Origin of the sequence: Streptomyces sp. 5-10 (assembly GCF_014712245.1) — a bacterium.
GTDB lineage: Bacteria > Actinomycetota > Actinomycetes > Streptomycetales > Streptomycetaceae > Streptomyces > Streptomyces violaceusniger.
The window spans coordinates 171949-226922 of the sequence record NZ_JACVYG010000010.1 but is presented as its reverse complement, the minus strand read 5'-3'; the positions used below and the strand labels follow the sequence as shown (position 1 = coordinate 226922).

57 protein-coding genes and 6 pseudogenes (2 of these 63 only partly in view) are annotated in these 54974 nt (G+C 69.8%); 33 read left to right on the top strand and 30 right to left on the bottom strand.

Annotated features, from left to right (window positions below):
• From IEJ02_RS15560 to IEJ02_RS15550, 3 genes are all read left to right on the top strand, one after another.
• Positions 1-753 carry the 3' portion of an aconitase X gene (locus IEJ02_RS15560; protein WP_191065414.1) on the top strand. It extends 549 nt beyond the left edge of the window, so only the last 753 of its 1302 coding nucleotides appear in the window; its start codon lies beyond the left edge, outside the window; the stop codon is at positions 751-753.
• The gene (locus IEJ02_RS15555) at positions 750-1196 is read left to right on the top strand and encodes an aconitase X swivel domain-containing protein (RefSeq protein ID WP_137975838.1); all 447 of its coding nucleotides are present in this window, start codon (positions 750-752) and stop codon (positions 1194-1196) included. Before IEJ02_RS15560 ends, IEJ02_RS15555 begins: the two co-directional genes overlap by 4 nt.
• A gap of 596 nt (positions 1197-1792) precedes the next feature.
• Entirely contained in the window at positions 1793-2608 is an 816-nt protein-coding gene (locus IEJ02_RS15550) for an SAM-dependent methyltransferase (protein WP_370467047.1), read from the top strand.
• Positions 2609-2712: 104 nt separating this feature from the next.
• Here the strand turns inward: IEJ02_RS15550 and IEJ02_RS49890 are convergent, their stop codons facing one another.
• On the bottom strand, positions 2713-2835 hold the full coding sequence (locus IEJ02_RS49890) for a hypothetical protein (RefSeq protein WP_263407946.1): 123 nt from the start codon (positions 2833-2835) through the stop codon (positions 2713-2715).
• Positions 2836-2853: 18 nt separating this feature from the next.
• Between IEJ02_RS49890 and IEJ02_RS15545 the strand changes: the two genes are divergently transcribed.
• A complete protein-coding gene (locus IEJ02_RS15545; protein ID WP_191065412.1) occupies positions 2854-3027 on the top strand; it encodes a hypothetical protein in 174 nt (57 codons plus the stop codon).
• A 98-nt stretch (positions 3028-3125) separates the two neighbouring features.
• The gene (locus tag IEJ02_RS15540) at positions 3126-5957 is read left to right on the top strand and encodes a SpoIIE family protein phosphatase (protein WP_223863854.1); all 2832 of its coding nucleotides are present in this window, start codon (positions 3126-3128) and stop codon (positions 5955-5957) included.
• A 208-nt stretch (positions 5958-6165) separates the two neighbouring features.
• Here the strand turns inward: IEJ02_RS15540 and IEJ02_RS15535 are convergent, their stop codons facing one another.
• Together IEJ02_RS15535 and IEJ02_RS15530 are read right to left on the bottom strand one after the other, a co-directional pair.
• Positions 6166-7473 (bottom strand): MFS transporter, encoded by a 1308-nt coding sequence (locus IEJ02_RS15535; RefSeq protein WP_191065411.1) that lies wholly within the window; start codon positions 7471-7473, stop codon positions 6166-6168.
• Positions 7474-7693: 220 nt separating this feature from the next.
• On the bottom strand, positions 7694-8275 hold the full coding sequence (locus IEJ02_RS15530) for a TetR/AcrR family transcriptional regulator (protein WP_191065410.1): 582 nt from the start codon (positions 8273-8275) through the stop codon (positions 7694-7696).
• Positions 8276-8370: 95 nt separating this feature from the next.
• On the opposite strand from IEJ02_RS15530, the gene IEJ02_RS15525 reads away from it, so the two are divergent.
• Complete coding sequence (locus IEJ02_RS15525) at positions 8371-8574, top strand: hypothetical protein (RefSeq protein ID WP_191065409.1); 204 nt, start codon at positions 8371-8373, stop codon at positions 8572-8574.
• Here the strand turns inward: IEJ02_RS15525 and IEJ02_RS15520 are convergent.
• The 3 genes from IEJ02_RS15520 to IEJ02_RS15510 form a co-directional block, all read right to left on the bottom strand.
• Complete coding sequence (locus IEJ02_RS15520) at positions 8565-10130, bottom strand: GMC oxidoreductase (protein WP_191065408.1); 1566 nt, start codon at positions 10128-10130, stop codon at positions 8565-8567. The genes IEJ02_RS15525 and IEJ02_RS15520 overlap by 10 nt on opposite strands.
• Before the next feature lie 17 nt (positions 10131-10147).
• On the bottom strand, positions 10148-11005 hold the full coding sequence (locus IEJ02_RS15515; RefSeq protein WP_191065407.1) for a sugar phosphate isomerase/epimerase family protein: 858 nt from the start codon (positions 11003-11005) through the stop codon (positions 10148-10150).
• 444 nt (positions 11006-11449) lie between these two features.
• Positions 11450-12076, bottom strand: a complete 627-nt coding sequence (locus IEJ02_RS15510; RefSeq protein ID WP_191065406.1) for a TetR/AcrR family transcriptional regulator — start codon at positions 12074-12076, stop codon at positions 11450-11452.
• Between the two features lie 112 nt (positions 12077-12188).
• On the opposite strand from IEJ02_RS15510, the gene IEJ02_RS15505 reads away from it, so the two are divergent.
• A complete protein-coding gene (locus tag IEJ02_RS15505; RefSeq protein WP_223863853.1) occupies positions 12189-13688 on the top strand; it encodes an AMP-binding protein in 1500 nt (499 codons plus the stop codon).
• Complete coding sequence (locus IEJ02_RS15500; RefSeq protein ID WP_191065405.1) at positions 13681-13983, top strand: enoyl-CoA hydratase-related protein; 303 nt, start codon at positions 13681-13683, stop codon at positions 13981-13983. The genes IEJ02_RS15505 and IEJ02_RS15500 overlap by 8 nt, the downstream gene beginning before the upstream one ends.
• Positions 13984-14162: 179 nt before the next feature.
• On the opposite strand, the gene IEJ02_RS15495 is transcribed toward IEJ02_RS15500, so the two are convergent.
• The gene (locus tag IEJ02_RS15495) at positions 14163-14381 is read right to left on the bottom strand and encodes a hypothetical protein (protein ID WP_191065404.1); all 219 of its coding nucleotides are present in this window, start codon (positions 14379-14381) and stop codon (positions 14163-14165) included.
• Between IEJ02_RS15495 and IEJ02_RS50775 the strand changes: the two genes are divergently transcribed.
• Positions 14308-14604: a DUF5980 family protein gene (locus tag IEJ02_RS50775; protein WP_369075648.1), complete on the top strand. Its 297-nt coding sequence runs from the start codon at positions 14308-14310 to the stop codon at positions 14602-14604. The two genes, IEJ02_RS15495 and IEJ02_RS50775, sit on opposite strands and share 74 nt — an antisense overlap.
• Positions 14605-15046: 442 nt before the next feature.
• Here the strand turns inward: IEJ02_RS50775 and IEJ02_RS15490 are convergent.
• A pseudogene (locus tag IEJ02_RS15490) lies at positions 15047-15305 on the bottom strand (YbaK/EbsC family protein); the annotation flags it as partial.
• On the opposite strand from IEJ02_RS15490, the pseudogene IEJ02_RS15485 reads away from it, so the two are divergent.
• Positions 15298-15902, top strand: a pseudogene (locus IEJ02_RS15485) (transposase); the annotation flags it as partial. The pseudogenes IEJ02_RS15490 and IEJ02_RS15485 sit on opposite strands and share 8 nt — an antisense overlap.
• 231 nt (positions 15903-16133) lie before the next feature.
• On the opposite strand, the gene IEJ02_RS15480 reads toward IEJ02_RS15485, so the two are convergent.
• The gene (locus IEJ02_RS15480) at positions 16134-16865 is read right to left on the bottom strand and encodes a DJ-1/PfpI family protein (protein WP_191065403.1); all 732 of its coding nucleotides are present in this window, start codon (positions 16863-16865) and stop codon (positions 16134-16136) included.
• Positions 16866-17059: 194 nt separating this feature from the next.
• Here IEJ02_RS15480 and IEJ02_RS48565 point away from each other — a divergent pair.
• Positions 17060-18051 (top strand): annotated as a pseudogene (locus tag IEJ02_RS48565) (transposase); the annotation flags it as partial.
• A 59-nt stretch (positions 18052-18110) separates the two neighbouring features.
• Here the strand turns inward: IEJ02_RS48565 and IEJ02_RS15465 are convergent.
• From IEJ02_RS15465 to IEJ02_RS15455, 3 genes and pseudogenes are all read right to left on the bottom strand, one after another.
• Positions 18111-19310 (bottom strand): LysR family transcriptional regulator, encoded by a 1200-nt coding sequence (locus tag IEJ02_RS15465; protein WP_191065400.1) that lies wholly within the window; start codon positions 19308-19310, stop codon positions 18111-18113.
• Between the two features lie 235 nt (positions 19311-19545).
• Positions 19546-19842: pseudogene (locus IEJ02_RS15460) on the bottom strand (MMPL family transporter); the annotation flags it as partial.
• Complete coding sequence (locus tag IEJ02_RS15455) at positions 19829-20008, bottom strand: hypothetical protein (protein ID WP_191065399.1); 180 nt, start codon at positions 20006-20008, stop codon at positions 19829-19831. The pseudogene IEJ02_RS15460 and the gene IEJ02_RS15455, both read right to left, overlap by 14 nt.
• A gap of 33 nt (positions 20009-20041) precedes the next feature.
• Between IEJ02_RS15455 and IEJ02_RS15450 the strand changes: the two genes are divergently transcribed.
• Complete coding sequence (locus tag IEJ02_RS15450; protein ID WP_223863852.1) at positions 20042-21502, top strand: AAA family ATPase; 1461 nt, start codon at positions 20042-20044, stop codon at positions 21500-21502.
• A 211-nt stretch (positions 21503-21713) separates the two neighbouring features.
• Here IEJ02_RS15450 and IEJ02_RS15445 read toward each other — a convergent pair.
• Positions 21714-21806, bottom strand: a pseudogene (locus IEJ02_RS15445) (IS5 family transposase); the annotation flags it as partial.
• A 178-nt stretch (positions 21807-21984) separates the two neighbouring features.
• On the opposite strand from IEJ02_RS15445, the gene IEJ02_RS15440 reads away from it, so the two are divergent.
• Positions 21985-22584: a YdcF family protein gene (locus IEJ02_RS15440; protein ID WP_191065397.1), complete on the top strand. Its 600-nt coding sequence runs from the start codon at positions 21985-21987 to the stop codon at positions 22582-22584.
• A 215-nt stretch (positions 22585-22799) separates the two neighbouring features.
• Here IEJ02_RS15440 and IEJ02_RS15435 read toward each other — a convergent pair whose 3' ends face one another.
• Positions 22800-23660, bottom strand: coding sequence for a helix-turn-helix transcriptional regulator (locus tag IEJ02_RS15435; RefSeq protein WP_191065396.1), 861 nt, complete (start codon positions 23658-23660; stop codon positions 22800-22802).
• 180 nt (positions 23661-23840) lie between these two features.
• Between IEJ02_RS15435 and IEJ02_RS15430 the strand changes: the two genes are divergently transcribed.
• Positions 23841-24614, top strand: a complete 774-nt coding sequence (locus IEJ02_RS15430) for an SDR family NAD(P)-dependent oxidoreductase (RefSeq protein ID WP_191065436.1) — start codon at positions 23841-23843, stop codon at positions 24612-24614.
• Between the two features lie 239 nt (positions 24615-24853).
• Here IEJ02_RS15430 and IEJ02_RS15425 read toward each other — a convergent pair whose 3' ends face one another.
• The 6 genes from IEJ02_RS15425 to IEJ02_RS15400 form a co-directional block, all read right to left on the bottom strand.
• Positions 24854-25690 (bottom strand): SAM-dependent methyltransferase, encoded by an 837-nt coding sequence (locus IEJ02_RS15425; RefSeq protein ID WP_191065395.1) that lies wholly within the window; start codon positions 25688-25690, stop codon positions 24854-24856.
• A gap of 317 nt (positions 25691-26007) precedes the next feature.
• Entirely contained in the window at positions 26008-27018 is a 1011-nt protein-coding gene (locus IEJ02_RS15420; RefSeq protein ID WP_191065394.1) for a tagatose 1,6-diphosphate aldolase, read from the bottom strand.
• Positions 27019-27150: 132 nt separating this feature from the next.
• Positions 27151-28395 (bottom strand): ADP-dependent glucokinase/phosphofructokinase, encoded by a 1245-nt coding sequence (locus tag IEJ02_RS15415; protein ID WP_191065393.1) that lies wholly within the window; start codon positions 28393-28395, stop codon positions 27151-27153.
• On the bottom strand, positions 28392-29276 hold the full coding sequence (locus IEJ02_RS15410) for a carbohydrate ABC transporter permease (protein ID WP_223863851.1): 885 nt from the start codon (positions 29274-29276) through the stop codon (positions 28392-28394). Before IEJ02_RS15410 ends, IEJ02_RS15415 begins: the two co-directional genes overlap by 4 nt.
• A gap of 2 nt (positions 29277-29278) precedes the next feature.
• Positions 29279-30292 (bottom strand): carbohydrate ABC transporter permease, encoded by a 1014-nt coding sequence (locus IEJ02_RS15405; RefSeq protein ID WP_223863850.1) that lies wholly within the window; start codon positions 30290-30292, stop codon positions 29279-29281.
• 1 nt (position 30293) lies between these two features.
• The gene (locus tag IEJ02_RS15400) at positions 30294-31625 is read right to left on the bottom strand and encodes an ABC transporter substrate-binding protein (RefSeq protein WP_191065392.1); all 1332 of its coding nucleotides are present in this window, start codon (positions 31623-31625) and stop codon (positions 30294-30296) included.
• A 205-nt stretch (positions 31626-31830) separates the two neighbouring features.
• On the opposite strand from IEJ02_RS15400, the gene IEJ02_RS15395 reads away from it, so the two are divergent.
• The 16 genes from IEJ02_RS15395 to IEJ02_RS15320 all read left to right on the top strand — a co-directional run bounded on the left by IEJ02_RS15395 (position 31831) and on the right by IEJ02_RS15320 (position 44369).
• The gene (locus IEJ02_RS15395) at positions 31831-32646 is read left to right on the top strand and encodes a DeoR/GlpR family DNA-binding transcription regulator (protein ID WP_275559364.1); all 816 of its coding nucleotides are present in this window, start codon (positions 31831-31833) and stop codon (positions 32644-32646) included.
• Positions 32647-32817: 171 nt separating this feature from the next.
• Positions 32818-33951, top strand: a complete 1134-nt coding sequence (locus IEJ02_RS15390) for an IclR family transcriptional regulator (RefSeq protein WP_223863849.1) — start codon at positions 32818-32820, stop codon at positions 33949-33951.
• 99 nt (positions 33952-34050) lie between these two features.
• Positions 34051-34500, top strand: coding sequence for a carboxymuconolactone decarboxylase family protein (locus IEJ02_RS15385; RefSeq protein ID WP_191065391.1), 450 nt, complete (start codon positions 34051-34053; stop codon positions 34498-34500).
• The gene (locus tag IEJ02_RS15380) at positions 34497-35465 is read left to right on the top strand and encodes a VOC family protein (RefSeq protein WP_191065390.1); all 969 of its coding nucleotides are present in this window, start codon (positions 34497-34499) and stop codon (positions 35463-35465) included. Before IEJ02_RS15385 ends, IEJ02_RS15380 begins: the two co-directional genes overlap by 4 nt.
• Entirely contained in the window at positions 35462-36286 is an 825-nt protein-coding gene (locus IEJ02_RS15375) for a sugar phosphate isomerase/epimerase family protein (protein ID WP_191065389.1), read from the top strand. Before IEJ02_RS15380 ends, IEJ02_RS15375 begins: the two co-directional genes overlap by 4 nt.
• A gap of 75 nt (positions 36287-36361) precedes the next feature.
• Positions 36362-37708 carry an MFS transporter gene (locus IEJ02_RS15370; protein ID WP_191065388.1) on the top strand — a complete coding sequence of 449 codons (1347 nt, stop codon included), beginning with the start codon at positions 36362-36364 and terminating at the stop codon, positions 37706-37708.
• Between the two features lie 9 nt (positions 37709-37717).
• A complete protein-coding gene (locus IEJ02_RS15365; protein WP_191065387.1) occupies positions 37718-38140 on the top strand; it encodes a type II 3-dehydroquinate dehydratase in 423 nt (140 codons plus the stop codon).
• Positions 38137-39189 carry a Gfo/Idh/MocA family protein gene (locus IEJ02_RS15360; protein WP_191065386.1) on the top strand — a complete coding sequence of 351 codons (1053 nt, stop codon included), beginning with the start codon at positions 38137-38139 and terminating at the stop codon, positions 39187-39189. Before IEJ02_RS15365 ends, IEJ02_RS15360 begins: the two co-directional genes overlap by 4 nt.
• A gap of 79 nt (positions 39190-39268) precedes the next feature.
• On the top strand, positions 39269-39406 hold the full coding sequence (locus tag IEJ02_RS15355; protein WP_191065385.1) for a hypothetical protein: 138 nt from the start codon (positions 39269-39271) through the stop codon (positions 39404-39406).
• A gap of 23 nt (positions 39407-39429) precedes the next feature.
• Positions 39430-39840 carry a type II 3-dehydroquinate dehydratase gene (locus IEJ02_RS15350; RefSeq protein ID WP_263407950.1) on the top strand — a complete coding sequence of 137 codons (411 nt, stop codon included), beginning with the start codon at positions 39430-39432 and terminating at the stop codon, positions 39838-39840.
• Positions 39837-39983, top strand: a complete 147-nt coding sequence (locus IEJ02_RS15345) for a hypothetical protein (protein ID WP_191065383.1) — start codon at positions 39837-39839, stop codon at positions 39981-39983. Before IEJ02_RS15350 ends, IEJ02_RS15345 begins: the two co-directional genes overlap by 4 nt.
• The gene (locus tag IEJ02_RS15340) at positions 39980-40879 is read left to right on the top strand and encodes a shikimate dehydrogenase (protein WP_191065382.1); all 900 of its coding nucleotides are present in this window, start codon (positions 39980-39982) and stop codon (positions 40877-40879) included. Before IEJ02_RS15345 ends, IEJ02_RS15340 begins: the two co-directional genes overlap by 4 nt.
• 10 nt (positions 40880-40889) lie before the next feature.
• Positions 40890-41795 carry an acetaldehyde dehydrogenase (acetylating) gene (locus IEJ02_RS15335; protein ID WP_191065381.1) on the top strand — a complete coding sequence of 302 codons (906 nt, stop codon included), beginning with the start codon at positions 40890-40892 and terminating at the stop codon, positions 41793-41795.
• A complete protein-coding gene (gene dmpG, locus IEJ02_RS15330; protein ID WP_191065380.1) occupies positions 41792-42823 on the top strand; it encodes a 4-hydroxy-2-oxovalerate aldolase in 1032 nt (343 codons plus the stop codon). Before IEJ02_RS15335 ends, dmpG begins: the two co-directional genes overlap by 4 nt.
• Positions 42820-43608, top strand: coding sequence for a 2-keto-4-pentenoate hydratase (locus tag IEJ02_RS15325; protein WP_191065379.1), 789 nt, complete (start codon positions 42820-42822; stop codon positions 43606-43608). Before dmpG ends, IEJ02_RS15325 begins: the two co-directional genes overlap by 4 nt.
• A complete protein-coding gene (locus IEJ02_RS15320; protein WP_191065378.1) occupies positions 43605-44369 on the top strand; it encodes a 2-keto-4-pentenoate hydratase in 765 nt (254 codons plus the stop codon). Before IEJ02_RS15325 ends, IEJ02_RS15320 begins: the two co-directional genes overlap by 4 nt.
• 30 nt (positions 44370-44399) lie before the next feature.
• Here the strand turns inward: IEJ02_RS15320 and IEJ02_RS48560 are convergent, their stop codons facing one another.
• The 4 genes and pseudogenes from IEJ02_RS48560 to IEJ02_RS15300 form a co-directional block, all read right to left on the bottom strand.
• Positions 44400-44648: a hypothetical protein gene (locus IEJ02_RS48560; RefSeq protein WP_223863848.1), complete on the bottom strand. Its 249-nt coding sequence runs from the start codon at positions 44646-44648 to the stop codon at positions 44400-44402.
• A gap of 89 nt (positions 44649-44737) precedes the next feature.
• Positions 44738-45355: an HAD-IA family hydrolase gene (locus tag IEJ02_RS15310; protein WP_191065377.1), complete on the bottom strand. Its 618-nt coding sequence runs from the start codon at positions 45353-45355 to the stop codon at positions 44738-44740.
• A 39-nt stretch (positions 45356-45394) separates the two neighbouring features.
• A complete protein-coding gene (locus tag IEJ02_RS15305) occupies positions 45395-46387 on the bottom strand; it encodes an LLM class flavin-dependent oxidoreductase (RefSeq protein WP_191065376.1) in 993 nt (330 codons plus the stop codon).
• A gap of 114 nt (positions 46388-46501) precedes the next feature.
• Positions 46502-46822 (bottom strand): annotated as a pseudogene (locus tag IEJ02_RS15300) (MFS transporter); the annotation flags it as partial.
• 203 nt (positions 46823-47025) lie between these two features.
• Between IEJ02_RS15300 and IEJ02_RS15295 the strand changes: the two are divergent.
• A complete protein-coding gene (locus tag IEJ02_RS15295; protein ID WP_191065375.1) occupies positions 47026-47787 on the top strand; it encodes a DeoR/GlpR family DNA-binding transcription regulator in 762 nt (253 codons plus the stop codon).
• A 695-nt stretch (positions 47788-48482) separates the two neighbouring features.
• Here IEJ02_RS15295 and IEJ02_RS15290 read toward each other — a convergent pair.
• Positions 48483-49091 (bottom strand): TetR/AcrR family transcriptional regulator, encoded by a 609-nt coding sequence (locus IEJ02_RS15290; RefSeq protein WP_191065374.1) that lies wholly within the window; start codon positions 49089-49091, stop codon positions 48483-48485.
• A gap of 113 nt (positions 49092-49204) precedes the next feature.
• Between IEJ02_RS15290 and IEJ02_RS15285 the strand changes: the two genes are divergently transcribed.
• Positions 49205-49930 carry a VC0807 family protein gene (locus tag IEJ02_RS15285; protein ID WP_191065373.1) on the top strand — a complete coding sequence of 242 codons (726 nt, stop codon included), beginning with the start codon at positions 49205-49207 and terminating at the stop codon, positions 49928-49930.
• Positions 49931-49935: 5 nt separating this feature from the next.
• Positions 49936-51105: an agmatine deiminase gene (gene aguA, locus IEJ02_RS15280; protein ID WP_275559379.1), complete on the top strand. Its 1170-nt coding sequence runs from the start codon at positions 49936-49938 to the stop codon at positions 51103-51105.
• Between the two features lie 353 nt (positions 51106-51458).
• Here aguA and IEJ02_RS15275 read toward each other — a convergent pair whose 3' ends face one another.
• The 5 genes in view from IEJ02_RS15275 to IEJ02_RS15255 are tightly spaced (each overlapping or abutting the next) and all read right to left on the bottom strand, a layout consistent with a single transcriptional unit that may run on beyond the window.
• On the bottom strand, positions 51459-52067 hold the full coding sequence (locus tag IEJ02_RS15275; RefSeq protein ID WP_191065371.1) for an LOG family protein: 609 nt from the start codon (positions 52065-52067) through the stop codon (positions 51459-51461).
• A complete protein-coding gene (locus IEJ02_RS15270; protein WP_223863847.1) occupies positions 52054-52788 on the bottom strand; it encodes an SDR family NAD(P)-dependent oxidoreductase in 735 nt (244 codons plus the stop codon). The genes IEJ02_RS15275 and IEJ02_RS15270 overlap by 14 nt, the downstream gene beginning before the upstream one ends.
• Complete coding sequence (locus IEJ02_RS15265; RefSeq protein ID WP_191065369.1) at positions 52788-53411, bottom strand: class I SAM-dependent methyltransferase; 624 nt, start codon at positions 53409-53411, stop codon at positions 52788-52790. Before IEJ02_RS15265 ends, IEJ02_RS15270 begins: the two co-directional genes overlap by 1 nt.
• On the bottom strand, positions 53408-54490 hold the full coding sequence (locus IEJ02_RS15260; protein WP_191065368.1) for an HAD-IIIC family phosphatase: 1083 nt from the start codon (positions 54488-54490) through the stop codon (positions 53408-53410). The genes IEJ02_RS15265 and IEJ02_RS15260 overlap by 4 nt, the downstream gene beginning before the upstream one ends.
• Positions 54487-54974, bottom strand: partial view of an acyl-CoA dehydrogenase family protein gene (locus IEJ02_RS15255; protein WP_191065367.1) — the 3' end only. Its footprint extends 652 nt past the window's final position; the window shows 488 of its 1140 coding nt (coding positions 653-1140); its start codon lies off the right edge, out of view; its stop codon occupies positions 54487-54489. Before IEJ02_RS15255 ends, IEJ02_RS15260 begins: the two co-directional genes overlap by 4 nt.

Below are 54974 nucleotides of genomic sequence, written 5' to 3'. Positions count from 1 at the left end.
CCCTGCTGGGGCAACCACCTGGTGGAAAACCGCTACGGAACCCATCTGATCGAGTCCGGGTTGCGGATGACCGGATTTCAGGACTGGGGCATGTTCGGCTACTTCGTCGGCGACGTGGTTCAGGAAGCGCGTCCGGTCATGGTCGGCGACCTCGGCCAGCCCGACCTGGCGGACCTGAAGCACTTCGGAGCGGCCGCCGCCTCCTCGGGCGGCGTCGAGATGTACCACATCCCGGGACGCACCCCCGATGCGCCGACGCTGGAGGCGGCCTTCGGCGGCGCCGCCCCGCCCGAGCCGCTGCGCTACGGCGAGGCGGAGCGCCGCGCGATCTACGACTCGCTCAACTCCATCGGGAACAGCGAGGATATCGACTTCGTGCTGATCGGCTGCCCGCACGCCTCGCTCGAGCAGATCGGCCGGGTCGCGCGGGCGCTCGAAGGCCGCACTCTGTCGGCCGGGACCGAACTGTGGGTCATGACGCCGCGCGCGCTGCGTGCCGTCTCGGACCGCAACGGGTGGACGGCCACCATCGAGCGCGCCGGGGGCCGGGTCCTGACCGACTCCTGCCCGGCCATGTCGCGGGTCGCGCCAACGGGCACCAAGGTGTTCGCCACGGACTCGGCCAAGCAGGCGCACTACCTTCCGGCGATCCTCGGCATCGAAGCCTGGTTCGGCACCACCGAGGAGTGCGTCGATGCCGCCGTGACCGGTCGCTGGCGTGGCTCACTGACCCCCGCGGCGGTGGTCCGATGACCAGCGTCGCGGGGACCCGGCTCGTGCTCCGCGGCCGCGGCATCGTCCCGGGGCGCGTGGCGGGCCGGGCCCTGGTCTCCCACGAGACCATCTCCGGCTGGGGCGGGATCGAGCCGGCCACCGGCACCATCATCGAGCGCAGACACGAGCTCTACGGGGTCTGCTTCACCGGCAAGGTGCTGGTCTTCCCCGGAGCGAAGGGTTCCTCGGGCTGGTCGGGCTTCTTCCAGTCGACCCGTCTGATGGGCACCGCTCCGCTGGCGATGGTCTTCACCAACCTGACCACGAAGGCCGCCCTCGGCGCGATCGTGACCCGCGTCCCCACGGTGACCGAGTTCGACGACGACCCGGTCGCCAAGATCACGACCGGCGACCGGGTCGAGGTCGACGCCGACAACGGACTGGTGGTCGTGTACGGACCGCGGCCAGGTCATCCGCGATGACGAGCCCGCGCTCCACGGCCGTCATCGAAGCGGCCCGCTCCGGCCAGTACAGCCCAGTCAGGTGTCTGCTGCTCGATGCAGACGCGGATGTGCAGGTCGCGGAGTTCTCGCGGAGGATACGATAGGTGGTTGCCGGATGACCATGCGCAGCCGGACCGCCGCCCCAGGTCGTCCTCTGCGCGCCGGCCCGCGGCGATGGGGTCCGCATCGCCGATGTGGGCCGACGCGCGGGCTTTGAACGAGGGGTCATGCAGGCTCGGTGCCGACGAGCGTGTGGAAGTTTCGCCGTGTCGGTGATCTCATCGTCGATCCAGGCGGCGCTTCGCCGATCGCCAGCTCCACCGTGCGGCTCCCGCGCGACGAGGGCCTGGTCCACACCATGCAGGGGCCCGGCTCCTTCGGCGCCGATCCACTCCCTGCGGCCAAGACGCCGAACCCGGCGGAAACCGCGCCTGGCCACATCTCCAGCCCCGAGTACACCGAACTCAGAGACGAACTGAGGCCATTGCCTTGGTCAATTGCCACCCCGCGGAGGGCCGGTGACTCTACGTTGTGTCCCAAGGCCAACAATGTGTACGCACTCAGGAGGTTGCCCAGTGACCGAGCACTCGTCCGCCCCCGCCACGGACCCGTTAGCGATGATCGACACGACGGTGCCGCATTCCGCCCGGATCTGGAACTACTGGCTGGGCGGGAAGGACAATTACCCCATCGACCACGTGGCAGGCGACGCCTTCCGCGAGGTCTTCCCCGGCATCACCGATCTCGCCCGCGACTCGCGCGCCTTCCTCGGCCGGGCCGTCCGGTATCTGGCGGGCGAGGAAGGGATCCGGCAGTTCCTCGACATCGGCACCGGCCTGCCGACGGCCGACAACACCCACCAGATCGCCCAGCGGGTGGCCCCCGAGGCACGCATCGTCTACGTCGACAACGACCCCCTGGTGCTGGCCCACGCCCGCGCCCTGCTCACCAGCACCCCGCAGGGCGCCACCGACTACATCGACGCCGATCTGCACGACCCCGACACCATCCTGCGTGAAGCAGCCAAGACCCTGGACCTCAGTCAGCCGGTCGCCCTGACCCTGATGCAGGTCTCCGGGCACATATCCGACTACGACGAGGCCCGTACGATCGTGAGCACGATACTGCGGGCGCTGCCGCCCGGCAGCTATCTGGCGTTCAACGACAGTGTGGACACCAATAAAGCCAACGCCGAGGCCACTCGCCGGTACAACGACAGCGGTGCGGTCCCCTACCACTTGCGCAGTCCGGAGCGGCTGGCCGGCTTCTTCGAGGGTCTGGAACTGCTGAAGCCCGGTGTCGTACCACTGGCCGAGTGGCGGCCCGAGCCAGGCGCGGGCGCCGACCCCGGAGAGGTCGTCGCCATCGGAGGCATCGGGCGCAAGGCGTAGGCCCGCGCGTCGGCGGAGCATGCCTTGGGGGCTGCCGCACAATTGCGGCGCCCAGCCCCCTCCCGCCGCACCGCAGTCGCAAAGTCCTTTGACCAGGGCTCGGTTCAGGCGAGGACGAGGACGTCGAGCGGCTGGCGGAAGCAGTCGCAGAACATCTCGCGGAGGCCGGCCGCGACGCCCGCGGCTTCCGCATCGTCGAGGAGTTCGCCCGGGACCACGGCTCCCACCCGCTCCAGGTGAAGTTCATGCTGGCCGACACCTTCCGGCTCTGCCTGGAGCAGACCCCGACCTGGGTGCTCTACGCCTGCTGCCTGCGCATCGACTCCTGCTCAACGCCCGGGCGCGGAACCCAGGCGGCGGGCCCCATCACCCTCGCCACAGCCACACTGCGCACCGCCCTCCGCTCGGTGGCACAGTAGTGCCTATCAGCAATATTGTGGTGTTTGTACCATATGCCGCTCTACAGTGTGCAGCCATTTCCCGGGCACTGGGAGATCGCGCAGGTGGCAGGTGAGCGATGAGAGGCGAGCGCCCTTACGGGGGTCGGCTCGACCTGCTCAGGGCCGTGGGCGACGAGACCGGTGGCCGCGAGGCGCTCCACATCGCCCTCGACCAGGCGGTGGCGGGACTCGCAGGGCTGGGCGGCATGGTCCACCTGGGCGGTCCCGGAAGCGGACACCTCTACCTCGCGGCCCACAGCGGGCTCTCCGAAGCGCAGGCCGAGGCGTGGCAGAGCATCCGCTGCGAGGAGCGGGTCGCCCCCGCCCTCGCGCTGCGCGGCGACACGGCCGCCTGGAGCCCGCTGCCCGCCGACGCCGGAAGCGGGGAACGGCCCCGGACCTTCTCCGTCGGCACCGGGCTCACCGCCGCCCCCATCACCACACCGGGAGGGCCGCAGGGGGCGCTGTCCGTCCTCGTCACCACCCCGGACGGCCCGGGGACGCGGGAGCGGTCCCTGTTGCGCGCCGTGGCCCGATGGGCCTCGGACCGGCTGAGCAGACCGGCCGTTCCGGGCGGCGTGGCCGCCCCATGGGTCCCGCCCTCGCACTCCCGCCTCCAGCGGAGCCGGACCGGGACCGGCATCGGCGCCTGGACCTGGGATTTCGCCACCGGCGCCATGACCTGGGACGACACCGCGCTGGCGATCCTCAGCGCCGCCCCGGGCCCGTACGACGGCCGCTTCGAGGCATGGATGAGCCGCGTACACCCGGAGGATCTGCCGGGCGTACTCGCCGCCGGCGAACGGGCGATCCGTGCGGGGAGCCCCTTCGGCGTCGAGTACCGGGTGCGCCGGCCGGACGGACGCTACCGGTGGGTCGAGGCCCGTGGCCGTCCGCTCCTCGGGGAGGACGGCGCCCCGTACCGCATGGTCGGCACCCTTCAGGACATCACGGGTCGCCATGCCGCCTCGCCCTCCGAACCCGTACCGGCTCCCGCGGCGGAAGGCGTCCTCACCCTCGACCGCGCCGGGTGCGTCAGCTATCTCAGCCAGGAGGCCGAGCATCTGCTCGCCCCCTCGCCCCCGCCGCTCGGCGCGGTGCTGTGGGAGGCGGTGCCCGAGCTGCGCGCGCTGGGGCTGGAGGCGGCGTGCCGGCAGGCCGTCGCCGACGGCCTGCCCCTGGGGTTCGACACACAGTGGCCCACCGCCGCGGACTCCCACCACATCCGGCTGGACCCGGTCCCCGATGGCCTGAGCGTCCACATCAGCGACGCCACCCGCGAACGCGACGCCGAGCGGGCTCTCGGCCAGCGGGCCAACCGGCTGGAGGAGCTGGCCGGCGCCCTTGCCGCGGCGGCCACCGTGCAGGCCGTCGTCGACGCGTTCGCCGACCGTGCGCTGCCGCTGTTCGGGGCCACCGGGTTGCTGGTCCAGCGCGTCGAAGGGGCGTACTTCGAGACGGTGGGCTCCCGGGGGTACACCCACGACTTCGTCAAGCTGCTGGAGGCGCCCGGGCATCCGCGCACCAACCCACTGACCGAGGCGCTCCGCTCGGCCGTTCCCCTCTTCATCGCCTCACCGGAGGAGTTCGTCGAGCGCTTTCCCGAACTCGGTCATCTGCCCGCGGCCTCCGGGAAGAACGCCTGGGCGTTCCTCCCGCTGATCGTCTCGGGTGAGCCGATCGGCTACTGCTCGGTTTCCTTCGGCCATCCCCGCGTCCTCACCGGCGAGGAGCGCACGCTGCTCACCGCCCTCAGCGGGCTCCTCGCCCAGGCTCTGGCGCGGGCCCGCCTCTACGACGCCGAGCACCGCCACGCCCAGGAACTCCAGCGCGAGCTGCTCCCCCGCAGCCTGCCCGCCCTGCCCACCGTCACCGCCTCGGCACGCTATCTGCCGGTCAGCGAGAGCGCGGAGGTCGGCGGCGACTGGTACGACCTCATCCCGCTCTCGGGTGGCCGGGTCGCCCTCGTCATCGGGGACGTCATGGGGCACGGCCTGTCCGAGGCCGCCACCATGGGGCGGCTGCGCACCGCCGTCCGTACCCTGGCCGACCTCGAGATGTCCCCGGATGAGCTGCTGTCCCACCTCAACGACCTCGTCAGCGGGCTCGGCGACGACTTCTACGCCACCTGCCTGTATGCCGAGTACGACCCCACCAGCCAGATCTGTTCCCTCGCCCGCGCCGGACACCCGTCGCCCGCTGTGGTCCGCGCCGACGGCACCGTGGCCTTCCCCGAACTCCCCATCGCCCCGCCCCTGGGAGCCGCCACTCCCCCGTTCGACACGTGCGAACTCACCCTGGCCGGAGACTCCTTGCTCGTGCTCTACACCGACGGTCTCGTGGAGGCACCCGGCCGCGACATCGAACACGGCATGGGCGATCTCGCCCGCAACATCACTGCCGCGCTCGGCCACACCCCGCCCGGCGGCGTCGCACTGGAGCGGTTGTGCGACACCCTGCTCGCCGCCCTGCTGCCCGCGGGGCAGCGGACCAACGACGACGCGGCCCTGCTCATCGCCCGGCTGCGCCCCATGTCCGGGGATGACATCGCCTCCTGGGCGCTGCCCGACGACCCCCGGGCGGCGGGCCAGGCCCGGGACCTGGTGCACGGCCAGCTCGGCGTATGGGGCATCGGCTCGCTCACCACGACCACCGAACTCCTGGTGAGCGAGCTCGTGGGCAATGTGGTCCGGCATGCCAAGGGCCCCGTCGGACTGCGGCTGCTCCACAGCCGCACCCTGATCTGCGAGGTGTCCGACGGCAGCCCCGCCACCCCCAGGATCCGGCGTGCGGCCGACACCGACGAGGGAGGTCGCGGTCTCCAGCTGGTCGCGGCCCTCGCCCATCGGTGGGGCGCGCGCTACACCCCCGAGGGCAAGTGCATCTGGACGGAGCAGCTCCTGCCGTGACGGCGGGCACGGCGGCTGGGGCGCGGCAGCTCAGGCGCGCCGCGCGAGGAGGCTCAGCGCGCCGGCCGCGACGATGGCACCGATGCTCGTCCACTCGACGGGCGTTGATTTCAGCGGTCCCGGAACCGGCGGACACGGACGACGAGCGGTCATCACACACCCCTACGCATCCTTCCACCGCGTTCCCGACCGGACCTCAACACACCAATCATGAGGCGAGTTTGGCCGCGGCCTGCGCGACGTCAGCGCGAACGGTACGCGCGCCACGCACCAGGAAGGCGGCGGCGACCACGGAAGCGATCGGCGCGAGGATCGCGACGGCAACCCGCGGGCCCAACCAGCCCTCGAAGGCAGCGCCGAGGAAAGCACCCCCGAGGCCTCCGACGAGCGACAGGTACAGCCCGACGATGGCGAAGCCGACGGCGCGGAACTGGAACGGCGTGATGGCCGCGACGACGAGGATGACGGGCACGAGCCCTGCGAAGAGCAGGCCCTGCGTGATGAAGCCGATGACGATGAACGCCGTGACGTTCGGGGCGTACGCCTGCAGGCCCAGGCCGCAGCCGAGTGCGGCGATCGCTGCACCGACGGCGTACATGCAGCGCTCCGGGCTGCGGGCGAAGAGCTGGTCGGCGTACTTGCCGCCGACAACGGCTCCGAGGAGCGCGCCGACAGAGGTGACACTGACGACGGCGCCGCGCTCACCGACTCCCAGATGGAAGTGGTGGTCCATGACGATGCTCAGGTAGATCGGCACCGTGGTGACCGCGAATCCGAACGCCCCCAGGCTGACCATGATCAGGTTGAAGGTCCGGACCTTCTTGAGCCTGGCGAAGGCGGCGCTGAGGGTCACTTCCGGGTCGTCCGGGGTGGTCGCGACCGAGTGGCCGGGCATCTCAAGCTGTTCGAACTGGCCGCGCTCGGGCTCCGGCAGAAACAGCGTCGTGACGCCGAGAATCACGGCGGGTACCGCCATGAAGGCGAACGCCCACCGCCATCCGTCGTCGCCTCCGGCCAACGAGGCGACGCCACCGAGCAGGGCGGGGCCGAGCAGGATGCCGACGGGGAGACCGGCACGGTGAATGGCGAAGATCTTCCCTCGGCCCCGCGGCGGGTAGGCGTCCGTCAGCAGTGCGCTCTGGACGGGTCCTTCGTTCGCCTTGCCGATGCCCGAGAGCGTGCGGATCAGGACGAGCTGCCAGGCGACCTGCGCGACCGAACAGAGCAGGGAAGCGACAGCCCAGAGCAGCGTGCTGACCCCGGCGATCGCGGTGCGGCGCATCCGGTCGCCCAGAACGCCGAGCGGAAGGGCAGCGATCGAGACGGTGAAGCCCGCAAGCGCGCCGATGACGGTGATCGTCGTGGTGCTCAGCCGCAGGCTTTCCCGGATGTCCGGAGCGAGCACGCCGAAGCCGGCGTTGTCCGCCGCATCGAGCACCGCGAGCCCGCTCAGGACGAATATCGTCCTGCGTCCGCCAATCTGGAAGGACTCTCGAAGTGTGACTACGTCTGTCATCGGATTCCTTCGCCGGCCGTACGGTCAGTGGCTTCCTTCGGAGCGACGTCTGCGGTGTCCTGAACTGTGCCAGTAGCGGCCCTTCTGGGCTCCGCCGACCGACTGGTAGCACGTGCCGGACGTCGAGTACGCCTCGTCGGGTGACGAGGCGCGGCAGGCACGACGGCACGCTGACACGGGGCGGGTCGGCTCGGCGACGTCAGGAGCGTCGAGATTCGCCTCACGCTCCGATATGGCGGTGCACCATGGCCGCCAGCGCCTTGCACGCCGCTTCGATGTCGACGTTGTCAGGGTCGATCTGCCACATGAGCGACACACCCATGACAGAGCCGGTGATCGCGGTGGCCAGCGACTCGCGCGTCGATGCCGACCGGACACCCATGACCTTGAGCCAGTGCGCGACGCGACGGCGCTGCTCGGCGTTGTGTGCCTGGTACTCCTCGCGGACCGCCCCCTCGCTCGACAGCGCTTCGGTCAGGACGGAGAACATGAGGCGTCCTGCCGCCTCACGAGCCAGCAGGACGTACTGCTCCAGGACCTCGTCCAACGCCGGTCGGTCGCTGAAGTGGTCCAGCGACAGGTAGCGCTGGTTCGCCCGGTCGACGACCGCCAGCAGCAGTCCGTCCTTGTTCTTGAAGTGCCACGGGATCGAGCCACGACTGATCCCGGAACGGGCGGCGATGTCGACGAACGACGTCTTGTCGAAGCCCTTCTCGGCGAACAACTCTTCGGCGGCGTCGAGGATGCGCCGCCGCGATTCCTCGCCGATCTCCTCGATCCTGCGAACAGACGTGGAGTTCATGCGCATCCCTCTCAACGTGAACAACTGACCCTGTAGGCTCTAGGGTCAAGTCTATGACGTTTAGCATAGTAGCTTTTTGACACCCGAGGAGACGTGTGACCATCGACGAGTCCCAGGCGGCCGACGACGGCATCATGTGGGCGGAGGTCTGCGCGGGCGGTGCCCGGCGGACCCTGACGCACGAGACCGCCGACGCGCTGCTTGGGGTGATCGAGCAGGCGCTCCGTCGAAGGAGTCCTCCCGGAGCTATGGGACGCCTTGCAGATGGCGAGCTGCGATCACCCCGTTGTCAGCGATGAAGAGCGCCCACATCGCTGTCGATTGCTCCGAGCTCGGCCGCGATCCGCGTCGCGGCACGCCAGGCCAGCGCGACCGTGGTGAGCGTGGGGTTCGACGCCGTCGAGGTCGGGATGACGCCGTTGCCGCCGACGTACAGGTTCCGCACCCCCCAGACTCGGAGATCGGGGTCGCAGACCGAGCGCCCGTCGTCGGTCGCCCCCATGCGCACGGTGCCCTGGTAGTGCAGTGACGCCCCGCCGGCGGCCAAAGCGGGCTGCTCGACGAGGGTGCCGATCAGCCTCGCGCTCTGGCGGGAGAGGCGACGCATGTTCTCGATCGTCTCGAGGTCGCGGGTGGTGTACGAATAGCGGATCGACATGCGCGGCATGCCGTAGTGGTCGGTCTCGGTCTCGGCGAACTCGACCGCGTCGGCGGACTGCAGATCCTTGGCGCCGTACCAGCCCACGAGGCCGAGGCGCTCGTCGACGCGCGCGCCGGCGACGAACTTGTACGGCGAGTTGGCCAGCGACATCACACCGCCCTGGATGGGACGGGCGTCGGAGAACGGGACGAGGACGTAGCCGATGCCTTCCATGCCGCTCGCGTCATCCGCGGTGCCGGGGCTCGCTACGAAGGCGTCGTCTACGAAGGCGTCGTCCAGGCGGACGAGGGACACCATCTGGAGGTGGTCGTTGAGGTAGCGGCCCAGCTCGGGCGGGCGCACGCCCGAGGCGAAGAGGACCTGCGCCGTGCGCAGACCATCGGCGCAGACCACCACGTGCCGCGCCCGCACGACGGACACCTCGCCCGTACGCCGGTCCTCCAGCTCGGCCCCCGCGGCAACGCCGTCCTCGACGAGGATCCGGCGCGCCAGGGTCTCGGCACGCAGCTCGAAGCCGGGCGCTGTCGCCTCGATGTCGCCGAGGATCGCGGCGGTGCCCGAGAAATGGAGCTTCGAGCCGTCCCATTTGGCGGCGATCGGCATGAAGCCCACGGGTGACAAGCCCGGCCCGTCGAACGCCTCGGCCATCGTCGACCGCAGGGCACCCGCGACGCCCTGGTCGCTGCCGAGGACCGTCACCCCGAGCAGGGCCTCCGCATGGCCGAGTGCGGCGTCGAGCTCGTCCGCCGCGATGAACGGGATGCGCTCGGATTGCTGAGGCCGCGGGCACGACGCCGCCCAGTGCACGCCCATCCCTCCGACACCGCTCGCCATGCTGGCGGCCGGCAGCCCCACCTCGCCGTCCGCGAGCGCGGGCCGGGGGTCGACGAAGAACAGGCCGGGCAGCACGATCTGCCGGAACTCCATCGAGGGATCGGCCCCCTCGGCGAGGTCGGCCATCGCCTTCGCCCGCTCGATCCCGGTGTCCGGCCCCTGGGTGAGCAATTGCGCCGCGTGCCGATCGGCAGGCGACAGGTTGTGCGTGTGCTCGCCGCGCGGTCCCGGCAGGTGCGGTCCGACCTCGACCATGAGGATGCGAGCGGCGGACACTGCGTCGCCGATCGTCCGTGCGTAGGTCGCGCCGGCCGGGCCACTGCCGACGATGAGTACGTCGACGTCGGGGGACGCCTTCATCTCAGGAAGCCTTCCCCTCACTGCGCCTGCGCCGCGATGTACGCCTCGCGCGCGACGTCCACGACCCGGCGGGTCTTGGCCCAGGGGTCTCCCCCGAAGCCCTCGTACTCGATCGACAGGACACCGTCGTAGCCGTGGCTGACAAGGATGGCCATCGCCCGATCGAGGTCGACGGCCCCGACGGTCCCATCGGCCGCGACCCAGTTCGTCTTCACGCTGACCAGCTCGGCGCGGGGCGCGAGCGACTCGAGCCCCGCGTAGAGCGGTGACAGATCCAGCGCCGACAACGACGCGGCGAGATCGAGCGTGCCCGACTCGGGAGGGTCGCTCGCCACCTTCATGAGCGCCGACAGGAGCGGCTCGAGGTTGCCGAGGTCCAGCAGAAGCCCGCAGTGCTCGCTGCCGACCTCGTCGAGCAGCGCGTGGAGCCACCCGGGATTGCCGCTGGGACCGCCGTGGTTCTCCACGAGCAGACGCGTGCCCTCGGCACGTGCGAACTCACCGAGCTCGACCAGCGCCGCAGCCAGGTGCGCAGGCGGTTCCCCGGCCTCCCACGGACTGAGAGGGGAACCTGGGTTGACGCGGACGAAGCTCGACCCCATGGCCGCGAAGCGCGCGATCCACTCCTTGAGCACCGCGATGTCGCCCGCGCGGCGCTCCTCGTCCGGGTCGAGGAGATCGCCCATGTCGAGCGCCATGTCGACCAGGCCGACGTCCGCGTCGGCCAGCGCCTTCTCGAACCGCGGGATCTCGGGGTCGTCAAGGCCGGTGAAGTGAAAGCCCACGGTCTCGACCAGGTCCACGCCGAACTCGTCGCGCGCGCGTCGCGGGAAGTCGCTGATGGGGAGCAGCCGCGGGTTGTCGAGTGTGAGCACCCGGCCCCCGCCTGACCCGTCCCGGAACTGGAACCGGATCGGGGCCCAGCTGCTCGCGGAGGCTGAACGAGGTCACTGCCGTACGCGGGACAACCAGCATCGTGGGCCTCCTGTCAGAAGTGGTAGCAACGATCGGGAGCCTGGTCCGCGGGCACGCTTGTGGGAGATCGTCGACCATGCGACTCGCGACCTGGAGCGAGGCATCGCGCAGCGGCTGGACTGCCTCGTCGAAGATTCGACTGCCGACCGTGAGCCCAGTACATGCGGCGGGACAGCTCTATGTCAATTGGCATAGAGTATTCGCTCCCGTGTCAGCGGTGCGGACCACTCAAGCCTATGTCAATTGACATAGGCTATGAGATGCAATAGCGTCGATCCGCTGCCAGTTCCTTCGCAACCGGCGCGGGTTTCCCGTACGCCCTGCCCTCGCCACGACTGGAAGGCTCAGCTACCTGCGGACTCTCCCCAGAGATCGGTGAGATTGGTGTCGACGAGGGTGGCCAGGGATTGGAGGGCGGCTTCGAGGTGGACCCGGTCGGGGTCCACCAGGCATTGGAGGTGGATGCCGATGAGGGCGCCGGTGAGGGCGACGGCGACGGCGCGTTCGCGTTCGGCCGCGACCGTGGGGTCGACCCCGTCGGGGCGTTGGGCACGCAGCCACAGTTCGACGCCATGGCGGCGCTGGTCGAGGAATTCCCGGTACTGGCCGTGGACGGCGCCGGTGCTGCTCATGGCTTCGGTGAGGACCATGAACATCAGCGCGGAGTTGCCGCTGCGGACCCAGCGAGCGTAATCCAGGAGGAGGGTGACCAGTGTGGGCAGGGACTTGTCGTACTGCTCCGGGCGCATATACCGGTCCACCGCCCGGCCCAGCACGGCCATCAGCAGACCGTCCTTGTTCTTGAAGTGCCACGGGATACTGCCCCGGCTGATCCCCGACCGTTCCGCGACATCCACGAACGACGTCCGCCCAAACCCCTGTTCGGCGAACAACTCCTCCGCCGCGTCCAGGATACGACGACGACTCTCCTCACCGATCTCATCGATCCGACGCCGCCCCACAGAACCCATGACCCCATCTTAAAGGTGTCGATTCACTCCAACCGCCCGGTGTTCTGTTCCTTCTATGTTAGCTGACATAGAGTTGGTCCACCTATCGTCGACGACCGGAAGTAGGTGTGACATGGACGATTCGGAACTGGAGCGGCTGCTGGCCGCGAGCCCGCCGGAACCGTTCGTGCGGACGATGGCGCGGCTCGCGGAGGAGGACCCCGGGTTCGTGGCGATCAGCTGCGAGGACGACTCCATCACGCGGCGCGAGCTCGAGCGGCGGTCGAACCGGCTCGCCCGGGTCTACGCCGAGCGGGGCGTCGAGTTTGGCGACTATGTCGCCATCGCGCTGCCGAACGGCATCGAGTTCTACGTCGCCTTCTTCGCCGCGCTGAAGGTGGGCGCGGTGCCGCTTCCGCTGTCGTACCGCCTGCCGGTCGTGGAGCGCCAGGGCATTCTCGACCTGGCCAAGGCGGCACTCCTCGTCGGCGTGCGCGAGGACGAGCACCCCGGTCACCCCTCGCTGCCCGCCGGGTTCGAGCCCGGCGCCCAGGTGAGTGACGAGCCCCTGCCCGAGGTGGTCTCCCCGGCGTGGAAGGCGCCCACGTCCGGCGGCAGCACCGGACGGCCCAAGATCATCAGGGCCGGGTCGGGGGCGGTGGGCTCGTCCGCCCTCAACCGGCTCCTCTACCGCTACACGCCCGATGACGTGCAGGCAGTGGTGGCGCCGCTGTACCACAATTCGGCGCTGGGGATGTCCATTGGCGGCCTGCTGCTGGGACAGCGCCTCGCGGTCGCGAAGAAGTTCGACGCCGAGGAGGTCTTGCGGCTCATCGGCGACCACGGGATCACCTGGCTGATGCTCGTGCCGACGATGATGCACCGCATGTACCGGCTCATCGAGGCCGGCGGCCGGTACGACCTGTCGTCGATCCGGATCATGCTGCACCTGGGGGCCAAATGCCCCGAGTGGCTCAAGGAGAAGTGGATCGAGCTGCTGGGCCCGGAGAAGGTGCTGGAGATCTACGGCGGAACCGAGTCCGTCGCGATCACTCTGATCACCGGCGAGGAGTGGCTCGAGCACCGGGAATCGGTGGGCCGGCCCTGGTACGGCGACATGAAGGTCCTCGACGTGGAGGGCAACGAGCTGCCGTCCGGCGAGATCGGTGAGATCTACATGAAGGGCGCCGGGGGCCTCGGGTCCACCTACGAGTACGTCGGCGCGCAGGCGCGGTCGATCAACGGTTGGGAGACGCTCGGTGACCTGGGCTGGAAGGACGAGGACGGCTACCTCTACATCAGCGACCGCCGCGTCGACATGATCGTCAGCGGCGGCGCCAACATCTACCCCGCCGAGGTCGAGAACGCGCTCGACCAGTACCCCAAGGTGCTCTCCTCCGTCGTGGTCGGCCTGCCCGACGACGACCTGGGGCAGCGGGCCCATGCCATCGTGCAGGCCGAGCCCGGCACCACCGCCCGGGAACTCCTCGGCTTCCTCGCCGACCGGCTGGTCCGCCACAAGGTCCCCCGGTCGGTCGAGTTCACCGACCAGCCACTGCGCGACGACTCCGGCAAGGTGCGCCGCAGCCGGCTGCGCGACGCCGCGATCGAAAGGGTGAAAACCCGTGCCTGAGACCACCTTCGAGCGCACTCGCTACGGCGCCCCCGCCGAGCGGGTCGCCCGCATCACGCTGACGCGTCCGGAGAAGCGCAACGAGCAGGACTACCGGATACTCCACGAGATCGACCACGCCTTCCAGCAGGCGACGCCGGACGACGACATCCGCGTGACCGTCCTGGTGGCCGACGGCCTGCGCGTCTCCTCCGGGCACGACCTGACGAGTTCCGCGAGCGGAGCCGACTTCGAACCCCAGGGGCATGACCGGTGGCTACCGCCGGCCTGGCCAGGCCGGGCCGATGACCGATGAGGAGTTCCCCTCGGGCTGGCGTCGTAGATCGCCGCTCGTCATCCAAGTACACGTCGATCTCGGTGGCGAAGTGGGCGCGACCGCCGACCAGGAACTCGAGGCGCACGAAGAAGCGTGGCGCCGTCAACGTACGCGCGCCCGTCGTTCTCACACTGAAGTGCTTTCTGTAAGCGAGTTCATCACTCGATCGTGCAGGAAAGGAATCCCATGCGAGCGTTCAGGTACTTAGCGACAGCCGCAGTTGGTCTGGCATTGGCCGTGGCGGGTGCTCCTCCGGCCAGCGCCGCCACGTGGAAACTGGAACCGATCGAGCAGCGGATCTGTGTGGATCCCGACCACGGCAATCCAGGCGCATACTTCATCGGGTCGATCTCCGGCCATTGGTCCAGGACGATCACGACTGGTTTGCGGGGCCTGCCCCCAGGCTCGGTCGCCCTGGGATCGACCACCCTTCCTCCGGGCTCACACGAGAACCCTCCGGGCAGCAAGGTCATCAATGTCTTCTCGGGTGTGCGGATCGGACCTGCCCCGAAGGGTGAGTACGTCTCGGAACTCTGGGCGACCGATGGCGAGGAGACCCAGTCCATGCCAGTGCGGATCGGCTTCCAAGACGGGTGCTGAGCCCGTCGGGGGCAACGCGGCCCGGCTCGGCGTACAGGGTGTGGGGTCTTCTGGTCGATCGCGTCTTCCTGGCCTGACTCCGTCGCGGAGTCTCCCGCGTTGAGCCGGAAGTGGGCAGAGGCGTGCCGGGTGTAGCAGCCGGCCAGGACGCCTGCGCACACCAGCACAGCCTTCCGCCGGCCGACCATGGCCGCGGTCGTCGATTCGTTCGCCGGACGGGAGGTGCCCCGGGCAAGCGTCCATCTCGTGGAGCACATCGCGATCGCCGTGGCCGGCCGTTGCTCCGTGCCCCGCGACCGTGTGGGAATCGGGTTGCGCTGGGGGGGATGCCACGTGGCCAACGCCCAGCGCTACCCCTTGGCGCAACGCGATTTCCACCGTCTCCCACTCCACGTCGACCACACCCCCGCCGGAGGCCACGCGGCGTCAGGCGCCGCGGCCGTCAGGCGCCCAGGCCCTCCAGGACCACCGCGCCCGGGAGGCCGGCCATCAGCTTGCCGGGCACGATGAGCTTGCCGCGGTGGCTACCGCTGCCGATGAGCGCGTACGGGATGTCGACCACGGCGGCGTCCACCAGCAGTGGCCGGTCGCCGGAGAACCCGATCGGGGTCATGCCGCCGAATTCCATGCCCACTCTCGCCCGTCGCCGTGTCCATCGGGGCGAACGACGCCTTGCGGGCGCCGAGGTGGCGGCGCACCACGCGGCGAGCACTGCGCACGCGGCCCTCGGGGCGGCAGGCTCACCTGGCCGGTGAGCCGGCCGAGACGGTGGCGGGCACCCGGCGTCTGCTGGAACAGACCGCATTGCCACTGGCGGGAATCCGCACGATCCCGGACCGGCTGGTGTCGTTAGCCGACCCCGATGCCCGGCCGATCCGCAAGGGCAAGCCCCAGCACCCCACCCAGTTCGGCCACACAGCATTGGTGGCCGAGGAGGAAGGCGGCTTTGCCGTCGACCACCAGGTTCACCGCGGGAACCCCGCTGATGCCCCGCAGCTGGTGCCCTCGGTCGAGCGGGTGACCAGCCTGGCGGCCGGGTCCCGGGGACCGTGGTCGCCGACCGGGGCTTCGGCACCGCGTCCAACGACCGGGCACTCGCCGAACAACTGTACGAACGCAGTCGCCCGTTCCGACGGATGCGCAATGGGAGAGTCGGGACAGAGGCCCGTATCAGCCACCTCAAGCGCGGCTTCGGCTTCCGCCGCACCCGCCTCCGCCACCTGGCCGGCGCCCAGACCTGGGCCGGACTCGGGATCTTCGCTTACAGCCTCCACCGGATGACCGTCATCTCCCAGTGAACAAGGACAGCAGCTCGGCCCCGGACCTCGACACGGCACCACCCACCACCAACACCCCGGCCACCAGGGCAAATCCTTTTTCAGGAGCAACTTCGTGAACCTGACCCGCTGAAAAGCGAAGCGCTGGTCGGCGCCATGACCGCCGCGCTGCGGCGGCGAGACGTGCCGGACCCGGCTGCCGGCCTCGCCGCCGATATCTGCCACTTCGCCTTGAGGGCGGCGTACACCCGCTCAGCACCGACCCGCCTGCCAGACGGTTCCGCGCGCTTCGTATTCCAGCATGCTTTCCACGCCTGTCGCGACTTCCGCACCGAGTTCGCGTTTGACCAGCCACAGGCTCAACTCGAGCCCCGATGTGACGCCCCCGGCGGTGACGAGGTCCCCGTCGTCAACCACGCGGGCGTTCTTGACGACACCGCCCTGCTCTTCGAGGTCCGCCTTCGCGACATGGTGGGTGGTACAAGGCCGCCCCTTGGTCAGGCCGGCGGCGGACAGCAGCATGGTTCCGGTGCAGAGTGAGCTGATCGTCAGCCCCTTACGTGGGGCAGCGGCGAGCGCTCGCGGGAGGACGCCCCTGTGGATTTCGTCCCAGATACCAGGGCCCTCACCGAGGGTGTACGCGCCGCCGCCGGGCACCACGATCAGATCCGCTTCCGCCGGAGCCCAGCGGTGTTTCACCTCGATCCGGGTGCCGAAAGAGGCTCGTATGGACCTGGGCCGCCCTGTGGTCACGTACCGGACCTTGACCCCGCCCTGGCTGTGCGCGGCAGCGATGGAGAAGACCTCGTAAGGAGCGATGCAGTCCAGCTCCTCGACTCCGTCGAACATCACGATGTCAACACGCAGCGGCCCTGTCGCAGCAGCCGCTGACTCGGTGCCCGAAGCCGTTGCCGTGAGTGTCTCTGCCCCGATAGCCGTCGCACCCACCACTGCCGTCCGGTGAAGAAACTGCCTACGATCCATCGGTGTGCCTCCTACGTCGGTAACTGCCCACGAAAGAGGAGTCGTGCCGGACGATGGTTGAGTTCCGCGCTGGATGGGTGCGGTCGTCCGGGCTACCGGCATGTCGATGACCAGCGGCAGCGGACCATGGCCGACAGGCAAGATCCGCGCGGACTGTTGGCGGCGCAGGCATGGCCCGGACCGACTCCACACATGTGCTGTCGGCAGCGCGGGAACTGGGATGGCTGGAGGTGGTCGCCGAAACCCTGCGCGCGGCCCTGAACGCGCTCGCCGCCGCCGCTCCCGACTGGCTGTCCGAGGTGGCCGGGCCGGACTGGTTCCGGCACTACGCCACCCGGGCGGAGGACTCACGGTTTCCCAAGACCCCGGCCAAGCGGGACGAGGTCGGCCGCCGGATCGGAACCGACGGGATGCGACTGCTTCAGGCCATCACCTCGGGTGACACGCCGGACCTGATCACGCACGCCGCCACCACCGATGCACGGTCAGCGACTTCGACCTGATCCCGACCGTCCACGCCGCACTCGCCGAGCGCCGTCTGCTTCCCGACGAGCACCTAGTCGACACCGGCTACGTCACCGCCCGCCACATCGTCGCCGCCCGGCGCGATCACAACGTGGAGCTGACAGGGCCGATGATGCCCGGCACCGGCTGGCAGAACCGGGCCGGATCCTCAGAGACCTTCACCGTCGGCGCGTTCAGCATCGACTGGGACCGCCGGACGGTGGCCTGCCCCGGCGGGAAGACCAGCACCCGCTGGGCGAGGGAACCCGTCCGGGACAAGGTCGAGATCCGGGTGCAGTTCCCGAAGACCGACTGTGGCTCCCGCCAGGTCAAGGACTCCTGCACCCGCGGACCACGCCGCAAGCTGACCCTCCAGGACCGGGACATCCACGAGGTCCCGCACCAGCGCCGGGCCGAGCAGGAGACCGACGCGTGGAAGGAGCGCTACACGATGCGCGCCGGCGTCGAAGGCGCCCTCTCCCAGGCCGTGAACCGCTGCGACCTGCGCAGATCCCGCTATCGCGGGCTCGCCAAGACCAGCCTCCAGCACCAGCTCACCGGCGCTGCCAGCAACCTCGCCCGCATCGACGCCCACCTCACCGGCACCCGACGAGCCCGCACCCGCACCAGCCACTTCGCAGCACTTCACCCCGCCGATCACACGATCGACGGGACGAAGTAGACGGCCCCGAATTGACCAACAGCATCCCGGTTTCCGGGGGCGGGGCCGAATCCCGGACGTCAGGCGGAGAACCACTCGGGCAAGTTGGGCGCCATGGACGCGGCCGCGGCCTGAAGTATGCCGTCGGGCATCGCCGGGCTGGGGCCGCCGCGCTCGGCCATGCGGTCGCTGAGGCGTTCCCAAGCCGCTTCGACCAGCCGGATGGCGCGTTCGCCACGTTCGCCGACGAGCCTGCCGTTCTCCTTCACCGTCTCTCCGGCGATGAGGACCCGGTCGATGTCACCCACCCCGCTGTGTTCGACGACGGTGGCGAACGGGTCGACGATGGGTCGCTGCCGGGGCGAGTCGTTGCGGAGCAGGATGAGGTCGGCGGCCTTGCCGGGCTCCAGGGAGCCGATCCGGTCGGCCATGTCCAGGGCCTCGGCCCCGCCCATCGTGGCCAGGTGCAGGGCCTCCCGGGTGGTGACCGAGACTTTGCCCAGTCTCATCAGGCCGGCTGTCTCCAGTATCGGCTGGTTGGTACGCGCGATGTCGAGGTGCCGGGCCAGCCTCATCTGGGTGAAAGCGTCCGGGGACGGGGAAGCCGATGCCCATCTGCGCCTCCGACTCCGGGGTGCAGGACACGGCGGCGCCCGCCGCAGCGAGCAGGCCCAGTTCCTCGTCATCAGTACACAGGGCAACTGCTGCGCGTGCTGAAGGGTGAACTCCTCACCGACGTGGCGATTTCCGGCGGACACGACGCACACCCACTCGTCGTGGAACAGGTCGAGATGTGGCAGACCTCGGACCACCCCGCGCGGCAACAGCAGCACATCCACCGAGCGCAGCACATGGAGACCTTCCTCCAGCCCGCTGCCACCGATGGGGATCTGACGCACCCGCACACCGCCACTCCGCTCCCCTACCACCCGCAGCAGCGACGGCAGGACGGCGGCGCCCCCGTAGTCCGAGGTCACCACCGTGAACTCCCGCGTGGACACGGCCGGGTCGAAGCGTACAGTGCTGGTGAGGACCCGCTCCGCGCTCTCCAAGGCGGCCTCGGTCAGCGGGCGCAGCTGCGCGCCCAGCGGGGTCAGCTGGCGTTCACCGCCCGACCGGACCAGGAGCTGGTCGTCGAAGTGCCGGCGCAACTTGGCCAGAGCCCCCGACAACGTCGGCTGGCTCTGCCCCAGCCTGCGGGCCGCCCCCGTCACACTTCGCTCGGCCAGCAGCGCGTCCAGCTGCACCAGCAGATTCAGATCCATTAATCGCGATATCACGCCCCCATTGTGAGCATCCGCCTGAACGCGGGCTCGTCCCGGTGCCCTCTCACCCTCGGCCCGCGCGATCGGCACCTCTTCGCGTGGCCCACCCGGTGGCAGCGTCCACCGGGTGGGCCGAGCGGCGCTGTGCGCACGAGGAAGTGTTCGGCACGGTCAGCAGCTCATTGAGCCGACCTCAAAGGTCTGCGATCTGCTGCCGACTGGTGTGCGCCGCTGTCATCTGCGGATCGGTTCAGTGCCGGGTGCTGAGTTCGGTCGCGGGTTCTGGCCGCGCGCCGGCCGCTGGGGACTTGGCCAACCGTTCGCCTTCTATGTTGGTCATGCGGACGACGTAGGCGTCGAGGGCGACAGCGACCGCGAGGCCGAGTCCGAGGGCCGCGATGACGGAGTCGGTGGAGCTCATGAAGCCCGCGAACACGCAGATCATGATGAGGGCCGCGGCTGTGACCACCTTGGCGCTGTGCTCGAAGCCCGTGACGACGGCCTGACGCGGATCGGCACCGTGGACATATGCCTCACGGATACGGGTGGCGCGGCGGTGCCGGTGACCTGCTCTGGGCGCCGATGGAGCGCTCCGTCGTCGCCGCCAGGGAGCGGACGTTGGCGACGAGGTCCTTGGTCGCGCCGTCGGACGGCGCGCTACGGAAGCCGGGGGCGCGAATGATGAGCGCGTATATAATAAACTGGCTCATCATTGATGGAGGTGTGTGATGGACAAGCCAGCAGGGATGTTCGACCGCGACTTCGAGTGGGAGGAACTGGTCCGGTTCGCCTCCTACCCGGGGGCGGAGGCGACGCTCGGAGTGGTCTCGGGGCGGCGGCGTCAGGGCAAGACGTTCTTGCTGGATGGACTCTGCCGGGCGGGAGGAGGCTTCTTCTTCGCGGCGAGCGAGGCGACTGAGGCGGAGTCGCTTCGCCAGTTCGGGGCGGCGCTGGCACGGTTCGAGGGACGCCGGGCACCTCACCGGTTCGCGCACTGGGAGGAGGCGGTCTCCGAGCTGATGGGCCTGACGGGGCCCGGTGGCGCGCCCTTGGTGGTGGTGCTGGATGAGTTTCCGTTCTTGGCGAAGGCTTCACCGGAGCTGCCCTCGCTGTTGCAGCGCGCCTTGGGGCCGCAGGCCCGGCACGAGAGCGGGCCGGTGCGCCTGCTGCTGTGTGGCTCCGCGCTGTCGTTCATGGGGAGCCTGCTCGCCGGTACGGCCCCCTTGCGCGGCCGGGCCAGCCTGGAACTGGTCGTGCCGACGCTGGATTTCCGCCTGGCCGCCCGCTTCTGGGAGCTGACCGACGATCCTCAGCTGGCGCTGCTGGTGAACTCGGTGGTCGGCGGAACCCCGGCCTACCGCCGCGAGTTCGTCCTCGGTGACACTCCCGCCAGCCTGGACGACTTCGGCCCGTGGGTGATGCGCAACGTCCTCAACCCGGGGCGCCCACTGTTCCGTGAAGCCCGCTTTCTGCTGGCAGAGGAACCCGACCTGCGAGACACCGCCCTCTACCACGGAGTGCTCGCGGCCATCGCTCAGGGCAACCACACCCGCGGCGGCATCGCCGGTTTCCTGGAACGCAAGTCCACCGACCTCGGCCATGCGCTGACGGTGCTGGAAGACACCGGCATGATCGTCCGCGAACCGGACGCCTTCCACGGCAAACGCTCCGCCTACCGCATCTCCGAACCGATCCTGACCTTCTATCACGCGCTGATGCGTCCCGAGTGGAGCGACCTGGAGCGGCCCGGACAGGCACCCTCGGTGTGGGAGCGCTCGCAGCCCACGTTCCGCAGCAAGGTCATCGGCCCCCATTTCGAACAGCTCTGCCGCACATGGACGCGCTGGTATGCCAGTGCGGACACGCTTGGTGGGCAGCGCACTCGTGTGGAATCCGGCACCGTCCCGGACCCGAGTGCCAAGACCAGCCGCGAGGTCGACCTCGCCGCTTTCGGCCGTAACGAGGACGGCCGCGAGGTTCTGCTCGCCATCGGCGAAGCCAAGTGGAACGAGACAATGGGCCTGGGCCACCTGCGACGCCTCGACCGCATCCGTACTCTGCTGCGTGCCCGGGAGGGTGTGCACGCCGAGCGGACCCGGCTGCTGTGCTTCAGCGGTGCTGGCTTCACCGGCGACCTGCGCGACCTCGCACAAAGCGATCCCACTGTCCAGCTCATCGACCTGGAGCGGCTCTACAACGGAGACTGACGTCCGGCGACGGGCCGTGGTGCCAGTGGTGCCGCGGGAGGCAACGAGGAACGCTCAAGACCTGCACGTCCGGCGGGTGCGGCCGGGACGCGTTGGGATACGGGATGAGCAGCCGGTTGACCCTCCGACTTCATGACGGGCGAAGTCATCGTGATCGGCGGCGGTCAGGGCACGGCGCCCCCCTTGACGCCCTCGCGGGCGGCGGATCGGTGCGGGCACCGGCCGCGTGCTGGTGGGCGCGCACGATGGTCGAGTCGACCGCGGTGTCCCAGCCGATGTCGCCGACGGCGTCGGCCGCGGCCTGCTACGTCTTCCTCGGCACTGCCACCACAGCCGCCCTGGTCATCTGGCTTCGCACATGATCACCGGGTCAAGTCCTGGCCGGGAGGCCATTTCGGTGTAAGAGGCCCTCACAGAATGCGTCATTTGTGGCGCGGCTGATTCCATCGCGATTCGGCGCTGAAGTGCCCTAGAGTCGCCGCATGCGGCGAAGGACAGGACTGGCGGTAGCCGGGGTTGCAGCCCTGGCGTGGGGCGAGTGGTTGAACTGGCGCTGGTCTCGAGTTCTCGTGGGGAACAGCGGGGGTGCTTCGGTGGCCGTGGTGGTGTTGGGATACCGGAATCCCCAAGCGACGGCGAACTTGATCAACCGATGGCGAGTCCGTGCTGGAATCCGCTCCATCGCCGCTGACGATGCGCATGGAACCCGCGTGATCTTCAGCGGCGGTGCGACCGGCACTGGCGCCACGGAGGCCCAGCTGATGGCTGACTACGCGAAGTCGGTGCTTGAGTTCGACGGCACGGTGCTCCTCGAAGACCAGAGCGCGACGACGTGGGAGAACATCACGAACGTCATCCCACTGCTTGAAGACGTGGACCGCATCAAGATCGCCTCCCAGCCAGCTCATGCGCTCAAGGCCCGCGCGTACTTGCGGCGGCAGCGCCCCGATCTGGCAGAGAGGCTGGTGCGCGCGCATGACTACCGCCCTGGCGAGTGGATGGTCGTCAAACCGCTGCTGGCTCTGTACGGACTTTGGACACTCCGCGGCCTCAAGGCCGACGAACGGAAGGTCTCGCCGTAGCCAGCCGTTGTCGCTTGGCGTCAGGCATGGTGGCTCTTGCCCCGGGGAGTCGGCGGCAACGTCCTCGCCCGGTTCGGGGACATCCTCGTCGCAGCCGCGCCTGAACTGACCGGCCACGTACGCGTGTCGCATTCGATGCCGCCACCGGCCGCCTGAACGGCGTGGTCGGCCACCTGTGCCAGAGTCAGTCGTTTGTGTTTCTCTCCGTTGCAGTGCTACGCCCTGTCAAAAGAAACATTGACGGCTGGTACGCGCAGGAAATCGAGCTGTTCCGCCGCCTTCGTTGCTGCTGCTGTGGTGTAGATGACGATTTTGAGGTCGGATCCGGGGATCGTGAGGACATCGCAGTCGAGAGTGATGTCTCCGACGAGGGGATGGCTGACGGTTTTACGGTCGTGCAGATGGTGCCCTGCGGCACCTTCGGCCCACAACTGAGCGAAACGCCGGCTGCGTGCCCGGCATTCACTGATCATCTGATCCAGGGTCGGGTCGTCAGAGAAATTTCCCTGTGCGGTGCGCAAATCTGCGACAAGGGCGGCTTCGATGGCTTCCTGACCGCGCTCCGAACGTACACGCCAACGCTTGAGTTCAGGATCGGGCAGGAACGTTTCGAGAACGAAATTGCGTCGGCTTCTTGGAATGAGCGCGGGGTCGCCGACGAGTGAGGCCCACAGCGGCGTCCAGGTGATGAGAGTCCAGTCCGCGGCGAAAACCGCGACAGGTTGTTCTCTCAGGCCGGCGATCAGGCGTTGCACGCTGGGAGGGATGTGTGTCGAGATCTGGCCCGAGGACGGCGACGGCAGATGCGCGAGCTGGTAGAGGTGATCACGTTCGGCTTCATCCAGCTGAAGGGCGCGAGTCAAAGCGTCCACAATTTGATCCGACGGTCGAGTCGCCCGGCCCTGCTCGAGTCGCATCAGGTAATCCACGGAGATTCCGGCAAGCGCCGCCAGCTCCTCGCGTCGCAGTCCCGAGACGCGGCGCTTACCGACCTGAGGCAGTCCTGCGTCTGATGGCGAAAGTCGGTTGCGCCACCGTCGGATGGCGGCGCCCAATCGATTTCCCTCATCGCTCACGTACCCAGTATGAGCGCACCGCTCTTGAAAAGGGTAGTACTGCGAGTCCTATGGTTGCACAAGGCTCTGGCCGACGTCGGCCAACCGAGCCAGGATGAGCGCACCCAGGGCGAGCAGATGCCGGGCAGGACGAATGCCGGAATCGCTGTCCTTCGAACCCCTGCCGAGAGGAAGAAACTGATGCCTGTCAACGTTTCCGGCCTTCTGGACGGCAAGTCCACTCTCATCATCGGAGCCAGCCAGGGTATTGGCGCGGCCGCCGCCCGCCATTTCGCTACCCAGGGCGCCCGCCTCGTCATCGGTGCGCGTAATCTCGAGACGCTTGAGAACGTGCGCGACGAACTGCGCGCCCAAGGTCATGAGGTGGAAGCCGTTCGTGTGGACGTCACCGACCGCGCCAGCATCGACGCCGCTGTTCAGAGGGCCGTCGATGCCTACGGTCGGCTGGACGCGGCGTTCAACAACGCCGGGATCGATGCCGTGGCGCCGTTCCACGAGCACACCGAAGAAACGTATGACCGTGTGATGGACATCGACCTCAAGGGCGTCTTCCTGTCGATGCAAGCCGAGATCAAAGCGATGCTCCTCGCCGAGGGTGGCGCGATTGTCAACACCAGCAGTGTCGGCGGTTTGATCGGCAACTACGGTCTGGCCCCCTACATCGCCGCGAAGCACGGTGTGATCGGCCTGACCAAATCCGCTGCTTTTGAATACGGTCAGCAGAACCTGCGTGTCAACGTCGTGGCCCCTGGGTCCACCGCCACCGAGATGTTCTTGGGCGGCATGGAACACGCGCCTGCCGAGATCGTCGCGCAGTTCAACACCTTCAGCCCGATGCACCGGCTGGGCCAGCCGGTGGAAGTCGCCGCAGCAGTTGCCTGGCTCCTGTCGGACCAGGCGAGTTTCGTCACCGGCGCCACTGTTCCCGTCGACGGTGGCTTCACCGCAGCCTGACTCACAACACGGCACCGGTTGGGCAGGGCGACGGGCAGCGCTTGGGACCAGCGGCGACGATGACGCGGTGCTGTGCACGTACGGGCTGGTGACGCTCGCTCATAACTGACCGCGTCCCGCGACGCCGCCCGGATCGCGCAGCAGGCCCGCCAGCACGCCCGGCAGGCTCAGGAACAGATCACCACCGCCCGCCAGCCTCCTCGCCGTTGCGGGCGACGACAACGAGGGTGGGAGGGCGATTATGGCTTGATGCCGACGCCGACCCACAGGCTGACGTCGGCGTCGTTCGGCGTGGGGGTGTCTCCAGGGGCGTCTTCGCGGTTTTCGGTGGATGGCCGCCAGCGGTGGCCGACGGTGATACCGGGCTCGATCAGGTCGAGGCCGGTGAAGAAGTCCGCCACGGCGGCCTTGTCGCGGAACTGTACCGGGGTTCCGGCGCGGTCGTAGATGTCGGTGACCTTCTGCCAGGTCTGGGGGTCGAAGTCCGGTGTGCAGTGGCTGAGCGCGAGGGCGCTGCCCGAGGGCAGTGCGCCCATCAGGCGGCGGACGATCCCGTGTGCGTCCTGGGCGTCGGTGACGAAGTGCATGAGCGCGTTGAGGCTGAGGGCCACGGGCTTGGTCAGGTCCAGCGTCTCGATGAGCTCGGGGGACTGGAGGATGGCGTCGGGTTCGTTGACATCCGCCCTGATGTAGGCGGTGCAGCCCTCCGCGGAGCTGGTGAGGAGGCTCTGTGCGTGTACGAGGACGATCGGGTCGTTGTCCACGTAGACGATCCGGGCGTCGGGTGCCACGGACTGTGCCACCTCGTGCAGATTGGGCTTGGTCGGAATGCCGGTGCCGATGTCGAGCCACTGCCGGATGCCGTGGTCCCGGGCGAGCACGCGCGTGGCGCGGTGCATGAACGCACGGTTCTCCCTGGCGCATACGAAGATGCCGGGGTACGCGGCCGCGACCTTGCCGGCGGCTTCCCGGTCCGCCTCGTAGTTGTCCTTCCCACCGAGGTAGAAGTCGTACATCCGGGCGGAGTGCGCTTTGTCCGTGCGCAGATTCAAGGCATTGGGCAGTTCGTGAGACATGCGGGCTCCGGGGTGGGGGCGCGTCCATGATCATCAAGTAGCCCGGCCAGGATAGGTCCCTCTCTCGGGCATATGCACGAGAGTCGGCCAACCACCCGCAGAGATAAGGAAGTTGCGGAGCTGAGGGGAAGAGGGAGATGTTCCGCGTACGCATGCGCGTAGGCGCAAGCTGCGGGCCATCGGGGCGACCGCGTCCACGGCCGGCCCTGTCACGGGCCTGTGGAGCGGCGGCCGAGCCGACAGTCGGCAGCCGGGTGCGGGGCGGCGGGGCGCGGTGCCCGGGGGGTCAGGGGCCCCGGGCACCGCGGTGTGTGGGGTCAGGTGGCCGGGTGCCAGGAGGAGAACCAGCCGTCGGGCATGGCCTCGATCACCTCGGGCAGTGAGGCGGCCGGGTGGAACGGGCGCCCGTAGGCCCGCGTCACCTTGTTGAGTTCGTCGAGCCGCCCGCGCGCGAGCTCGATCGCCGCGGCGCGCTCGGCGGGGTCGTGGTTCGACACCGCGTCCCGCCAGATCGACCGTCCCGCCAGGTATCCCGAGGCGCCCGCCCTGCCCGCGATCTCGACCTGGGTCCTGAAGTCCTCGTAGCCCACGCCCGCGGAGAGGATGACCCACGGCACGTCGACGCCCGCGTCGAGCTCCCGGCAGGCGCCCGCGGCGGCCTCCTCGCCCGCCGAGGTGCCCACGTACCCCGGGAACTCGACCTTGAGCATGTTGACACCAAGCGCGTTGGCGTCGAAAGCAGAGGTGAGGATGCCTCGGACACGGGCCTGCCGCCATGCCTCGCTCGCCGGGTCCTCACCGGCGACGGGATACCAGATCGGCTCGACGACCAGCGGCAGGCTGAGCCTGGCGCACTCCTCGACCAGACCACGGACGACACAGCGCTGGTGCTCGGCAGTAGCGGCATCCAGATCCGGGCGGTAGAACCAGAGAAGCTTGGCGACATCGGCACCCACGAGCTTGATCTGCTTCAGGCTCCAGCCCTCACGGTAACGAGTGCGGCGCGGGCCGTCGGGGAGCTTGTAGTCCTCGTCCTCGATGGTCGACATCAGTCCGACCGTCCCCGGCAGTGAGCCGCTGGCGACCGTGTGCAGGCCGTAGCGGGCGTCCAGCAGGAAGGCGGAGCAACTCGCGGAGAGCGAGGCGACGAGCTGGTCCTTGGCGGTGACCACGTCCTCGAAGGTCACCGAGGACGGATCGGGTGACAGCAGTTCAGCGAAGTCCGACAGGTGGTCGAGCGCGCAGATTTCGAAGAATCCCGCCTCGGTGGTGACGCGCTGAAGGCCACGGATCTTACCGGGGTCCAGGGGGGTGCTGGCAGATGACATGTGAGGTTCTCCCTCGTGAGGTGGGCGACGACGGGTGGGTTGAGTCGCCGGCTGGACGAATCGTCGGCTGGGCAGGGCGGTCCGGGGCGCCGCCTCGGTGGCGGGCCCTTCCGGTGAGGGCGGGCGGCGGGTTCAGGGCAGGCTCTCGGCGAGCAGGAGGCCCGCGACGAAGGTGTCTCCGAGGCCGATGGTCGCCGCGGGCCGGCGTAGATGGGGGGCGGGCACGCTGGTGGCCCACCAGCCGTCGCCGAGCGGGCCGTCGGCGGGCCGGTCGGCGGTGTACGCGGCGTCGGGCGGTGGTACCAGGTCGGCGACCGGGCGTCCGGCGCGGGCCCGGGCCCCCGCCAGCAGCGAGCCGCCCAGCAGGGACAGGGCCGGGTCGATTTCCTGGTCCCGGTGCACGGCCAGGGCCCAGTCGTCGGCGTGGACGACGACCCGGCGGGCCCCGGACCGCTCGGCGGCGTCGCGGGCGAGCAGCCGTGGATCGTTGCGCCGTTCGCTCAAGGTGTGCAGCTCGGAAAGGCTGAGCCCGACGGAGGTCGCGACGCCGGTGTCCAGAGCCTCACGCAACCGCCGGGTGGACGGGAACTCGGCGAGTTCGTGGTGGATGGTACGAATGCCCGCCTCCGCCCAGGCGCGCCCGAGCGCGGTCACCCAGTCCCGCCCCTCCCGGTCACCGTCGGCCGGGCCGTTGAGACCGGACAGCAGAGCGGCCCGGACCCCCGGCAGCCGGGGCGTCAGCGCGGCGAATGCCTCGTCCCTCTCGATCGGCTCGTCGCCGAAGCGCAGGATGATGCGGGTCGAGCGGCCCACCGTGCCGTTCGCGCAGCGGGTGCCCGCGGTGAACTCCAGGACGCAGTGGAGGAGTTTGCTGGGGCTCCCGGACGGGGTGACGGCTCCGGCGGGCACCACGGTGTCCGCCTCGCACAGCCCGGTGCGGGGGTCGACCACCGCCAGCTGTTCGGCGCTGCGGTCGGCCAGGGCCAGTACGGACGGGGCTCCGACCGTGGCCAGCGCCCAGGATGCCTGCGGCCCGGTGCCGCCGATCTGGCACCGGTCGGGTCGGCCCAGCAGCGCGATCAGCCACGGAGGGCCGCCCGGCCAGTGGCGTACCATTTCGCCGCCGCGTCCGGCGCCGATCCGGCCGAGGACCTCGGTGAGCACATCCCGCCCCCGGGCTCCCTCCTCGTCGTTCGGCGGGGCGGACACGGCCCGCACCAGCAGGTCCATCCGGCGGGCGTCGATGCCCCAGATACCGTCGACGCAGGCGCTGGTGCCGGTCAGCGCGGTGTGTGCGCGGGGAGCGTCCGCCATGATCCGGTGGGCCAGCCGGGTGTAGGTCTCGGCCCAGTCGGTGGCGGTGGTCGTGGCGCTCATCCCTTCACCGCGCCGGCGGTCACGCCTTCGACGATGCGCTTCTGGAAGACGAGAACGAGGATGACGAGCGGGATGGTGACGACGACCGACGCGGCGGCCATATCGCCCCAGGGGACGTTGTACAGCGCGGTGAAGTTGGCGATGCCGACCGGAATGGTCTGGTGATCGGGCGAGGTGGTGAACGACAGCGCGAGCAGCAACTCGTTCCACGCCGCGATGAACCCGAGAAGGGCGGCCGGGACCACGCCGGGCAGCGAGACCGGAATGATCACGCTCCACAGCGTGCGCAGCGGACCCGCGCCGTCGATCTTGGCGGCCTCGTCGACCTCGGCCGGAATGGCCCGGAAGTGGCCCCACAGGATGTACACCATCAGCGGCAGCGCGAGCCCGATGTAGACGCCGGAGAGTCCGCTGTAGGTGTCCAGCAGGCCGAGCCTGTTGAGCAGTTGGTAGAGCGGGGTGACGATGGAAATCTGCGGGAACATCGACACCGCCAGCACCAGGGACATCACCGCTCCCTTGCCGGGCAGCGGCAGCCGCGCGATGGCAAAGGCGGCGAGTGTGGCCAGCGCCAGGGCGATCGCAGTCGAGGCGAGGTCGACGATCGCGCTGTTGACGATGTACGGGCCGAAGTTCTTGGCGACGAAGACGTTCTGGTAGTGCTCCAGCGTGCCCCCCGGGAAGGGGAGGAACTTCGGCGTGTCGCCGGAGAGTTCGCGGTCCGGCTGGAAGGAACTGACGGCCTGCCAGAGGAACGGGAAGAGCGACCAGACGACGATCCCGGCGATCAGCAGACCGAAGGCGGCCCGGCGGACCGGTGCCATGACCCGGGCACGGAGCGGGACGTTCGCCGGTGCGGACCGGGCGAGCAGCGTGGCCATGATCACTCCCCCTTTCTCAGCCGGTGGACGATGAACAGCCCGAACCCGGTGGCGATCAGTACTTCGGTGACGAACATCGCGGTCGCCATCGTCGAGCCGTAGCCGAGCTCCAGCCCGGAGAAGAGCGTCTTGTACGAGATGGTGGACATGGTCTCCGTACTGCTGGCGGGTCCTCCGGCGGTGAGGACGTACGGCAGGTCGAAGACCCGGAAGGCGTCGAGGGCACGCAGCAGGGCGGCGATCAGCAGGGAGGGCATGAGCAGCGGCATGCGCACCCGCCAGAAGTACTGCCAGGTGGAGGCGCCGTCGATGCGGGCGGCCTCGCCCAGCCCGGCCGGGATCGTCTGCAGTCCGGCAAGCAGGAGCAGCGCCATGAAGGGCGTCGTCTTCCAGATGTCGGCGAGCATCAGGGTCGGCAGGGCCAGGGAGGGGGCACCGAGGAAGTTGACGTTGTGGTCGATGAGGTGGAGCTGCTTCAGGACGTAGTTGACCAGGCCGTTCTGTCCGTCGAAGAGCCAGCCGAACATCCGCGAGGTGACGACGGTGGGGATGGCCCAGGGGACCAGGACGGCGGCCCGTACGAACCCACGGCCGCGGAACGATGTGTGGAGGGCGAGCGCGATGATCAGCCCGAGCACCGTCTCGGCGGCCGTGGTGACCGCGGTGAACTCGATGGTCTGCCGCCACGCCTTCCAGAACACCTCGTCGTTGAAGAGGCGCTGGAGGTTGTCCAGCCCGGTGAATCTGTCGTTCTGCGTCTGCAGGCTCGTGTCGCGGAAGGACAGCCACAGCGTCTTGAGCACGGGGTAGAGGGAGACGGCGAGCACGCTGAGCAGCATGGGCGCGGCCAGCCCCAAGGCGATCAGGACGTCCTTGCGGTCGTGCCCGATCCGGGGCTTCCGTCCGAGCCGGTCCGCCGTGCTGCCCGAGCGGTCGGTCGGTCCGGCGTCCGCCCGCGACCGCCTGTGCCGCGCCGCCCCGGTGGCGGCGAAGGGTGCGGTGATGCGCTGGGCCATATCAGCTGCCCAGAATCTGCTCGATCTGCGATTTCGCCGATGACAGGTTCTTGGCGACATCGCCCGAAGTCAGCGCGGCGGATACGGTGGTCTGCAGGGCGAGGGAGACCTTGGGGTACTTCGGGGTCTTGGGGCGGGGCGTGCCCCCGGTGAAGATGTCCTTCAGCGTCACCATGAACGGATTGGCCTTTGCCAGCTTCGGATCGTCGAAGACGGCCGGACGGCTCGGCGCGAGCCCGAGCCCGGTGGCGAACTCCAGCTGGGTCTTCGGACTGGACATCCAGGTCAGGAAGTCCATCGCCGCGCTCTTGTTCTTGCTGGCCGCGTTCAGGCCGAACTGGTAGCCGCCGAGGCACGCGGTGCTCCTGCCGCCGGGGAAGGCGGGCAGTTTGGCCGTCCCGACCTTGCCGGCGACCTTGGAGGTGGACTTGTCCTGGGCGATGCCCCACACATAGGACCAGTTGCGCAGGAACGCGGCCCGCCCCCCGGTGAACGGCATCCGGCTGGGCTCCTCGTCCCAGGACAGCACGTCCTTGGGGGTGATGTGGTACCTGCCGAAGGTGTCGGCCATGAACTGGACGGCCTCGACGGTCTTGGGGTCGGCGATGGTGACCTTCTTACCGTCCGGACCGAGGATCGATCCGCCGTTGGAGCCGACGAACTCGACGAGGTCGCAGACGAGCACCTCGGCCTGTTTGGCCTGCCAGTTGAAACCGCTTGCGACTTTGTTCCCGTCCATGAGCTTCTTTGCCGCGGTGCGCAGCTCGTCCCAGGTCGTGGGGACGTCGATACCGGCGTCGTCGAGCAGATCCTTGCGGTAGTACAGCATCCCGGAGTCGAGGTACCAGGGCAGCGCGACCAGCTTGTCGTCGTAGGTGCACGCGTCGATGGCGCCGGGGAAGTACTTCGCGCGTTCCGCGCTGTCGACGTAACCGTCCATCGGGGCGGCCCATCCGGCGCCGGCGAACTCCGATATCCATACGATGTCCTGGGTGAATACGTCCAGGCTCGCGTCACGGCGGGAGAGCGACTGGACGAGTTGCTGGTGCACCTCGGTGGACTGGCTCGGGGTCGGCAGCTCGCGGTAGTTCACGTGGACCTTGCTCTGCGAGGCGTTGTACGCGTCGACGATCTGCTTCATGGACTTCTTGGCGAAGAACTTGGCGCTCGCGAAGGTGATGGTGGTCTTACCGCCGCTGGTCTTGCCCGACCCGCCGCCACAGGCGGTGAGAGCCGGGAGAGCGGCACCGGCGAGGAGGGCGCCCCCCGCGCCCTTGACGAATATGCGGCGAGAGGGCTGGGAGCCCTGCGGATTCGGAGGGGCTGCGGACATCGGGGACTCCTCGTTTGAGAAGGGACACTGGTCCGGAGAGCGAGGACGCTGCTGCGTTTTCTTGCCGTTCTCTTCAGCTCTCTGCTGAGGTGCCCGAAAGCTACGGCCGTGTTACTCGCTAGGTCAAGGGAGGTGACGCGAAGAGTTGCATCAAAGCGCAGACAAGCGCGTAGAGTGCCGCTAGGTTGCTCGCCGGAGGTGGCCAGTGGCAGAGAAGACATCGGGCCCTGAGCAGGGCAATGACGCCGTGCTCCCACGGCGCAGACGGGCACTGCTCACGGAGTTCGTCAACGATCGCGGGCAGGCCACGGTGGCGGAACTGGCCGAGGCGTTCAGTGTCTCGGCCGACACGGTGCGGCGCGACCTCGACTGGCTGGCCGCGCAGGGCGCGATCGCCCGCACCTACGGCGGAGCGGTCACACTGGCCGATCTCGCCTCGGCCGATACCGTCTTCTCCGCCCGCGCCTCACTCAACGGCGACGCCAAGAAGGCCATAGGCCAGGCGGCCGCCGACTGCGTCGCCGACGGTGAGACGGTACTGCTCAACGGCGGTACGACAACCCTGGCGGTGGCTCGGGCCCTGGGCGCGCGGCAGGACCTCACGATCGTCACCAACAACATCCGGGTCCCCGGGGAGATCCCCGCGTCCGCCGTACGCGACCTCTATCTGATCGGCGGTGCCTGCCGGCTCGCCTCGAACGTCACGATCGGCCCCATCGCCTTCCCGCACACGGCCGGCATGAGCGTGGATGTCGCGATCATCGGCGTCGGAGGGCTGTCGGCGCAGGCCGGGCTGTCGACGTCGAACCTGCCCGAAGCGCAGATGATGGCCGAGATGCTGCACGCGGCCCATCGCACGATCGTCGTGGTCGATTCATCCAAGTTCGGCAGGAATGCCTTCGCTCATATCGCCGGACTCGACGCGATCTCCCACCTCGTCTGCGACAAGGCCCCGCAGGGCGACCTCGCCGACGCGCTGGCGGCGGCGGGTGTGCGGGTCATCGTCACCGGCGCCGAGTGACGACCGCGGTGGGCCCGGACCACCACGACCCCGGAGAACGAGGTCATCATGGTCCGGGATTTACCGTCGGCCGGTTCGCCTCCGTAACGGCACACCTCCGCTCGCCCGGAGAGACCGGCGCCGCAGTCGTCGAGCAGGGCTCTCCCGCCTCGTGCAACCACGGCGTCGCCGATGAAACTGACCAAGACCGGCGAAGTCGTAGTCGCGGCGATCCACGCCGCGGGGGCCGAGCACGCCGCCAAGGGCGGCTACACCAAGGTCGAGGTCGGTGGCAGAGGCCACGCTGAAGCGGCATCGCGGATGGAGACGGCGCGCGTTCTCGATCACGCGAGGAGAAAGATCGGCTCTGGCGACACCCTGCCCATCCCAGTCTTGAGCGCGACTCTGGACAACAGCGTCACCGCAGCATTCCAATGGACCCGCCGGGCTGCTCGCAGCCGGAACACCCACCTTATGGGAGAGCTGCGGGTGACACGGGTCTGTCCAGTGAACGGCGTCTGTGGAGATGTCCGGGTTCAAGCGGAGAGCGGAGGGACCATGGCCGAGATTCCGGGGCGCTCAGTAACGAGCAAGGTCGTCGCGCTTTTCGACGCCTTCGGCCCTGACTCCCCTGAGCTCACCCTCAACGAGCTCAGCGCCCGCACCGGGCTGCCCCTGTCGACGGCGCACCGGCTGGCCACCGAGCTCGTCGCGTGGGGCGGACTGGAGCGCTGTGACGGTGCCGGCTACCGGGTCGGGCTACGCATGTGGGAGCTCGGATCGCTCGCCCCTCGCGGCGAGTCGCTGCGCGACGTCGCCCTCTCGGTCATGCAGGACCTGTTCGAGGGGACCAAGGAGAACGTTCATCTCGCCGTCTGTCAGGACAGTCAGGCGCTCTACATAGAGAAGATCTCCGGGGCCGGTGCGCTGCTGGTGAAGTCGCGCCGCGGCGGGCGCCTGCCGCTGCACGCCACCGGGGTCGGCAAGGTGCTGCTGGCTCATGCGCCCAAAGAGGTGCAGGCCAATGTGCTGGCGGGGCCACTGGCGCGCTTCACCCGACACACCATCGTCGAACCCGGCCGGCTCGTCCGGGTCCTCGACGACGTACGCGGGACGGGCGTCGCCTTCGCCTACGAGGAGCTCACACTCGGGTCGCTGTCGGTCGCAGCGCCCATTCGAGACGCCTCGGGAGCGGTTGTCGCAGCACTCGATGTCGTCCTGCACACCACTGGCGGACGCCCGGAACGGCTGGCGCCCGCCGTGCGCACCGCCGCCATCTCCATTTCCCGCGCGCTACGTGACCAGCAGATTCGCTCCCATCCCTGACTTTTCCGCCCTGCACTCCCGCTCAATGGGAACGCAGGCTTTCGCCGCACCTGCCGCGGCCGCGACTGTGACCTTTGCCACCGAACGGGAAGGTCACCCATGACTGGCAGTACACCGGACACCGAGGGCGCGGTCCCCACCACGGAGCAGCAGCACGAGATCGACCATTACCTGCAGACGTACCGCGAGATGGCGGGCTTCGTGCCACCACGCATCCAGGCCCGTTTCGACAGCCTGGGCCGGACGAACCCGGAGCTGCTGCTCGCGCAGGAGAAGGTCCGCAACCTCGTCACCTACACCGATGTGCTGGATCAGAAGACCGTCCAGCTGATCCTGTTCGCCGTGCTGGCGGTGCAGCTGCGGGACGCGGCGAAGATCCACGGACATGCGGCCCGGCGGGCCGGGGCGAGCTGGGAAGAGCTGCAGGCTGCGATCAACCTCGCCTACCTCTTCGGTGGGGTCTCGATCGCCAATCACGCGCCGTCCATCCTGGAGGGCGTGGCCGAGCTGGAAGCCAAGGCCATCGCTGAGGAAGGCACGGTGCGATGAGCAGCCGCCCGGAGCCGATCTACGACATCGCCCAGCTCGGCCACGCCGAGCTGCGCACGCCCCGGCTCGAGGAGTCCGTCGCGTTCTTCACCGAGGTCTACGGGCTGACCCTCGTCGGCGAGGACCCCGGTCGGGCGCACCTGCGTGCCTGGAACGACGACGTCCTGACCTCACTCACTCTGACGGGCGCCCCCGAGGCCGGCCTGGGCCACGTCGCGTGGCGGGCGACCAGCCCGCAGGCCCTTGAGCGACGCGTCGCCGCGCTGGAGAAGCACGGCGTCGAGGGCACCTGGCATGACGGCGACTTCGGCCACGGCAAGGCCTACCGCTATACCGGCGTCGGCGGGCACATCCAGGAGGTGTACTTCGAGACCGAGAAGTACGTGCCGCCGCCCGGCGAGGCGCCGGCTCTTCCGAACCAGCCGCAGCGCTTCGCCCCCAAGGGCGCCGCTGCTGCGCGCATCGACCACATCAACCTGCTGGTGCCAAACGTCGCCGAGGCGAGCGGCTTCCAGCAGGAGGTCCTCGGGTTCAAGCTGCGTGAGCGGCTCGTCCCCGCCGGGGGCGACGAGGTCGGCGCTTGGCTGTCGGTCATGACGAAGGCCCACGACCTCGCGCTCACGAAAGAACCGGCCCCCACCACCGGACGGCTGCACCACCTGGCCTACGCCGTGCCCGAGACCTCGGATGTGATCCGCGCCGCCGATATCTTCCTCGAGAACGACGTGTTCATCGAGTTCGGTCCCGCCAAGCACTCGCGCACTCAAGGCTTCTTCCTCTACGTGTATGAGCCCGGCGGCAACCGCGTCGAGGTGTTCACCGGTGGGATCCACATCTTCGCGCCGGACTTCGAGACCGTCACATGGGACACCGAGTCGAAAGGCCGCGGCACCGCATGGGGCCTGGGCGTGCCGGAGTCGTTCCACACCCACGCGACCCCGCCGTTCGGAGGGGCGCCCGCGTGACCGGGCTGACCGCGAGCTACGTGACGCTGCACGGGGCCGGGTTCACCGATCCCGCGCGCACTCCTTTCGCCGCGCGGGCCGCCGCTGCCGCGAGGGCGGGATTCACCGGGATCGGTGTGCAGTTCGCCGACCTCGCGGCGCACGGCGGGGTCGGTGCCGTGCGCACCGTGGCCGCCGATGCCGGGCTCGCCGTCACCGAGGCCGAGTTCCTCGGTGGGTGGGCGCTCGCCGAGTCGGTTGCGGCGCCGTCGGACGCCGAGGTCACGCTCGCTGAGGCTGCGCGCGTCTGGGGGCCGCTCCGGGTCACCTCCGGCGAGTTCGCCGCCGGACCGGCCGATCCCGGACGCGCGGCCGACCGCCTCGCCGAGCTGGCTGCCCGGTTGGCCCCCCTGGGCGTCACCCTGGCGGTGGAGGCATTCGCCTGGGGCGCCCTGTGCGACTATCCCGCGGCACTCGACGTGGTCCGGCGCAGCGGAGCGCCGAACGCGGGGGTGATGATCGACGTCTGGCACTGGTTCGCCACCGGTGCCGACACCGCCGTGCTCCACGACATCGACGCCCGGGAAGTCGCCGGCGTCCAGCTCAACGACGGTCCCCGGGTCCGCCCGGACGACCCGGACATGCTGCACAAGGCCCGTTCGACCCGGTTACTGCCGGGCAGGGGTGAGCTTCCCGTCCGCGCGCTGGTCGCGGAGCTCCGCACCCTCGGCTACACCGGCCCCTGGTCGGTCGAGGTCAACGATCCGTGGTTCCGCGCCCTGCCGGTCGACGAGGCCGCCCGGCAGGCCTTCGATTCCGCCACCGCCGTTCTCAACGGCTGATCCGCGGACCTCCGCCTCGCTCCGGCGTGAATCTGTCACACATTCCAGCTCGAACCTGACACAAGGAAGTGTCTCGTGTCCCATACGAAGACAACGGGCCAAACACCCCGGAAGGCCGCGCTCGCGTCTTTCCTGGGCAGCATGGTCGAGTATTACGACTTCTTCATTTACGGATCGGCATCGGCGCTGGTCTTCAGCCATGTGTTCTTCCCTGACGCCGGCGCGGCCACCGGCACGCTGGCCGCGCTGGCGACCTTCGCGGTCGCCTACATCGCCCGGCCGATCGGCTCGTTCTTCCTCGGCCACTTCGGCGACCGGATCGGCCGCAAGCGCGTCCTGATCTTCACGCTGGCCACCATGGGCGGTTCGACCTTCCTGATCGGCTGCCTTCCCAGCTACTCCGTCATCGGCGTCTGGGCACCGATCCTGCTGGTGCTGTGCCGCGTGGCGCAGGGGTTCTCCGCCGCAGGCGAGCAGAGCGGCGCGAGCTCGATGACCCTGGAGCATTCTCCCGAGGGCAGGCGCGGCTACTTCACCAGCTTCACTCTCTCCGGGACCCAGGCCGGGCTGGTCGTGGCGACACTGGCCTTCATCCCGGTCGCGGCCCTGCCGACCGAGGCCCTCTATTCCTGGGGCTGGCGGGTGCCGTTCTGGGCCAGCGCCATCGTAGTGGTCGTGGCGATGTTCGTGCGTCGCACGCTGGAGGAGCCGCCCGCGTTCGAGGAAATGAAGGAAAGTCAGGAGGTCGTCAAGTTCCCGCTGATGGTCTTCATTCGCCACTACTGGGGCTCGTTCCTCCGGATCGTCGTCTGCCACCTCTACGGCACGATCTCCACCACCGTGACCGTGTTCGGCCTGGGGTACGCGGTGGATCAGTGGGACATCTCGCGCTCCTCGATGCTGTGGACGATCGTGATCTCCAACATCGGCCAGGTCGTCACGATCCCGTTGTGGGCCAGGCTGTCGGACAAGATCGGCCGCCGCCCGGTGTTCGCCGCGGGCGCCCTGGGCTGCGCCGCGTCGGTGTTCGTCTACTTCTGGGCCATCACGACCTCGAACTGGTCACTCGTCGTGCTCGCCTCGGTCCTGCTGGGCTCGGTGTGCTACGCCGCGCCGAACGGCGTCTGGCCGTCCCTGTACGCGGAGATGTTCGACGCCCGGGTCCGCTACACCGGCATGGCTGTCTCGACCCAGTTCGCCAACGTGCCCCAGGGCTTCCTGCCCACCATCGCCGCGCTCATGATCGGCACAGGTACCTTCGGCTGGGTCCCGCTCGCGATCCTGCTCGCCGTGCTCTGTCTGCTCGCCGCGGCCGCGAGCCTCGCGGGCCCCGAGACCGCTCACGTGCCGCTCGACCAGCTGGGACACACCTCCCGTCCAGCCGCAGAGACCCCCGCCGCCCGTCTGACCACCACCACCTGAGGAGCCGCCGTGCGACACGGTCGCCTGCTGATCCTGAATGGCCCGAACCTGAACATGCTCGGGACCCGTGAGCCCGCCCTCTACGGCACCGACACCCTCGCCGACGTCGAGCGCATCACCGCGCAACGCGCCGAGGCGCTCGGATACAAAGCCGATTTCCTGCAGAGCAACTGGGAAGGCGCGCTCATCGACCGGCTCCACGAAGCCCGCGGAGTCACGGACGGCGTCGTGATCAACCCGGGCGCGNTGCTCGCCTCCGAACTGCTCATCGCCGAGGTACACATCACCAACGTGCACAAGCGCGAGGACTTCCGGCACCACTCCTACGTCTCCGACATCGCCGAAGCCGTCTTCGTCGGCGCCGGAATCCAGGGCTACATCTACGCCGTGGAGACGCTGCACCGTGCCCTCGAACGGAGGGACACCCCATGAGCGCGCTGCGGATCGGCATCGTCGGAACCGGGAGGATCGCCGTCAACCACGCCATGGCGCTGCAGGCGATCCCCGGTGTCGACCTGGTGGGCGTCAGCGACGTCGAACCCGACCGTGCGGCGGCCTTCGCCGCACGGTTCGGGATTGCCAGCCATGACCCGGACCCGGAGAGTTTCCTGTCGTCCGGGCTGGACGCGATCACCGTGTGCACCCCGCACCCCTCGCACGAGCGAGTGGTGGTCGCCGCCGCCCGGCACGGTCTGCACGTGCTGTGCGAGAAGCCGATTGCGGTGACCCTCGCCGAGGCCGACCGCATGGTCACGGCCATGGAAGAGGCGGGCGTCCGGTTCGGTGTGCTGTTCCAGCGCCGCTTCTGGCCCTCGGCGGCGCGCCTGCGCGCGGCGATCGACGAGGGCAGGCTCGGCCCGCCGATCGTGGGGACGGTGACCATGCGCTGGGGCCGCGACGCCGAGTACTACGCCGAGCCGTGGCGCGGCCGCTGGGACACCGAGGGCGGCGGAGCCCTCCTCAACCAGGGCATCCACTACGTCGACCTGCTCCAGTGGTACCTCGGCACACCGGTACGGGTGTACGGCGCGATCCGCACCCTCAAACACGGCGACTGCATCGAGGTCGAGGACACCGCGGTGGCGACCGTGGAGTTCGCCTCGGGCGCGGTCGCCACGATCCAGGCGGGCACGACGTTCGCCCCGGGGCTCGGCACCACGGTGTTCGTGTCGGACGCGGCAGGCCAGGCCGCGACTGTCACGGAGTACCCGGAAGGCACCGGGCACACCGATCTGTGGACGGTGAAGGGCGAGGAGGCGTACCGGCAACTGCTCTCCACCGGGATCGACGCCGATCCGCCGCTCAGCCGGATCCACGAGGACCTCATGCCTTTCCACCGCGAGCAGATCACCGAGTTCGTGACCGCCGTCCGTGAAGGCCGCGATCCGCTCGTCACCGGGCGGGACGCGCGCACCGCACTGGCGGTGGTACTGGCGATCTACGAGTCGTCGCGAACCGGCCTCCCGGTGGATCTGACGTAACCGGCCGGGTCCCGCGCGAACCCTACGTGTGGGGCAGGTCCACCGGCACCGCCACCACAGCGCCCGAGGAGCACACCGTATGACCGACACGACCACCAAGGCCCGCGCCCTCTACGAGGCCCGGCGCACCCGTATCGCGATCGAGCCGTTCACCGACGCCGAACCCGGCTTCGGCGTGCACGACGGCTATGCCGTCCAGGAGAGTTCGTGCTGCTGATCCTCAATGGCCCGAACCTGAACATGCTCGGGACCCGTGAGCCCGCCCTCTACGGCGCCGACACCCTCGCCGACGTCGAGCGCATCACCGCGCAACGCGCCGAGGCGCTCGGATACAAAGCCGACTTCTTGCAGAGCAACTGGGAAGGCGCGCTCATCGACCGGCTCCACGAGGCGCGCGGGGGCACGGACGGCGTCGTGATCAACCCGGGCGCGTTCACCCACACGTCCGTGGCACTGCGCGACGCGCTGCTCGCCTCCGAACTGCTCATCGCCGAGGTGCACATCACCAACGTGCACAAGCGCGAGGCGTTCCGGCACCACTCCTACGTCTCCGACATCGCCGAAGCCGTCTTCGTCGGCGCCGGAATCCAGGGCTACATCTACGCGGTCGAGGCGCTGGACCGTGCCCTCGTACGGAAGGACGCACTATGAGCACGCTGCGGACCGGCATCATCGGAACCGGGATCGCCGTCAACCACGCCGCCGCGCTTCAGGCGATCCCCGGTGTCGACCTGGTGGGCGTCGACGACATCGAGCCCGTGCTCGCCTCGGCCGACCCCGAGGGGGAATCGTGACGACTGTGCTGACGGGCCTGATCGGAAGCGGGATCGGGTTCTCGCTGTCCCCTGCGATGCACGAGCGGGAGGCTGCGGTCCTCGGCCTTGAGCTGCGCTACGACCTGTGGGACCTCCAGGCCCTGGGGGCCTCTCCGGGCGATGTCGGCGACCTGCTGCTGCGAGCCAGGGATGCCGGCTACCGGGGCCTCAACATCACCCATCCCTGCAAACAGCTGGTCCTCGCGCACCTGGACACCCTGTCCCCTGATGCGGCGGCGATCGGCGCGGTGAACACCGTGGTCATCGGTGAGGACGGCTTCGCGGGCCACAACACCGACTGGACCGGCTTCCGGCGCGGCCTCGTCGACGGGCTCGCGGGCGCCCCGCTGGACCGGGTCGTCCTCGTCGGCGCGGGCGGGGCGGGCGCCGCGGCAGCCTACGCGCTGCTCGACCTGGGTACTGAGCGACTCGACGTCGTCGACGCCGACCCGGACCGGGCGGCTCGTCTCGCCGCCGGCCTCGACCCGGACCGGGTCCGCGGTGGCAGACTCACCGAGCTCCCGACGCTGCTCGGACACGCGCACGGGGTCGTGCACGCAACCCCGGTCGGGATGGCTGGTCACCCCGGCCAGGCAGTGCCCGGCACCTGCCTGCGGCCCGACCTCTGGGTCGCCGAGATCGTGTTCCGGCCGCTCCACACCGCTCTGCTCGCGGCCGCCGCCGAGGCGGGCGCGGCCTTCCTCGACGGCGGCCGGATGAACGCCCACCAGGCCGCCGATGCCTTCCGGCTGTTCACCGGCCTGGAGCCGGATCCCTCGCGGATGTACGCCCACCTGCGCGAACTCGTCGCCCCTGAAGTCTCCCGCGCTCCGCTGAGCGGGGCGCTCTCCCCCCACCCGACCGAGAGGATGTGACGGTCCCACCATGGGACAGCAGAAGATCTCGGCGGCCATAGTCGGCCCCGGGAACATAGGTACCGACCTGCTGGCGAAGCTCGCCCACAGCCCGGTGATCGACGTCCGGTATGTCGTGGGCATCGTCGAGTCCGACGGTCTGGCCCGCGCCCGTGCCCGTGGCATCGAGGCCAGCGCGGAGGGGGTGGACTGGCTGCTCCGGCAGGATCCGCTCCCGCAGATCGTGTTCGAGGCGACCTCGGCCAAGGCCCACGCCGCCAGCGCCCCGCGCTACGCGGAAGCGGGCGTCCAGGCTGTCGACCTCACCCCGGCGCACCTGGGCCCCATGGTCTCGCCGGCCGTCAACGGCGCCGACCACATCGCGTCGCCCAACATCTCGATGATCACCTGCGGCGGCCAGGCCACCATCCCGATCGTGCACGCCGTCTCCCGGATCACACCGGTGCCCTATGCGGAGATCGTCGCATCCATCGCCTCCCGCTCGGCGGGTGCGGGCACCCGCGCGAACATCGACGAGTTCACGCGCACCACCGGGCAGGCCGTGGCCGAAGTCGGTGGCGCCACCCGCGGCAAGGCGATCATCATCCTCAACCCGGTCGAGCCGCCGATGATCATGCGGGACACCGTGTTCTGCATGATCGGCGACGACGCCGACCGAGCAGCGATCACCGCCTCGGTCCACGAGATGGTCGCCGCGGTCCAGGAATACGTGCCCGGCTACACGCTGCGCGCCGAGCCCCAGTTCGACGAGCCGGCCGAGGCCTGGGGTGGGCACGCCCGGGTCGCGGTGTTCCTCGAGGTGAAGGGCAACGGCGACTACCTGCCGCCCTTCGCCGGGAACCTCGACATCATGACCGCCGCGGCCGCCCGGATCGGCGAGCTGATGGCCCGCGCCAAGCTGGAGGCCTCCGCATGACCCGCCCCGTGCTGCGCGACGACGTCCGCATCATCGACACCACCTTGCGCGACGGCAGCCACGCCGTGGCGCATCGCTTCACCGAAACCCAAGTCCGCGACACGGTCCGCGCGCTGGACGCCGCCGGGGTGGAGTGGATCGAGGTCAGCCACGGCGACGGCCTCGGCGGCTCCTCGTTCAACTACGGCTTCTCCGGCACCGACGAGATGAGCCTGATCAACGCCGCCCGCGAGGAGGCCCGCCGGGCGAAGATCGCCGTCCTGCTGGTCCCCGGCATCGGCACGGTCGACGACCTCAAACGTGCCCACGACGCCGGCGCCGAGATGGTCCGCGTGGCCACCCACTGCACCGAGGCCGACGTCTCCCCGCAGCATTTCGCCGTGGCCCGGGAGCTGGGCATGGAGACCGCCGGGTTCCTGATGATGGCCCACAAGACCGACCCGGAGAATCTGGCGAAGCAGGCCCGGATCATGGTCGACGCCGGCTGCCAGACACCGTATGTCACCGACTCCGCCGGCGCTCTGCTCATGGACGACGCGCGCGCTCGCTTCGAGGCCCTGGTCGCCGAGGTCGGTGACGAGGCCTGGGTCGGTTACCACGGTCACCAGAACATGAGTTTGGGCGTCGCGAACTCCGTGATCGCGCACGAGGCCGGCGTCCGCTACATCGACGGCTCACTGTGCGCACTCGGTGCCGGTGCGGGAAACTCCCCCACCGAGGTGCTCGGGGCGGTCTTCGACCGGCTCGGCATCGCGACCGGGCTCGACGCCGGGCTGCTGCTCGACGCTGCCGAAGAGGTCGTCCGGCCGTACCTGAGCCGGTGGCCGAAGATGGACCGCAACGCGATCGTGCAGGGCTGGGCAGGGGTCTACTCAAGCTTCCTGCTGCACGCCGAGCGCGCAGCCGAGCGGTACAAGGTCCCCGCGCACGCCATCTTGCGCCGCTGCGGCGAGCGCGGCTACGTCGGCGGCCAGGAGGACATGATCATCGACATCGCCATCGGGCTGGCCGAGGAGCAGACCACATGACCGATACGACGACCAAGGCCCACGCTCTCTACGAGGCCCGGCGCACGCGTACCGCGATCCCGCCGTTCACCGACGCCGAACCCGGTCTCGGCATGGACGACGGCTACGCCGTCCAGCAGGAGCTTGTGCGACTCCTGCTCGCCGACGGCGATCGGGTCGTGGGGCACAAAGTCGGGCTCACCGCTGCCCCGATGCGCAAGGCGCTCGGCATCGACACTCCCGATTACGGACCGGTTCTGGCCTCCACCGCCTACCGCGACGGGGACGCGGTCCCGCTCGACGCGTTCGTGGCACCCAAGGTCGAGGCCGAGATCGTCTTCGTTCTGGGCGACCGGCTCGAGGGCCCGGGTGTCACCGTGACCCAGGCCCGGGCCGCCATCGCGGGTGCCGTGGCCGGGATGGAGATCATCGACTCCAGGATCGCGGACTGGCGGATCAAACTCGCCGACACCGTCGCCGACCTGGCGTCGAACGGCGCCATGGCCACCTCGAGCCGCATCGTGCCTCTCGACGATGGTCCGAACGGCTGGGATCCCCGGCTGGTCGGGATGGTTCTGACCCGCAACGGCGAAGTGGTCGACACGGGCGCCGGCGCCGCCGCGCTGGGAGACCCGGTCGCCGTCGTCGCGTGGCTGGCGAACACCCTGGGCGAGCACGGAGTTGCCCTGGAGCCCGGGCACCTGATCCTGACGGGCGCGCTGCACGCGGCCCTTCCCATGAACCCGGGCGACGTGTTCCGGGCCGAATTCGACCGGCTGGGCCCGGTGACAGTGAGGATCGCATGAGCGTGAACGTAAGCGAGTTGGCCGCCCGGCTGAGCAAGGCCGTTGCGGATCGTACCGCCATCACCAAGCTGACCGACGAGTTCCCCGAACTCGACATCCCCACCGGCTATCGGGTGCAGCGCGAGCTGCGGTCCGCGACCGGACAGATCGCCGGCTGGAAGCTCGGGGTCACCTCGCGTGCCAAGCAGGCCCAGGTCGGGGTGGACAGCCCGATCTACGGCTTCCTGCCGGCCGCGGGGGCGGTGGACCTCGGCGAGCCACTGGACACCTCGGCGCTCATTCAGCCGCGCTGCGAGCCGGAGATCGTGTTCACTCTGGGTCGGGACCTCAAAGGCCCGCACGTCACCGCGGCCGATGTCGTCGCCGCGTCGTCGGGGGTCGCCGTCGGTATCGAGGTCCTCGACTCCCGATTCGTGGACTACGGCTTCACCATGGCCGACGTTGTCGCGGACAACACCTCGGCGAGCCGGTTCGTCGTCGGGGTGCCCGTCACAACGTCTGGGGTCGACCTGCGCCTGGTGGGCGTCCTCCTGGAGAAGAACGGTGAAGTGGTCGCGACCGCCGCTGGAGCGGCGTCGCTGGGCCACCCGGCAGCCGCGGTCGCCTGGCTCGTCCGGCAGCTCGCCGCCGAGGACGAAGGCCTGGCCGCCGGGCAGATCGTGCTCTCCGGCGGACTCACCGCCGCCGTCCCGGTCAGGCCCGGGGATGTCGTCACCGCGACCATCGATCGCCTCGGGTCAGTAGAGCTGGGCTGCCGGTGACCCAACGCCGCAAGCAGGGCGGGCGCGGCCTCACCGCCTGTCCTCCACCGCGAGACGCACCACCATGCGGTCGCTGAGCAGCACCGACAGGTCAGTGAGCGGTTCCTGCCGCCACATCAGGTGGACCAGCACCGGCAGCACGGCGATCGGATCGCCGGCCTCCTCGGCGCCTTCCAGCGGCAGTCCCGGGCCGCGAAGAACTCCCGCAGCCGTGTGGCGTTCGACGGGTCTGTCCGCCGCATTGCGCAACGCGCTGCGGGGCCGTGCCGGTTCGGGCACGGTCCGGTGTCCGTGCCACTGACGAAGCGCCGTCTCTCGCGGAAAGTACGTAGCACGGGTCGCGGCCCTGATCATCACCGGGGGGCGTTTCATCGGGTCGGGAGCCAGGTGTCGATGGCTGCGGCCAGTTCGTCGAGTCTGGTGAAGACGTGTCCGTTCATACCGGTGGCCCGTGCCGCCCGTACGTTCTCTTCGCGGTCGTCGACGAAGAGGAAGTCGGCGGGCGCGGCCTGCATGGAGACGACGCAGTGGTGGAACGTCGCTGGGTCTGGTTTCGCCGCATTGATCTTTCCGGAGAAGGCGACGTGGTCAAGGTGGTTCAGCCAGGGTTGTGCGGCCAGGAAGGCGTCCGCGTGGTCTGCGGGGATGTTGGACAGCAGGGCGACCTCGGCGACGTCCCGCAGGGACTGCACGTAGGCGACCATGCGGTGGTCGACGCGTGACCAGCTGTCGATGTCGGCGAGCCGCAGCTCCTCGATCGTGTCGGCGTCGACGGGAAGTGACAGCCACCGCAGCACGGCCGTCCAGTACTCGGGCGCGGACCACTGCGCGGCGTCGTAGGGCGGGCGGCAATCCCAATAGGCCTCGGCGAAGGCGTCCGCGGGTGCGGCGCACCGGGCGGCCATCTCCGCCAGGGCGCCCGGGCGTTGGTGGAGTGCGATGACCCCGAAGAGGTCGAACAGCACGATCCGTCGGTCGGTGGACATGGCGGCTCCTCCGGGGGCAGCGGTTTTCGGCTCTTCGGCTCAGGGGCGGGGATCCAGCACGCGGGCGAGTGAGTCGAGGGACGCCAGGGCGTCAGGGCCGGTGGGAGTGAGGACGACGCTGGTCGCGCCCGCTGCGTGGCGGGCTGTGATCGCTTCGCGTGCCTGGTCGGGGGTGCCGGCGATGCTCAGTTGGCGGACCCAGGCGGCGGGCATGGTCTGGGCGAATTGCCGGGCGTCGGCGCAGGCGGCGCGGTGTTCGCGCAGCCGCGCGGCGAACGGCAGGGGGTCGATGTGGGCGGCCCAGGCCGGCTCGCCGATGGCGGTCAGTCCGTCGCGGACGCGGGCGAGAGCGGCGTCCTCGTCGTCATCGACGGCGGCGGCGTCGTAGGTGACGACTTCGGGCGCGCTCGCATCGGAGATGCTGCACAGGTGCCGGAGTGAGGAGGCGATGTAGGCGGGGGCCGCGGGCTCGGCCAGGAGGAGCCCATCGGCCACCTCGCCCGCGGCTGCCTGCGATTTGGGACCGCGTACGCCGAGGACGACCGGGGGGACGATGTCGGGGGTCTCGGTGATGACGACGCCTTCGCAGCGCACATAGCGGCCGCCTGCCGGGCCGGGCTCGCCGCGTATGAGCAGGCGCAGCGCGGTCGTGTACTCCTTGATCAGCGTCAGGGGGCTGGTGGGCCAGGCTCCCGCCTGACGCATCCAGTCGGGCATGCCGTGGCCGATGCCGGCGATCAGGCGACCGGGGTAGAGCTGGGCGAGGGTGGCCAGTTCCATCGCGGCGAAGCACACGTTGCGGGCGCCGGCGGGCATGATGCCGATCCCGACGGTGATGCCGGTGGTGCTGGCGAGGACGGGGCCGGCCTGCGCGAGTCCGCCGCGCCAGCCGAGGTCCTCCACCACCCACACCTGGTCGAACCCCAGCTCTTCGGCTCGCCGCGCGTACGGCAGCACGTCCCGTACGGGCAGGTCGCGGGGAAGCATGATCCCGACACGGCCGCGAGCGGGGATGGTATCGGTCTCGGGCATCAAGGGCTCCTTCTGGTGGCGGTGGGTTCTCCCCCACCGGTCTGGCGACCGGCCGGGGCGAGCGTGGGGGCCGGTGTGCGGCACACGGTGTCAGGTGCCGTGCCGCACAGGCGGTCAGTGGCTGCTCCGGGCCGGCTCGCGCATGCGGTGTGCCGGCTCGCGCGTGCGGTCGGATCCGGTGCGCGGGATTCGGGCGGCCGCAGCGGTGATGACGCACAGCAGGGTCAGCAGCACGAAGGCGTGGTCCAACGCCACGAGATGCGTCAGCCGGCCGATGACGGCGGGTCCGGGGAGCATGCCCAGGCAGCCGAGCCCGGCGATGCGGGAGACGTCGGCGCCGACGGCGGAGGCGTTGGCGTGCCCGACCGCGTTGAAGAGCTGAGGGTCGCAGCCGGACAGTCCCGTGCCGAACAACGCCCAGCCCGCGAACGCGGCAGTGCCCGCCCGCATCCGGGGATCTCGGGGCAGGCCGGGCAGTTCACCGCCGTGCCGCACAGGACGAAGCAGACGAAGTTCGCCACACGGGCGGACCGAAGCGGGCGTTCCATGTCGCCCACCATAACGAACGCACTTTGTGATGGGAAAGCCCATAAACGAACAGCTTGTTTGTTCGTTACGAGGTGATGTTCAATCGCGGTATGAGCAACGCAGGCCGACACAGACTGATCGCCCAGGCCGTCGGAGAGTCGGGAAGTGCCACGGTCCAGGAACTCGCCGCGCTGACCGGCACCTCGGAGATGACCATCCGGCGCGACCTCGACACACTGGCCGCCCACGGCGTCCTCGAACGCGTCCGCGGCGGGGCACGCACCCTGCTGCTCAGGGGCGAGGAGCCGCCCTTCGCGCTGCGCGCCCACGAAGCCATCGACGCCAAGCGCCGGATCGCGGCCGAGGTGTCCTCGCTCATCGCCGACGGCGAGTCCGTCCTCCTCGACAGCGGCACCACCTGCCTGGAGGTCGCCCGTCTGCTGCGTGGCCGGCAGGTCACCGTGATGCCCCTGTCGTTGCAGGCAATTCACGTACTCAGCGACGCCCCGGGTCCGACCACGCTGATGGTGCCGGGCGGACGGCCCCGCACCGCCGAGGGGGCCCTGACCGGCCCCCTCGCGCTCGCCTCCCTGGCGGCACTGCGCTTCGACACCGCGGTCATCGGCTGCTGCGGCCTGAGCGCGGCCGAGGGCTTGACCGCCTACGACCTCGACGACGCGGCGGTGAAGAAGGCCGGCATCGCCTCCGCGCGCCGCATCATCGTCGCCGCGGACGGCAGCAAACTGGGCCACACCGCCTACGCCCACGTCGGCCCCTCCACGCTCCTCAACACCCTCGTCACCGACACCACGGCACCTGCCGACGAGGTGACCGCGCTCGAAAGCGGCGGCACCGTCGTCAAGACCGCCTGACAAGTCGACAACGCGGGCTACATGTCGATCCGCGGTGGCCAGCGCAAGCAGACCTCCCGCCGCATGGGCACGGAGTTCCACGGGAACGTGTCAGGCGACACGCCGTATCAAGCGCAGCGCCGCCGCTGGCCTCCCCCGGCAACACGAAGCACGCACGGAGAATGGCGACCGATGGGATCCGGCACGACCACGCGCGCCCGGGACAGTGCGCCTGGACGGTAGAGGTCCGCCGCTACGCGCACGGGCAGCATCCGGTGTGCCAGCGCTGTGGCACCCCCCATCGGCACCGGAGCGTCGGCAGTCCGGGCGGCCGTAGTGCCTCACCTGGCTTACCACGCCCTCTCAGTCGGCGCCGTGGAGCGCTGCGGTAGGCGACGCGAAAGCGGTCACGAGTGCCCGTCCCGCGTTCAGTCACCGTGGGGCCGATGGCCGTTGTCCGCGCGCGGAGGGGAGGGCCCTGCCCGGCGCCGTCGGTGCGCTACGGCCTTCGGCACGCCCGGAGCGGGGCGGCTGCCCGCGGTCGGCTGGGGGCGAGGCGTGAGTGTCGGTGCGGACGTCACGGCCGCCACCGGGAACCTCCGGCAGGGCCTGCAAGCAAGCTGGACGTCGCCACCGGGGCCCCGGCGTGCGGCCGTTCCTGAGCGCCGTCGCGCTTGGGCCGCGTGGAGGGCCCCCGGAGCCTGCCGCGCCTACACCTATGTGTCCGGGTGCTCGGACTCGTCAGCCGCGCCGGGCAGTTGGGTCAGGTGCCGGTGCAGGACGGCCCGGATGATGTCCGGACTCAGGCGGTCGGGGTGGAGTGTCGCACCGAGGGCGAGTCCGTCGAGTACCGCGGCGAGATGCTCCGTCGCCACCGGATCGTCCACGCCCAGACGGTGCAGCAGGCGCCCGGCGACGTCCCGCAGCCCGTCGTGGAGTTCGGCGGCGATCTCGCCCAGGGCGGGGTCGGTGCGGGCAGCCGCGACGAAGTCCAGCCAGACCGCGGTCTCCTCGGCGCGCGCCGCGTCGAACGGCAGGAACTGGCCCACCACCTCCTGCGCCACCAGGCACGGGTCGTCCCCGGGGTGCCGCCGCTCCCGCTGGGCCGCCACTCGGACGTCCACCCGGCGCACCATCTCGCGGGCCGCGGCCATCAGGAGCTCGCGGTGGCTGGCGAAGTAGTGCCGTACGGACCCGACGGCGAGGCCGGCCTCGGCGGCGACGTTCCGGAGAGTGGCCTGCTGGATGCCGCCGCGGGCCACCACCCGGAAGACGGCGTCCACGACCTCGCGGCGGCGCTCCTCGGGATCCACCATCTTTGGCATCCGGCTTTTATAGCACGACCGTGCTACGTTTTATTTAGCACGAAGATGCTAAAAAGATTGGACGGACGGACGCCGCAGACCGCCGTCCCGGTGACCAGGATCAAGGAGAAGCCGTGGACCCCTCGGAGCCGACCTCTTCGCCGTCAGTACCGCAGCCGGCCCGGCCGTCGGCGCCCGCGCGCCGGCGCCGCCTCGGCCGCCTGGCCCGCTTGGCCCTCGACCTGGGCATCTCTCCCCTTGCGTACTACGGCTGCCTCGTCGCGGGTGTGGCCACACTCCCCGCGCTCCTGACCGCGACCGGAGTGGCGGCCCTCTGGCTCGCCGCCACCGTCCTGCACGACCGGCGTGCCGACGGCCTGGCCCTTGCCATGCTCCTCATGTACGGATTGTCGGCCGCCTTCGCCGCCGTGACCTCCCAACCCCAGCCGCTGCTCCTGCGTGACCCACTGATCAGCGCCCTCGCCGGATCGGTGTTCCTCATAAGCTGCCTCACCGCCACGCCCGCCACCGCCTATCTGGCCGGCAGGCTGCACGGTCAACCGCCGCACGAGCCGATCCTGCTCCGCGCGCACCGCACCGAGACGTTGGTGTGCGGTGCCGGACTCATGGCAGAGGCCGTGGCACGTGTGCTGCTCGTGCTGACCCTGCCGGTGTCCACGGCCGCCTCGCTCACGCCACCGCTGGAATTCGCCGTCCTCATCCCGCTCGTCGTGTGGATGACCCGCCACCGCAGGAACGCGCGCACCCGTATCACCGCCCGAGTGCCTTCGCGGGACCCCGAGCCCGCGCCGCCATCGGTCGCCTTCGTCCTCGAACGCCACCGCGGGGGCGCGCGATGAGGACCGTGGACAGCACGCCCACCGCGGACGGCTTCCGCATGCCGGCGGAATGGGAGCCGCACGACGGATGCTGGATGGCGTGGCCGCAGAACGGTTACGTCTGGCGCGACGGAGCCCGCCCCGCGCAGCGTGCCCTCGCCGCCCTCGCCAACGCCGTCGCGGACACCGGGGAGGCAGTCACCGTCACGGTCACCGGCGACCAGTACGCACACGCCCGCTCCCGCCTCGACTCCCGCGTCCGCGTGGTGGAGACGACCAGTTGGCTGGGCTGGGCCCGGGACATCGCCCCCACCTTCGTGGTCGACGGCACCGGGCGGCGCCGCGGCGTGGACTTCGCCTTCAACGGCTACGGCAACCGCTATCCGTACTGGGCCACCGACGACCAGTACGCCCAAAGGGTGCTCGACCTCACCGACACCGACCGCTACCGCGCCCCGCTCGTGCTGGAGGGCGGCTCCTTCCACGTCGACGGGCAGGGAACCGCCCTCGTCACGGCCGAGACCCTGCTCGACCCCGCCCGCAACGACGTCCCCTCACGCACCGCCATGCATCACCTCATGGCCGCCTACCTCGGAGTGACCCGCACCGTGTGGATCGAGTGGGGCCTCGCCGACGACGGCACGCGCGGCCATGTGGACAACATCGCGTGCTTCGCCGCCCCCGGGGTGGTCTGTCTGGCCTGGACCGACGACACGAGTGACCCCCAGTACGAGCGCAGCGCACGCGCCCTGGAAGACCTGAGAAACGTCCAGGACGCCAGAGGCCGCACCCTCCGGGTGGAGAAACTGCCGCTGCCCGGCCCGCTGTACGCCACCGAGGCCGAGCTTCGAGGCATCGACCGTCACGGCGTCCCGACCGCCGGCACCGTGCCACGCCCCCGGCTCGCCGCCTCCTACACCAACTTCTACGCAACGCAGGACCACCTCTTCGTCCCCCTGCTCGACCCCGAACACGACGACGAGGCCCTCGCCCACCTCGCCAGGATCCACCCGCACCACACAGTCGTCGGCCTCCCCACCCGCGAACTCCTCCTCGGCGGCGGCAACATCCACTGCGCCACCCAGCAGATACCGAGCAGCGGTGCGGTGGCGACGGGGCCTGGCAGTGGGGCCGGGCGGCGCCCACGATCGAACCATTCGTACGCCAGGAATCCCGTCGAACACTCTGTCCGGTGACCGAGTCGGCGCGGGGCGCGCGTCGCCTCGCACGCCGGACGGGACGGCTCCGGACGTGATCACGGGTCGGCACACCAGGACGCCGACACCCCGGGTGAGGCGTCCCGCCACCATTGCCGGGCGTCGCAGCCAGCCCGCGATCTACTCCGGAGACCAGCACAGAGCCGGCTTGGCCTCCACCAGCGCGCGGAGCGGACGGTCGGGCGAGCTCGGCCGGCTTGGGCCGACGCCACGCGCAAAGGCGGTCGCATCGGCGGACATGGCACGGTAGCGGTCCCGGCCGCCGCTGCGCACCATCTCCCGGGAGACGGTCGGCGGCGATCTCCCCAGCCGCCTGGCCAACTGCCGGGCAATCATGAAGCCGCCTGCTTGCCCTGCGGATCGCCCGCGAGCGCAAGCACACCGGCCGAGGCCGGTGCCACCATGTCGAGCGCCTGCTCCGGTGTCCGGGCCACGCGCAGGATGCCGGCGTCGCGTACGAAACCCCTTCTCTCCAGCCGCTCGACGTAGTTGAGCAAGGGCAGCCAGTCGTCGTCCACGTCCAAGAGCACGAGGGGACCGACGTCCTGCCCGAGTGCGGCCATGGACACCACTTCGAGCACCTCGTCGAGCGTGCCGTAGCCGCCCGGAAGCGCGACGAAGGCGTCCGCGCGGTCGATCATGACGCGCTTGCGTTCCAGGAGATCCTCCGTGAGTACTATCTGCTGTGGCGGCAGGTGGTCGTTCATCTCCTTGGCGCGCAGGAACTCCGGGATGACCCCGAGGATCGGCGCACCGCCCTCGGCGGCACCGCGCGCCACCGCGCCCATCAGGCCGGACCCGCCCGCCCCGTAGACCAGCCGGTGGCCGCGGGCGGCCAGGCCGGCGCCGAGCACGGTGGCGGCCTGGACGTACCGGTCCGACGGTCCCGTGGAGAAGCCGCAGAAGACTCCGAGCGCCAGGGAGCTTTCAGAGGTATCCATAACTGAGCCAGCCTCCGTCGACGACCACGGTCTGGCCGTTTATGTAGTCGGCCGCAGGGGAGGCCAGGAACAGGACGGGTCCGACGATGTCGGCCGGCCGGCCGCGCCGGCCGGAGGGGATGCGCCCGACGATGGCGTCCTCGTCGAGCGCGGCCGGATGCGGGGTCTCGATGCGGATCATGCCGGGGGCGACCGCGTTGACATTGACGTTGCGCGCCGCCCACTCCACCCCCAGGCTGCGGGTCAGCTGGAGTACGCCGCCCTTGCTCGCGGCGTACAGCGCCCGTTCCGGGAAAGCGGTGTAGGACAACAGCGAGCAGAAGTTGACGACCTTGCCATGGCCTTGCTCGAGCAGGTGCCTGCCGAAGATCTTGCAGGCCAGGAACGTGCCCATGACGTTGGTTTCCAGCAGGGTCCGCGCGGATTCCGCCGGAAACCCGGCAGTGGGCCCGAGATTGAAGACGCCTGCGGCGTTGACGAGGACGTCCACGCCGCCGAACCTCTGGACCACCCGCTCGGCCGCCTCGCCCAGCGCCGCCTCGTCCGCGACATCCACGGCCACGGCTACGCTCTCGGCGCCGAGTTCCTCGATCTCGCCTGCCACCGACTCCACCTGGGACCCGGTGCGGGCCAGCACCGCGACCCGCGCGCCGTGGGCCGCGAAGCCGAGGGCGACGGCACGCCCGATGCCCCGGCCGCCGCCGGTGACCACGACCCGCATCAGCGCGCCCGGAACTCGCCGAACCAGTGCAGCTGGTCCGGCTTGGTGCGGGTGGGCACGTTGCGGTACACGTACAGCGCCACGCACTCGAACCGGTCGGCGGTGAACGTGGTGAGGATGTCCTCGCTGGTGATCCGGCGCGGGCCGGTACCGGCCACCATCTTGTCGGAGAAGGAGTTCAGCAGGAACAGGCCGCCGGGTTTGAGCAGGCGGTGCACCTCGTCGGCGTAGCGCGGCCTGGCGTCGTCACGCATGTTGTGGAACACGAAGGAGTCGGTGACGACGTCGGCCGAGGAATCCGGCAGCGGAACGTCGAGCACGTCGCCCTGGATGAACTCGGCGTCGGCGCCGACCAGTTCGGCCCAGCGGGTGGCCCGGGCGACGGCGTCCGGGGACAGGTCGACGCCGGTGACGTCCAGGCCCTGCACGGACAGAAAGACGGCGTCGACACCGGGGCCGCTGCCCAGATCGATCAGGCGCTGACCCGGCTTGAGCGTGCCGTCGATCACCCGCTTGACCAGCTCCAGGCCGGGGGAGGCGTTGAACCAGGAGAGCTTGGCCAGCGGCTGGTTGGCGTAGACGGAGGAAAACGTGTCGGTCCAGCTCTGTGTGAAGGCAGTCATCGGGTGACCCCCTGGGTCGGGCCGCTGAGCACAGCGGCGGTGTCCTCGGTGACGAGGCGGACGTAACGGGGTACGACCGGGATCCGGTCGTCCGGCATGGCGAGGACGACGCGGTCCTCGGAACGGGACACGACGGCGAATCCCGCGAATCGGTAGGTGACGAGCATCTGCCGGTTCCGGTCAGTGGGCCGGAAGTGGGCGACGGTGCGGGCACCGTGCGCGGCGGCGGTGCGGGCCAGCGCCGCGATGAGGGCGGTGCCGACGTTCCGGCCCATGACCCGGCAGGACATCAGCAGCAGCCGGATCGTCCACTCGGGACCGGTGGACAGCACGGCCAGCCCGATGGTGCCGTAGGTGCCGAAGCGGTCGTCGAGTTCGGCGACGATCACCCAGTGGCCGGGGTCCCGCACCAGCTCGGCCAGCTCGTCCCGGTCGAAGGTGAGGCCGGTGGTGTTGAGCTGGTGGGTGCGCCGGGTCAGCTCCGCCGCGCGGTCCAGGTCGCCCTCGGTCGCGTCGCGCACCCGCAACGTCATGCCCAGCGAGGACAGGAACTCCTCGGCCGGACCCTGGAACGTCTCCTCGTGCCCGCGGCGGCGGTCCTCGGCCTGGTACATCTCCCGGCGACGCGCGGCGTCGGCGGTCACCTGCCGCGGCAGGACCCGGCCGCCGGCGACCAGTTCGTGCAGCTTCTCCCGCGTCACGCAGCGGACTTCGGGCAGTTCCCTGGCCACCTCGGCACGTTCGAACTCCGAGTCGTCGACGAACAGCACGCTGTCGGCGCTGATGTTGAGCACTTCCAGCAGCGTGCGCAGCGAAGCGGACTTGGCCGACCAGCCGAGCTGCGGGTGCAGGAAGTACTTGTCGAGCCCGAAGCCGCGGAGCCGGTCCTCGACGGGGCCGGGCTCGTTGCGGCTGGCGACGGACTGGAGGATGCCATGCTCGTCCAGAACGCGCACCAGGGTGCGGTTGGCGTCGGGAACGTGGAGTTCGTCGCCTTCCAGGAGCGTGCCGTCCCAGAGGGTGTCGTCCAGGTCCCAGACCACGCACTTGACGGTGTTCTCGGCCGTGGCCGGGGTCATCGCTGCCTTCCTTTCCCCGTGGCGCCCGGGTCCCGCAGCAGCGCGGTGGCCACGATGTCCTGGAGCACCTCGGTGGGTCCCTCGATCACCTCGTGCACCCGGGCCGCGGCGGCCAGCCGGGCCAGCGGATGGTTCTCGGTCTGGCCCTCGGCGCCCAGCAGACGCGAGGCAGCGGCGGTCACGCTGCTGGCCGCCCGGGAGGCCAGCAGCTTGGCGCGGGCGGCGGTCACCGCCGCCGTCGGCGTGCGGTCCTCGACCTCCTGCGCCGCCGATCGCACGTAGCGGGTCGCGCACTCGGTGGCGAGGGCGGCGTCGGCGAGCATCCCGCGCACCAGTTGGTGGTCCCCGAGCACGCGGTCCCCCGTGGAGCGGGTGGCCGCGTGGCCAACGGCCAGGTCGAGCGCGGCCTGTGCGATGCCCGCCGCCCCCGCCGCGACGCAGAGCCGGCCCAGGGTCAGGCACGACGTCGCGACGAAGGGGATGC

Bases quoted from the DNA above. Each gene is read 5' to 3' on its own strand.
- IEJ02_RS15555 (WP_137975838.1), top strand. From the start codon at position 750: ATGACCAGCGTCGCGGGGACCCGGCTCGTGCTCCGCGGCCGCGGCATC.
- IEJ02_RS15545 (WP_191065412.1), top strand. From the start codon at position 2,854: ATGCTGGCCGACACCTTCCGGCTCTGCCTGGAGCAGACCCCGACCTGG.
- IEJ02_RS15540 (WP_223863854.1), top strand. From the start codon at position 3,126: ATGAGAGGCGAGCGCCCTTACGGGGGTCGGCTCGACCTGCTCAGGGCC.
- IEJ02_RS15535 (WP_191065411.1), bottom strand. From the start codon at position 7,473: ATGACAGACGTAGTCACACTTCGAGAGTCCTTCCAGATTGGCGGACGC.
- IEJ02_RS15530 (WP_191065410.1), bottom strand. From the start codon at position 8,275: ATGAACTCCACGTCTGTTCGCAGGATCGAGGAGATCGGCGAGGAATCG.
- IEJ02_RS15520 (WP_191065408.1), bottom strand. From the start codon at position 10,130: ATGAAGGCGTCCCCCGACGTCGACGTACTCATCGTCGGCAGTGGCCCG.
- IEJ02_RS15510 (WP_191065406.1), bottom strand. From the start codon at position 12,076: ATGGGTTCTGTGGGGCGGCGTCGGATCGATGAGATCGGTGAGGAGAGT.
- IEJ02_RS15505 (WP_223863853.1), top strand. From the start codon at position 12,189: ATGGACGATTCGGAACTGGAGCGGCTGCTGGCCGCGAGCCCGCCGGAA.
- IEJ02_RS15480 (WP_191065403.1), bottom strand. From the start codon at position 16,865: ATGGATCGTAGGCAGTTTCTTCACCGGACGGCAGTGGTGGGTGCGACG.
- IEJ02_RS15455 (WP_191065399.1), bottom strand. From the start codon at position 20,008: ATGATGAGCCAGTTTATTATATACGCGCTCATCATTCGCGCCCCCGGC.
- IEJ02_RS15450 (WP_223863852.1), top strand. From the start codon at position 20,042: ATGTTCGACCGCGACTTCGAGTGGGAGGAACTGGTCCGGTTCGCCTCC.
- IEJ02_RS15440 (WP_191065397.1), top strand. From the start codon at position 21,985: ATGCGGCGAAGGACAGGACTGGCGGTAGCCGGGGTTGCAGCCCTGGCG.
- IEJ02_RS15430 (WP_191065436.1), top strand. From the start codon at position 23,841: ATGCCTGTCAACGTTTCCGGCCTTCTGGACGGCAAGTCCACTCTCATC.
- IEJ02_RS15425 (WP_191065395.1), bottom strand. From the start codon at position 25,690: ATGTCTCACGAACTGCCCAATGCCTTGAATCTGCGCACGGACAAAGCG.
- IEJ02_RS15420 (WP_191065394.1), bottom strand. From the start codon at position 27,018: ATGTCATCTGCCAGCACCCCCCTGGACCCCGGTAAGATCCGTGGCCTT.
- IEJ02_RS15415 (WP_191065393.1), bottom strand. From the start codon at position 28,395: ATGAGCGCCACGACCACCGCCACCGACTGGGCCGAGACCTACACCCGG.
- IEJ02_RS15410 (WP_223863851.1), bottom strand. From the start codon at position 29,276: ATGGCCACGCTGCTCGCCCGGTCCGCACCGGCGAACGTCCCGCTCCGT.
- IEJ02_RS15405 (WP_223863850.1), bottom strand. From the start codon at position 30,292: ATGGCCCAGCGCATCACCGCACCCTTCGCCGCCACCGGGGCGGCGCGG.
- IEJ02_RS15400 (WP_191065392.1), bottom strand. From the start codon at position 31,625: ATGTCCGCAGCCCCTCCGAATCCGCAGGGCTCCCAGCCCTCTCGCCGC.
- IEJ02_RS15390 (WP_223863849.1), top strand. From the start codon at position 32,818: ATGAAACTGACCAAGACCGGCGAAGTCGTAGTCGCGGCGATCCACGCC.
- IEJ02_RS15385 (WP_191065391.1), top strand. From the start codon at position 34,051: ATGACTGGCAGTACACCGGACACCGAGGGCGCGGTCCCCACCACGGAG.
- IEJ02_RS15380 (WP_191065390.1), top strand. From the start codon at position 34,497: ATGAGCAGCCGCCCGGAGCCGATCTACGACATCGCCCAGCTCGGCCAC.
- IEJ02_RS15360 (WP_191065386.1), top strand. From the start codon at position 38,137: ATGAGCGCGCTGCGGATCGGCATCGTCGGAACCGGGAGGATCGCCGTC.
- IEJ02_RS15355 (WP_191065385.1), top strand. From the start codon at position 39,269: ATGACCGACACGACCACCAAGGCCCGCGCCCTCTACGAGGCCCGGCGC.
- IEJ02_RS15350 (WP_263407950.1), top strand. From the start codon at position 39,430: ATGCTCGGGACCCGTGAGCCCGCCCTCTACGGCGCCGACACCCTCGCC.
- IEJ02_RS15345 (WP_191065383.1), top strand. From the start codon at position 39,837: ATGAGCACGCTGCGGACCGGCATCATCGGAACCGGGATCGCCGTCAAC.
- IEJ02_RS15335 (WP_191065381.1), top strand. From the start codon at position 40,890: ATGGGACAGCAGAAGATCTCGGCGGCCATAGTCGGCCCCGGGAACATA.
- dmpG (WP_191065380.1), top strand. From the start codon at position 41,792: ATGACCCGCCCCGTGCTGCGCGACGACGTCCGCATCATCGACACCACC.
- IEJ02_RS15325 (WP_191065379.1), top strand. From the start codon at position 42,820: ATGACCGATACGACGACCAAGGCCCACGCTCTCTACGAGGCCCGGCGC.
- IEJ02_RS15320 (WP_191065378.1), top strand. From the start codon at position 43,605: ATGAGCGTGAACGTAAGCGAGTTGGCCGCCCGGCTGAGCAAGGCCGTT.
- IEJ02_RS15310 (WP_191065377.1), bottom strand. From the start codon at position 45,355: ATGTCCACCGACCGACGGATCGTGCTGTTCGACCTCTTCGGGGTCATC.
- IEJ02_RS15305 (WP_191065376.1), bottom strand. From the start codon at position 46,387: ATGCCCGAGACCGATACCATCCCCGCTCGCGGCCGTGTCGGGATCATG.
- IEJ02_RS15295 (WP_191065375.1), top strand. From the start codon at position 47,026: ATGAGCAACGCAGGCCGACACAGACTGATCGCCCAGGCCGTCGGAGAG.
- IEJ02_RS15290 (WP_191065374.1), bottom strand. From the start codon at position 49,091: ATGCCAAAGATGGTGGATCCCGAGGAGCGCCGCCGCGAGGTCGTGGAC.
- IEJ02_RS15275 (WP_191065371.1), bottom strand. From the start codon at position 52,067: ATGGATACCTCTGAAAGCTCCCTGGCGCTCGGAGTCTTCTGCGGCTTC.
- IEJ02_RS15270 (WP_223863847.1), bottom strand. From the start codon at position 52,788: ATGCGGGTCGTGGTCACCGGCGGCGGCCGGGGCATCGGGCGTGCCGTC.
- IEJ02_RS15265 (WP_191065369.1), bottom strand. From the start codon at position 53,411: ATGACTGCCTTCACACAGAGCTGGACCGACACGTTTTCCTCCGTCTAC.
- IEJ02_RS15260 (WP_191065368.1), bottom strand. From the start codon at position 54,490: ATGACCCCGGCCACGGCCGAGAACACCGTCAAGTGCGTGGTCTGGGAC.